This window comes from Bacillus cereus group sp. BfR-BA-01430 (assembly GCF_022663115.1).
GTDB classification, from domain to species: Bacteria; Bacillota; Bacilli; order Bacillales; family Bacillaceae_G; genus Bacillus_A; species Bacillus_A cereus_BD.
This window is the reverse complement of sequence record NZ_JAKUEW010000013.1, coordinates 1-57,671: the sequence shown is the minus strand read 5'-3', so window position 1 is coordinate 57,671 and position 57,671 is coordinate 1. Positions and strand designations below refer to the sequence as shown.

The following is a 57,671-nucleotide window of genomic DNA, read 5'->3' as shown; positions in this document are numbered from 1 at the left end:
TATAAGCATGCGAAAGCTACAGATCTCGTGATCACACAAGATATGGGACTTGCTGGTCTTCTTGTTAAAAAAGGAGTATATGTCTTATCTCCGAGAGGTACATTTGTGACAGATGAGCAAATGGATACAATTTTATATAGTAGATATGTGTCTGCTAAATTACGCAGACAAGGGACCTATACAAAGGGTCCAAAGTCATTTTCAAAGCAGGATCGACAATCTTTTTTAACAAGTTTAGAAAAAATATTGTCGAATTATAAAGGAATCCTTTAATTTGTATCGAATACAAAATACGACACGGAGATGGAGTTATGGGGAACAGAATTCCCGAAGAAGTTGTTGAACAGATTCGGACATCATCTGATATTGTAGAAGTAATTGGTGAGTATGTTCAGCTAAGAAAGCAAGGGCGTAATTATTTTGGACTTTGTCCGTTTCATGGTGAGAATTCTCCCTCCTTTTCTGTTTCATCAGATAAGCAAATTTTCCATTGCTTTGGATGTGGGGAAGGTGGAAATGTTTTTTCCTTTCTCATGAAGATGGAAGGCCTTTCTTTCACAGAAGCTGTACAGAAGCTTGGAGAAAGAAATCATATAGCAGTCGCAGATTATACATCAGGAAAAGAACAGCAGGACAATATATCTGATGACAATGTCATTATGTTACAGGCTCACGAACTCTTAAAAAAGTATTATCATCATTTGTTGGTAAATACAGAAGAGGGGAATGAAGCTCTTTCTTATTTATTAAATCGTGGTATTACGAAGGAAATGATTGAGAAGTTTGAAATTGGTTATGCATCACCAGATTGGGATGCAGCGGCGAAAATATTACAAAAAAGAGGTTTTTCGCTAATGACCATGGAGCAAGCGGGTCTCCTTGTAAGAAGTGAAAAGGATGGCAGTCATTACGACCGATTCCGTGGTAGAGTAATGTTTCCGATTCATACATTACAAGGAAAAGTGGCAGCATTTAGTGGAAGGGCGCTTGGAGATGATACTCCTAAATATTTAAATAGCCCAGAAACACCTATCTTTCACAAGAGCAAGTTGCTGTACAATTTCCATCAGGCAAGGCCGTTTATTAGAAAGCGTGGGCAGGTCGTCCTTTTTGAAGGTTATGCTGATGTTCTAGCTGCTGTAAAAAGCGGGGTTGAAGAAGCTGTCGCAACAATGGGAACAGCTTTAACAGAAGAACAGGCGAAACTTCTGCGACGTAATGTTGAAACTGTTGTTCTTTGCTATGATGGTGATAAGGCTGGACAAGAAGCGACAATGAAAGCGGGGCAACTCTTAACTCAAGTTGGTTGTCAAGTTAAAGTTACTGTATTGCCAGAGAAATTAGATCCTGATGAATATGTGCAACAATATGGAACAAAGGCTTTTGAAAATCTCGTCAAATCAAGTATAAGTTTTGTTGGATTTAAAATAAATTATTTGCGTTTAGGGAAAAATTTGCAAGATGAGTCCGGTAAAGAAGAATATGTAAAAAGTGTTTTAAAAGAGTTATCCTTATTGCAAGATGCGATGCAGGCAGAGTCCTATTTAAAATCGTTATCACAAGAATTTGCATATTCCATGGAAACACTTTTAAGTCAATTGCACCAATATCGCAAAGAACAAAAGATACAGCAAAAACAAGCGAAGCAAATTTCGAAGCCATCTCAAATTGTTCAAACGAGGCCGAAGCTATCCGGCTTTGAAAGGGCAGAGAGGGAACTTATTTACCATATGTTGCAAAGTGCCGAAGTAGCAGTGCGTATAGAGCCTCATATAGAAGATTTTCATACAGAAGAACATAAAGGGATTTTATATGAACTATACGCATATTATGAAAAGGGAAATGAACCTTCAGTCGGAAATTTTTTAAACTGGCTATCTGATGAAAAGTTGAAAAATATCGTTACCAATATTTCGACAGATGAGTTTATCAATCCAGAATATACAGATGAAATACTGGAAGGACACCTGGAAGCGTTAAAGCGCCATAAGGAAAAGTTGAAAAAGATGGAAACCATCTTTACAGTAAAGCAAATGGAAAAAGCTGATCCGCTAGAAGCTGCTAAATTTTACGCAGCGTATTTGCAAAATCAAAAAGCAAGAAGATAGCTTTTTGCATAAAATTTTAGTATAATGAATGTTTGTATCTCGCGTAAGGAGGGGAACAAATGGCTGATAAACCAGCTCGTTCTAAACAAATTGAAACTGAAATGACCCTTGAGCAAGTGAAAGAACAACTCACTGAGCTCGGAAAAAAACGTGGCGTTCTTACATATGAAGAGATTGCAGAACGCATGAACGGATTTGAGATTGAATCCGAACAAATGGATGAATATTATGAATATTTAGGTGAACAAGGGATTGATTTAGTTGGTGATAATGATGAAGGCCCAAATAATCATCAAATCACAAAAACGGAAGAAGAATTCGATTTAAATGATTTAAGTGTACCACCAGGTGTAAAAATCAATGACCCTGTTCGCATGTATTTAAAAGAAATCGGTCGTGTTGATTTATTATCTGCTGAAGAAGAAATTCAATTGGCGACTCGTATTGAAGAAGGCGATGAAGAAGCAAAACGCCGTCTTGCAGAAGCAAACTTACGTCTTGTTGTAAGTATTGCAAAAAGATACGTTGGCCGCGGTATGCTTTTCTTAGACCTTATTCAAGAAGGAAACATGGGTCTGATTAAAGCGGTTGAAAAGTTCGACTACCGTAAAGGATTTAAATTTAGTACGTATGCAACATGGTGGATTCGTCAAGCGATTACACGTGCGATTGCAGACCAAGCAAGAACAATTCGTATTCCGGTTCATATGGTTGAAACAATCAATAAATTAATCCGTGTACAACGTCAATTATTACAAGATTTAGGTCGTGAACCAACTCCGGAAGAGATTGGCGAAGAAATGGATCTTGCTCCAGAAAAAGTACGCGAAATCTTAAAAATTGCTCAGGAGCCAGTTTCTCTTGAGACACCGATTGGTGAAGAGGATGACTCACACTTAGGCGATTTTATCGAAGACCAAGAAGCAACATCACCTGCGGACCATGCCGCGTATGAATTATTGAAAGAACAATTAGAAGATGTGTTAGATACGCTAACAGATCGTGAAGAAAATGTTCTTCGTCTTCGTTTTGGTTTGGATGATGGACGAACTCGTACGCTTGAAGAAGTCGGAAAAGTATTCGGCGTAACAAGAGAGCGTATTCGCCAAATTGAAGCAAAAGCGCTTCGTAAATTAAGACATCCAAGCCGTAGCAAACGGTTAAAAGATTTCTTAGAGTAGGTCTTATATAAGTTTACTTCACCTTTGTGAAGTAAACTTTTTTATTTTGTTAAGTTTTGTTAAAATTTAGCTGTAAGTACCGATTACAATACTTGTAATTTATTTTACAGAATTGTCTTTTGATTTGCAAATGCTCATTTTTCGATTTTTCGATTAATTTTGTGTATTTTATACAAAAATATATGTAGAAAAACAAAAAATATGATGAGAAACATAGATATTTATCAAAAAAATATAGGGTAAAAATAAGATAGCCAACAAACTGAATTTATGGAATATTTTTAACAACTGACAATTTCGCCTTTTCTGATAGATCGTTTTCAAGTACAATAGAAATAACTGAATCATCTAACTATTAGGGGGTATAGAGGGGGGAGAAAATATATGAAACGTAATCCGTTGATTCCATTCGCTCTTATTGCAGCACTAGGTATTATCGTGATGTTCGTATTTTCATTTCAAGGGTTACATAAGTCTAAAGAGCTAGCTGATGCTAAAAATGGAGGAAAGCAAACTCAAACAGCATCAAAGCCTGAAGACATTGTAAAGCAAAACTGTACGAGCTGCCATGGTGATCAGTTACAAGGTGCAGTGGGACCTGAACTACAAAAAATTGGCGGGAAACTTTCTAAAGATGAAATTAAAGAAGTGATTGTAAAAGGAAAAGGAAATATGCCGCCTAATTTAATTCCAGCAGATCAAGCTTCTAAAGTAGCAGATTGGTTATCGAAGAAAAAATAAAGAAAAACAAGCCCTTTACTTTTCAAGTAAAGGGCTTGTTTTTCTTTTCTTTCTAAAATACGATTAAAGAAAGATAAAGGGATTGAATGATTGTTGCTTACTTGCAACAATACTTGTTCATTCATTATCATGGAAACAGACTGACAAGAGAAGGAGCAATGGAAATACATGAATGAAGTCAAACTTTCAAAAAGGTTAGAAGAGGTAGTGCGAGAGATTCCAGCAGGGTCTACGGTAGCGGATATCGGATCAGATCATGCTTATTTACCGTGCTATGCAATTTTAAATCATATTGCGACAAAAGCAGTAGCGGGAGAAGTGGTAGATGGACCGTTTCGTTCTGCGCAGGCAACGGTAGCTGAGAATGGCTTACAGGGAAAGATTGATGTTCGCAAAGGAAATGGATTAGCTGTTATTTCACCAGGAGAAGTGGATGTCATTACAATTGCTGGTATGGGTGGAGCGTTAATTCGTGATATTTTAGAAAGTGGAAAAGAAAAATTAAACGGGGTAACGCGTCTTATATTACAACCGAATATTGCAGCGCATCATATTCGTGAATGGTTTATTGAAAATGATTGGGAACTGATTCATGAAAAGATTGTAAAAGAAGATGGCAAGATTTATGAAATTTTAGTGGGCGAAAGAGGGAATCCGTTAGCGCCTTACTCAGATCATAAGCAAGCGGAATTATTGATCGGACCATTTTTGATGAAAGAAAAAAGTGATGTTTTCGTTGAAAAATGGGAATGTGAATTGAAAAATTTTCAAAATATCTTAAAGCAATTAGAACGTGCGACAGAATCGGAAGATACAAAAGCGAAACGAAATGAAGTAATGGAGAAAATGAAAATGGTAGGAGATGTATTATCATGAGCAAAATTCCAAATGGACATGAAGTAATTTCTTTATTTGAAAGCATGTATCCGAAGCATCTAGCGATGGAAGGGGATAAGATTGGTCTGCAAATTGGAGCTCTTAATAAACCAGTAGAGCATGTCTTAATCGCACTAGATGTGACAGAAGAGGTTGTAGAAGAAGCGATTCAAATTGGAGCAAATATCATTATTGCACACCATCCTCTTATTTTCCATCCTTTAAAAGCGATTCATACGGATAAAGCGTATGGAAAAATTATCGAAAAATGTATCAAACATGATATCGCTGTGTATGCAGCGCATACAAATGTTGATGTTGCAAAAGGTGGAGTAAATGATCTACTTGCTGAAGCGCTTGAACTGCAAAACACGGAAGTGCTCGTTCCAACATACACAGAAGAAATGAAAAAAGTAGTTGTATTTGTTCCTGTAACACATGCAGATGCGATTCGAAAAGCATTGGGAGACGCAGGTGCGGGTTATATCGGTAATTACAGCCATTGTACGTTTGGTAGTCAAGGTATAGGTACATTTATCCCTCAGGAGGGAACAAGCCCTTACATTGGCGAAAATGGGCAGTTAGAGCGTGTCGAAGAGATAAGAGTTGAAACGATTATCCCAGCGTCGTTAGAACGAAAGGTTGTTAAAGCGATGTTAACAGCGCATCCGTATGAAGAAGTTGCTTATGATATATATCCGCTAGATAATAAAGGAGAAACACTAGGGCTTGGTAAAATTGGATATTTACAAAAAGAAATGACCCTCGGGGAGTTTGCTGAGCATGTAAAGCGTTCATTAGATATACAAGGTGCACGAGTTGTCGGAAGGCTTGATGATAAAGTGCGTAAAGTAGCTGTTCTTGGTGGTGACGGGAATAAATTTATCAATCAGGCAAAATTTAAAGGTGCAGATGTTTATGTCACTGGCGATCTGTATTATCATGTTGCTCACGATGCCATGATGTTGGGACTGAATGTTGTTGATCCAGGACATAATGTAGAGAAGGTAATGAAACAAGGTGTTCAAAAACAACTACAGCAAAAAGTAGAGGCTAAAAAATTTGCTGTACAAATTCATGCATCTCAGCTACATACAGATCCATTTACATTTGTATAAGTCAGCACTCATCTCTATGTAATCAGGCGAGAGTCTTTTCGGTTAAAACGATAAAAAATCCGTTGCGAGTAGTGAGCAACGGATTTTTTATTTATTGTTTTTTTACCTTTACACGCGGCAAGATTTTTTGAAGTGGTACGTTTCGTTTTCTTTCCCACGTAGCAGGGTTTGTTGGATTATATTGTTCTAAAAAGGCAATGACTTCTTTTGTAATTGGAGTTGGAGTAGAAGCACCAGCAGTTACTGCTACATTTTCAACTCCTTGCAGCCATTCTAGCTGAATTTCACTTACATCAGCGACGCGATATGCCTTTGTGCCGGCAATTTCTTGCGATACTTGAGCGAGACGATTGGAGTTATTGCTTTTCGGATCGCCAACAACAATTGTTAAATCGGCAACATCGGCTTGCTTTGCAACGGCTTCTTGACGAACTTGTGTTGCTAAGCAAATTTCTTTATGGAATTCAGCCGTTGGGAATTTTTTTTGGATATCTTCCATCAGATGCTGAACGTCCCATTGACTCATTGTTGTTTGATTTGTAACTAAAATTTTGTCTGTCGGAATCTCTAATGTTTTTAAATCATCTGCTTTTTCGATGAGATGAACGATATCAGGTGCAATGCCAACTGCTCCTTCTGGTTCTGGATGGCCTTTTTTCCCGATGTAAATCACATGATAACCTTCTGATTTTTTTGCTTCAATTAGGTCGTGTGTTTTCGTAACATCTGGGCATGTCGCATCAATTGTTGTTAAGCCTTTTTCTTTAGCACGTTGTTTTACTTCTGGGGAAACACCGTGTGCAGTGAAAATAACAGTACCAGAATCGATTTGATCCAAAATTTCTAAGCGGCTTGGGCCATCTAATGTAATAATTCCATCTTCTTCAAATGCATCTGTTACATGCTTATTATGAACAATCATGCCTAGAATATAGATAGGCTTTGGTAATGATTTATCTAGTGCAGCGTTGCGTGCAATAACCATTGCATCTACAACGCCATAGCAATAACCACGAGGGGAAATTTTAATAATTTTCATGTGAGTAATCCTCTCCTTCTAAACAAGGAATCCTTTTGTACATAGTCCTTTTCATTATAAAGGAGGAGTGGACAGAAAACAAAGTATTGTTACACATATAATTTTGGTTTTGCTGGTAAAGGGGAATTGGTTTCGTTTTGTGATTCTTCAGCGTTGGTAGATTTTGGCGTAACTTCTTTTCTTTTTTTCTTTTTTAAAGGTGTTTTTGGTACGTTATTTTTTTTCACTTCTTCTTTTGGATTCTCGGTGTCTCCTTTCCCTGAAGTAAGGATTTTCACAATACTCGGTATACTGCGAACGATGGGTCCGTATTGCTCTACAACAGGCCCGACAGATTGGGCGACTTGAGCAACTTTTTCAATGTTATTTAACATATTAGTTGGATTAGCAATTAAATTAGAAAAGAAACTTCCAATTCCACCACTGGTATTCGTTGCAATGAATGATTCACCACCGCGCATATCGCTTTGGTCATACATGGGTGGCGCGCTCATTGGTTGATGCATATAAGGCTGATTATAATGAGGCTGCATCGTTTGCGGATATTGTTGGTGCATCATTGGCTGTCCTTCCATTTGCCGGTAGGGAGGAATCATTTGCATAAAAGGTTCAGTCGGATCATGTTTTTTAAAAAGTTTAGAGAGCAGCCCTTTCTTTTTTTGCATCATTGGTGGTAAATGTGGAATTGGATATGGTGTATAGGGTTGTTGCCCGGTATGCATTTGTTGTATAGGGGATTTCGGATACATAAAAGAAATCCTCCTTTCTTCAATTAGGTATATACACATACAGTATGCAATCGAAAGTAAGAAGGTTAGTTTTTAAGTTAGAAACAAAAACTAAAGATGGATTTTACGATTAGATTTCGTTATAATGTAGACTTGACTGATTTGTGCGCGCAGTAGAAATTTGAGAAAGAAGGTGTAATCTGTGACAATACAAACATTTACACAGTATAATTTTCAACCGTTTTTAATAGATGCAGTTCGTGAATTACGCTTTACAGAGCCGACAGAAATTCAAAAGAAAATATTCCCTGTTGTAAAAAAAGGGGTAAGTATAATTGGACAATCCCAAACAGGATCTGGAAAAACACACGCATACTTATTACCGACAATCAATCAAATTGATCCAAAACGTGAAGAAGTGCAGCTTGTGATTACAGCGCCAACGCGTGAGTTAGCACAACAAATTTATCAAGAAATTATCAAATTAACAAAGTTTTGTACGGAAGAACAAATGATTACAGCGCGTTGCTTAATTGGAGGAACTGATAAACAGCGCTCGATTGAAAAATTGAAAAAGCAGCCGCATATCGTTGTTGGAACGCCAGGTCGTATTAAAGATTTAGTAGAAGAGCAAGCTTTATTTGTTCATACAGCAGAAACGATTATTGTCGATGAAGCAGATTTAATGCTTGATATGGGATTTATTCAAGATGTAGATAAAGTTGCAGCGCGCATGCCGAAAAATTTGCAAATGCTCGTTTTTTCTGCGACGATTCCGCAAAAATTGAAACCATTTCTGAAGAAATATATGGAGAATCCAGAGCATATTCATATTAATCCGAAGCAAGTTGCAGCGGGAAACATTGAACATTATTTAGTTCCATCGAGACATCGTAATAAGATTGAACTAGTCAAGAATATGTTGCTTCAATTTCAGCCGTATTTAGCAATTGTTTTTACAAATACGAAAAAAATGGCAGAAGAAGTTGCGAATGGATTAACAGAGAGAGGGTTAAAAGTAGGACGTATTCATGGCGACCTATCACCTCGTGACCGCAAAAAAATGATGAAACAAATTCGTGATTTAGAATTTCAATACATTGTTGCGACAGACTTAGCGGCACGTGGTATTGATATCGAAGGAATTAGTCATGTTATTAACTATGAAATTCCGTCTGACTTAGACTTCTTTATTCACCGTGTTGGCCGTACAGCGCGTGCTGGGTATTCTGGTATTGCTGTAACGATCTATGATACGCGTGATGAAGAGGCTATAGATAGTTTAGAAAAACAACGTAATATTGCGTTTAAACACGTAGAATTGCGAAATGGTGAATGGATAGATTTAGGGGAGCGCAACCGACGTCAAAGCCGTAAAAAACCGAATAATGAGTTGGATATTATGGCAACGAAAGTTGTGAAAAAACCGAAAAAAGTAAAGCCTGGATATAAGAAAAAATTAGCAGCTGAACGTGAAAAGGTAAAGAAAAAATATAGTCATAAAAAGAGATAAGGGAGACCTTATCTTTTTTATTGTCTGATTTGTAAATAATTTTTTTGAGTAAGCAATTCGCTACATATTTCTACAAATTATGCTATTATTATAGCTATTGTATATTGAAGAGGTGATAATATGTTGAAGATTGGATCTCATGTTTCAATGAGTGGGAAAAAAATGCTATTAGCTGCAAGTGAAGAGGCAGTTTCATATGGTGCTACGACATTTATGATTTATACAGGTGCACCGCAAAATACGAGAAGAAAGCCGATTGAAGAATTAAATATAGAAGCTGGTCGCAAACATATGGAAGAGCATGGAATTAAAGAGATTATTGTCCATGCACCATATATTATTAATGTTGGAAATACAACGAAGCCTGAAACATTCCAATTAGGTGTGGATTTCTTGCGCATGGAAATTGAAAGAACAGAAGCACTTGGAGTAGCAAAACAAATTGTTCTGCATCCTGGAGCTCATGTTGGGGCAGGTGCAGATGCAGGGATTGCACAAATTATAAAAGGTTTGAATGAAGTATTAACGCCAGAACAAACGGTAAATATTGCATTAGAAACAATGGCTGGGAAAGGTACAGAGTGCGGACGTAGCTTTGAGGAAATTGCGAGAATTATTGATGGTGTAACATATAATGAAAAGCTATCTGTATGTTTTGATACATGTCATACACATGATGCAGGTTATGATATTGCAAATGATTTTGATGGCGTTTTAAATGAGTTTGATAAAATTGTTGGAATTGATCGCTTGCAAGTTTTACACATTAATGATAGTAAAAATGTCCGCGGAGCTGGAAAAGACCGTCATGAAAATATTGGTTTTGGTCATATTGGTTATAAAGCTTTACATGATATTGTTCATCATCCGCAGTTAGAGGACATACCAAAGATTCTTGAAACGCCATATGTCGGGGAAGATAAGAAAGATAAAAAGCCACCATACAAATTTGAAATTGAAATGTTAAAGAACGGAACATTTGATGAAGGGCTTCTTGAGAAGATTAAAGGACAATAAGGAGGGGATGTTCCCTCCTTATTTTAATAATTTCTGAAAGAGTGTATTAACTTGCTGAGCGGTAGAAGGAGAGGTTACTTTCGCAATTTTTTTTAAGAGTTCGAGCCTTTCATCTGTATCGTAAATATTAATATTTTTTCCTTTCATCAATAAAACAATTTGATCTGCTTGTTCAGTTGTAATAGGAATTTTATATTCTTTACTATATTTCAATAATTCTTTTGGCGACATGCTATTTATTTTTTTGTTCACAATTTGTTTGATGAGGTTCACGATATAGTCCTCCTTCAGGTGTTCTTTTATCGAAATATATGTGTATAGTGCCTGTATATATTCGTATAACACTGCTTTTTTTTCTATTAGAAAAAAAAGAATATGTTATAATAAAAGAACGAAACAACAGAAAAAGATTATAAGGAGGGCTTATGGAAAAGAAACAACATCGAAAAGAAAGTGTTATTCATCTATTGTATCGTTTAATTATGATTGTCTTTGGAGCAGCGTGTGCAGCAGTCGCAATTGAACTATTTTTAATCCCAAATAAAATTATTGATGGTGGAATTATTGGTATTTCCCTCATACTAGATTACCTTACTCCTAACATTTGGTGGCTGAGTTTTTCTACTTTAGTTGTTATCCTCAATATACCATTTATGTACTCCGGTTATAAGCAAATTGGAAAGACATTTATGCTATCTTCAACTTTTGCGATTGTCGCGTTAGCATTTATTGAAACAACACTACATACTATAAAACCATTTACAACAGAACCTATTTTAGCAACCGTGTTTGGTGGTCTTATATTAGGGCTTGGCGTGGGGCTCGTTATTCGTCACGGTGGATCATTAGATGGAACTGAAATTATGGGAATCTTATTAACAAAAAAATTACCATTCTCCGTTGGGGAATTTGTTATGTTTGTGAACTTGTTCATTTTTGCTTGGGCAGCCTTTGTATTTGGTGTGGAACAGGCAATGTATTCTGTTATGACCTACTATATTGCTTTCAAAACAATTGATACTGTTATTCAAGGATTGGATGAAACAAAAGCGGTGTTAATTGTCTCTGATCAATATGAAGAAGTATCAAATGCGATATTACACCGTCTTGGTCGTGGGACAACGAAGCTTATAGCTAAGGGTGGTTATACCGATAAAGAAAAAGAAGTGATTTACGCCGTTGTGACACGTCTTGAAGTAACAAAATTAAAATCAATTGTTCATGAAATTGATGAAAACGCCTTTGTTACAATTATGAGTACGCAAGAGACAAACGGTGGTAAGTTTAAATCAGCAATCCATTAAAAGGTATGTTCAAAAAGCAGAGAGAAATTCTCTGTTTTTTTGTTATAATAATAAGGTTGTCTAAAGTAAATCATATATTTTAGGCAGATTGGTTTACAACTATAATCAGCTGTACTATAATTCAAATAGAAGTAAATCGGAATCATTCTGAATTAAAATAGGTGAGATGATATGGAAAATATATTAGAAATAGAAGGTTTGACATTTCGCTATGAAGATCGAAATGTGATAGAAGACATTCATTTGCAAGTTCCTAAGGGAGCTTTTTTAGGTTTGGTTGGACCGAATGGATCTGGTAAATCAACGTTATTAAAGTGTATATTAGGTGTTTTGAAGCCAAAGAAAGGAAATGTTCGCTTATTTGGTATTGATAGTAGAAAGTTTAAAGCATGGAATCAAATCGGTTATGTTTCACAAAAGGCTAACAGCTTTAACTCTGGGTTTCCAGCAACTGTTTTTGAAGTGGTTTCTATGGGTCTTGTGTCGAAAAAAGGCTTATTCCGCTTTTTGACGAAAGAGGATAAAGAAAAGGTAGCAAAAGCAATTGCAGATGTAGGAATGAGCGAGTTTCAAAATCGTAACATTGGAGAGCTTTCTGGAGGTCAACAGCAGCGTGTGTTTATCGCCCGTGCACTTGTAAGTAGTCCAGAATTACTCATTTTGGACGAGCCTACTGTGGGGGTTGACATAAAGAGTGTAGAAAGTTTCTATGAAATATTAGAAGATTTAAATAAGAGATTAGGTATCACGCTTATTCTTGTTACACACGATATAGGAGCTGTAACAGAAAAAGTGACGCACGTTGCATGTTTAAATCAGCGTTTACATTTTCATGGGAAGGTAGAGAAATTCCGAGAGTTAGAGGATGCAGAAATGTCCATTTTATATGGGTATCATGTTCATCGATTAGAACATGATCATGAGCATCACGGGAGGGTACAATGATACAGGATTTTTTACAATATGATTTTTTACGCAATTCATTATACGCTGGGATTTTAATAGGATTGATAGCGCCTCTTATCGGAGTATTTGTTGTAATCCGCCGTTTGTCCCTAATTGCGGATGCATTAAGTCACGTAACTTTATCGGGAATCGCTGCAAGTTTGTTGCTTGAAAAAACGATATTTACCGGTGGATTTTTAAATCCATTATATATGGGGATGCTTTTTTCAATGGGCGGAGCATTGCTTATTGAAAAATTACGCTCTGTATATAAACATTATCAAGAGTTAGCAATCCCGATTATTCTGTCAGCTGGGATGGGGATTGGGGTTATTTTTATCTCGCTTGCTAATGGGTTTAATACAGATTTATTTAGTTATTTATTTGGTAGTGTAAGTGCTGTAACGAGCGCAGATTTAATGGTTATTGGCATTGTAGCAATCGCGGTTGTAGCAACGATTATTTTATTATATAAAGAGCTATTTTTATTATCATTTGATGAAGAATATGCTGTATCAACAGGACTTCGGGCAAAGTGGCTCCACTTTATTTTTATTATTCTAGTTGCTCTTGTTATTGCCGTATCAATGCGAATTGTTGGGGTTCTTCTTGTATCGTCGTTAATGACTTTACCGGTAGCAGCAAGTATTCGGATTGCCAAAGGATTTAAGCAAACGATTTTCTTCTCCGTTTTATTTGGAGAAATTGCTGTAATTGGTGGAATGCTAGTTTCTTATCAACTCGATTTAGCTCCAGGTGGTACAATTGTTATGTTAGCGGTTCTCATTTTAATTGGTGCAATCTTATGGAAGAAGAAAAAAACGGCATAAAGTAGGGATAGTTATGAATGTAACAGAAGCTTTACGCTTAATGAAGGAAAAAGGATATAAACACACTGGAAAACGAGAGGAAATGTTACGTTTATTTGCGAAATATAATCGGTACTTAACAGCAAAAGACGTGTTAGAACACATGAAGGATCATTATCCGGGATTGAGTTTTGATACAATTTATCGTAATTTAACGGTATTTGCTGAAATCGGTATTTTAGAGCAGACAGAATTAAATGGGGAAAAACATTTCCGTTTTACATGTTCTATTATGGAACATCATCATCATTTCATTTGTTTAGATTGTGGTGGTACAAAAGAAATTACTTCTTGTCCAATGGATTTTATGAATAAAGATTTTAAAGGATATGAGGTCACAGGTCATAAATTTGAAATATATGGACGTTGTCCGAAATGTGCAAAGTAAGAGCTCATCAGCTGAAAAGTTGATGGGCTTTTCTAGTATGATAAAGAAAGGACTGTTTACATCATCGTGCAAACAGTCCTTCATCATTATTGTTCTTGTTTTTCTTTTTCATGGTTTTCAGCCATTTCAGCAGCAATGACATCAATTTCTTTTTTGAGTTCTTCTACCATTGTTTCTTCTGGAACTTTTCGAACGACTTTTCCTTTGCGGAATAATAAGCCTTCACCACGTGCTCCAGCAATCCCGATATCAGCTTCACGAGCTTCACCTGGACCGTTTACTGCACAGCCAAGCACAGCGACTTTAATCGGTACTTTTAATGTAGAGATATACTCTTCAACTTCATTTGCAATACTGATTAGGTCAATTTCAATACGCCCGCAAGTTGGACAAGAAATAAGCGTTGCGGCATTTGAAGCAAGACCAAATGATTTTAACAATTCACGGGCCACTTTTACTTCTTCAACTGGATCAGCACTTAGGGAGATACGAAGTGTATTTCCGATACCTTTGCTTAAAATAGCTCCAAGACCAGCGGCACTTTTAACGGTTCCGGCAAATAGAGTACCGGACTCTGTAATGCCTAAATGCAATGGATAATCAAAAGCACGAGCTGCTTTCTCATAAGCTTCAATGGCTAAATTTACATCGGAAGCTTTCATCGATACGATAATATCATGAAAGTCTAAGTCCTCTAAAATTTTAATATGATGCAATGCGCTCTCGACCATACCATCAGCAGTAGGGTAGCCATACTTTTCTAAAATATGACGCTCTAATGAACCGGCATTTACACCAATTCGAATTGGAATACCGCGCTCTTTGGCAGCATTTACAACAGCTTCTACTTTGTGGCGGCGTCCGATATTACCCGGGTTAATACGTACTTTATCAATGCCACCTTCGATTGCCTTTAAAGCAAGACGATAGTCAAAATGAATATCAGCAACAAGCGGAATATTAATTTGCTTTTTAATATCAGCGATAGCATTTGCAGCTCGTTCGTCTGGAACAGCTACGCGGACAATTTGACAGCCTGCTTCTTCTAAACGCTTAATTTCAGCAACAGTTGCTTCCACGTCATGCGTTTTTGTTGTAGTCATACTTTGTATAATTAATTCATTATTACCACCAATTGTTAAATTACCGACTTTAACCGGACGTGTTTTTGTACGATGAGTTATTTCATTCACGAATAGATCGCTCTCCTTATAAAAGAAGTTTCTTATTTTGTCTCTTATACCACACATAGTATATGAAGTATAAGGAAATCGAAACCACTATGCTTGGTTTCACTTTTACTATTGTATCAGCGCCTTTATAGAATTGACAAGGATAATGTAATGGCTCATTGATATAATGGGAATTTATACGACTTTCCAATTTGAATTTTTGTAGAAGTTGTCTCTTTATTTAATCGTTTAAAATCGTGGATTACTTTTTCGATGGACGGAACTTTTTTCTTATTAATAGCTTCTGTAATAGAGAGAACAGTATCTCCTGTTTTTACCTCGATTTTTTTATAAGATGTATCTGTCTTCTTTTTTGTCTCTTTCTTTATATCTTCTTTCTTAACAGTTTGAGCAGCAATTGTTTTTTTGTATGAGCTTAACATTGGCAAAGTGCCAATTTTTATATCGTAATAAAATATATAACCGAGAACAAGCACAAATAAAAATACGCCAAGTCTTTTCATATTCCTCACTCCTTTGTTAGGAATATATGCTTGTCCTAAAAAAAAATGCCTAAATAGCGATATAGTATGTAAGGTTTTATAGTTGGATGTACGCAAGTACAATGTCAACATATTTCATTTTTTAAGCTGTGTGTTGCTATTCTTGAGTGATGTCGAGAATATGAAAAGACGAATATTTCATATATGTGTTTCTCTGCTATTTTTAGCAAGTATTCGAATCATTTTATAGGAATGGAATTTGAATCTCGGTAGGACGTGAATGATACTTGGGGATTAAAAAAGTATTGAATTTATATATATAAATTTTTATTAAAAAATATACAGAAGGATGATATAATCAACTAGAAAGACTCAACTTTTTGATTTAGCAGACGAAAGAACTTAACATGTTATGAAAAAAGAGCGTGAACCCATAAGTTAAGAAAAGACTTCCGGAGGGGGTCTTTTCTTTTTTTGGTAATTGCGTCTTTTTTATACAGATCTTTACTGTGCGATTTGAAAAGTTTTGTATGGAAAATATAAAAAGGAGAAATGAAGATGAGAAAATTTTTTGTAATGAGCATGACTTTTCTACTATTTTTTGTCATGGGAAGTATGCACCTTCATGCTGCTGAACGAACAAATGTAAAAGAAATTTTCAGCTTGGAAGCACCCATTTGGATATTTCAAGCAGGAATAACGAAAGGGGTATTTCACGATAGACAAGATTTAGGGTTTATTCTACAAGCAAACACGACATTAAAGGTAAGACAAACGAATCCTAACTTTAAAAATGAATTAACATTACGTTTGTTATCTAATGATTCAAAAACAGAGAAGTCTATTAAAGTAGGAAGTGAATGGATAACTGTTCAAGCCGATGTACCAGTAGTTCCGTTCGTAGATACACCTTATGATGAGAATGGCGCTACGATTGAATACCAAGTAGGAAGTGAACAACCGCAAAAACCACTCCCTATCTATCAAGAAAAAGGCAATGAGTCTGCATTCTTTAAGACATGGGATCAATTTGATGGAGAGTATGCATTAGTGAAAGGAACGAGTTTTCAACTATTTGTACCTAAAAAAGATAAAGAATCATTAAGAAATTTGAAAGATTTCCAATCTTTAGATGACCTAATCCATTATTATGAAGAAATTTTTACGATGTATGATTCAATGATTGGTTTGGATGGCTCGGCACCTGAAAATAAAAAAGGGCAAAATCGTTATTTCTTAAAGGCGGACGCATCTGGTGCAGGTGGTGCCTACTATGGAAACTATTGGACAGCAAATAGTACAAATAGTATAGATATGTGGCTAGGTAAATCGAGTTGGGGAACGCTACATGAGATTGCGCATGGTTATCAGGCGGGCTTTGATAATCAAGGAATGTACACAGGAGAAGTTTCCAATAATTTGTTTGGTGTTCAGTATCAATATAGTAAATATGGTAAGAAAGCAGATCAAATTGGCTGGTTATTTAATTATGGGAAAAAAGAGAGCGTTGAGAAAAATCTATATAACGCTGTAATGAAAAACAAGAAAAAATATAATGCTTTAGATTTAAGACAAAAACTTATCATGTTAACAATGGCGAAACAAAAAGCTGGAAATGAAGCTTTTACAAAAATGTATCAAGGCTATCGAAAGCTAGCTAGTCAATTTGATTCTGATCGTTCTTTACCAGATTTAATGAACCAGTATTATAGCGAGAATAGCCAACTTGATTTTACACCTGTCTTTGAAAGCTGGGGGCTAAACCTTGAGGCTACACAAGCAGAAAGAAATCGAGCAAAAGGCTATGAGGCAGTCAGTTCATTGGCTCATATTGTACCTGAATCTCGATTAGCTGAAGCAAGGGCGATAGTAGATCCTGAAATTTTAATTAATTCTAATTTTGAAATGGTTACGAATAAGGAAATTGCTCCGCTAGAATTAAAAGGAAACTTACATATTCATTTACATACGAATGATATAAATCGTATGAAAGGAGCAAAAATTCAATTAAAAGAAGGAAATAGAGTGATTCAAGAGACAAACATTGAAACAGCAGATATTCATTTCAAAGACGTTCCAAATGGGGTGTATACAGTTGAAATCTTACATGGAAAGGATATCATGTATCACTTCAACCAACATTACGCTTATGTAAAGGAAACGGATAACAATTTATCAATTGACGTGAACTAAGTCTAAGTGAGCAAAAGTTTATATCAAATAAGAGGCGATCTAAAACGTATACGTTTTGGATCGCCTCTTTTGTAATATTTATTTTTCTTTTGGTGTTGGAATTTCTTTTATTGTTAAGTATAAGACGATTAAAATAACTGCAATGTAAAGGAGGAATGATCCGGGAACAGTAATCTTTAGTAAGTCCATAATCATAAAGAAAACAGTTGGGATTGTATAACTATAAGCAGTTAACGTCCAAACTTGTTTATAAGATAATTTACGCTGACCGCTCATAACGGAGCCGATAAATGCCAGTAGTGTAACGCCTAAAAAAGTAATAAATAACTGGAAGAAATAAATAAAGAATCCGATAACAAGCATTAAAATAGGATACATACTATTGAAAAAAGAAAGAAAGTCTTGCAAGTCTTTTTTCTCAAGAGAAGCACCTAATAAATCATTGTAGGAATATGTTTGTGTTACTCCATTTGCAGCAGAAATAACTTTGTCTTTTAGAACAAACAACCCTGTTTTATTCGTATACTTTCCTGTATCAATAGCATTTGGATCGAATACAAAGATAGAGTTCCCCTCTTCTTTTTCAATAGGTTTATCAATATCTGCCTTTAGTTCCCCATTTTCGATTTTAAAGTTTGGAATGTCTTGTTCAAGCGCTTGCTTTATGATTCCAACGCTATCTTGAATAACGCTGCCATACAATAAAGTTCTCGGGATGGTTGTAAGGAAACAGAGTAATAAGATATACAGAATCGTTTTTCCGATTTTTTGAAACCGAAAAAGCGCCATGTCTTTCGGTGAGTATAGACTCTTTCCAATCTGTGTAAAGATGGACATAGATTCACTTCCTTTTTTATATTAAGTAGAGATATGTATAAAAACATTGTAACGTACGTATCTAGAGAATCACAAGCAATATCGCGTTCTTATGTCATGCGTAGCGAGTTTATTATATAAGCTTTTTGAAAACAAAAAACATGAAAGGAAAAATATAATTGACACTTTTCTTTTTTATATGGTAAATTTATCTTACATTTCTTGCGTCTTCCATTTTGTAGACGGCTCGTTTTTATAGAAGTTTCATGGAAGAAGCCTAAAGACTGATATAGTCGTTTTTTCTATATAATTCTGGACCCTTAGCTCAGTTGGTTAGAGCAGACGGCTCATAACCGTCCGGTCGTAGGTTCGAGTCCTACAGGGTCCATACCCATTTTACATACTTATAAATGCAGGTAAGAAGCTTCCTTGTAGAAGGAGGCTTTTTTTACGAAATAAGTGAGCATTTTGTTTGAAAAGAAATGGAGATTTTGCTACTTTAATGATAGCAAGACAATGTGATTTAATTTGTTTTCACCCTATGGCAATTAGGGTAAAATGAAGTTGTATGCCAAATTGTTTTGGCAATACATAAAATGGGAGGAATATAACAATGGCAAAACATGAATTACCAAATTTACCTTATGCGTATGATGCATTAGAACCTCATTTTGACAAAGAAACAATGAATATCCATCATACGAAACACCACAACACGTATGTAACAAACTTAAATGCTGCATTAGAAGGTCACCCAGAATTAGCTGACAAAAGTGTTGAAGAATTAGTTGCAAACTTAAACGAAGTACCAGAAGAAATTCGTACTGCAGTACGTAACAATGGTGGCGGACATGCAAACCATAGCTTCTTCTGGACAATCTTATCTCCAAATGGTGGTGGACAACCAGTAGGTGAACTTGCTACTGCAATTGAAGCAAAATTCGGTAGCTTTGATGCATTCAAAGCAGAATTTGCAAAAGCTGGTGCATCTCGCTTTGGTTCTGGTTGGGCTTGGTTAGTAGTAAACAACGGTGAACTAGAAGTAACAAGTACTCCAAACCAAGATTCACCTTTAACAGAAGGTAAAACACCAGTTATCGGTTTAGATGTTTGGGAGCATGCTTACTACTTACATTACCAAAACCGTCGTCCTGATTACATCGGTGCGTTCTGGAATGTTGTAGACTGGAATGCAGCAGAAAAACGTTACCAAGAAGCTAAATAATCGTACTTGTTTCATTTTGTACAAGGGAATATGAAAAGAGCTAGGGGCATATGCCTCTAGCTTTTTTTGTATGCTTTCTTTTACATAATTGTGCCTAGTCTTTGGAAGACTAGAACATGAAGTAAAGGAGAGTTATATATGAAGTGGAAACATATAATTGGTGATATTGAGGTGAATCGGGATTTAATATTATTACTTAGTATGGGCGGATTGTACACACTTGCTATTTCATTATCCAATACATTTGTTAACATTTATTTATGGAAGCAAACGCAAAATTATGTAAACATAGGGCTATATAATTTAGCGAGTGTTGTGTTACAACCGCTGACTTTTTTATTCGCAGGAAAATTAGCGAAAAGAATCGATCGAGCCATTTTATTGCGGATCGGAGTCGGGACATTAGCGACTTTTTTTATTGTAGTTTTACTTACAGGAACGCATGCCTCCAAATATATTATATTAATAGGTGGGCTGCTTGGTATTGGGTATGGATTTTATTGGTTGGCCTTTAACTTGTTAACGTTTGAAATTACAGAGCCAGAAACCCGTGACTTTTTCAATGGTTTTCTTGGTCTTTTAACTTCGTTTGCTGGCATGATTGGGCCAATAACAGCTGGATATACTATTTCTCGTATGGAAAAGTGGAGCGGCTATACAATGATTTTTTTTCTTTCATTAACTTTGTTTGCGATTGCTGTTGTTATGAGCTTTTTTTTATCGAAAAGAGAGTGTGAAGGTCGCTATGAAGTTGTACAAGTTTTACAGGAACGAAAGATGGATAAAAACTGGGGAAGAATCACACGCGCTCATTTTTTTCAAGGGCTACGAGAAGGGATTTTTGTCTTTGTTATTTCTGTATACATCTATTTGGCAACAGGGAGCGAATTTGCGTTAGGGAAGTATAGTTTAGTAAATTCAGCCGTTTCGTTTGTCGCTTATTACTTAGTTACTCGTATGTTAAAAAAAGAATGGCGAAAAAAAGCCATTTTGCTTGGTGGGATTATTTTATATGCTGTGGTATTTTTAGTTATTTTTCATGTTACATATGCGAAATTACTTATCTATGCAGCTTCTATTGCAATTGCTTATCCAATCTTACTCGTTCCTTATGGATCAATGACTTATGATGTAATTGGAAGAGCAAAGAATGCAAAAGAATGGCGAGTTGAGTATATTGTTGTGCGAGAATTATGGTTAAATGGTGGAAGAATTTGCTCTATTATCAGTTTTTTATGCGCTGTATCGTTTTTTCAACCAGAAAAAAGCTTACCTGTTTTATTAGGCATCCTTGGGGCCGGACATTTCCTTGTTTATTTTGCTGTGCGAAATGTCAAATATAGTGAGGAAAACGTGAACAAAACAAGCATGATAGCTACAGAAACGATACCAAATCGTACAGAACCAGAAGGTTAACTTCTTCTTTGTTTTATGCTAGAATAAAAAGACATGTAAAATAGCTGTAAGGGCACCTGTAACAGGTGTCCCTTTCATATTATATAGCTAAAGGTGGTAGAGGGGGTTCGTATGAGTAAGAAGAAAAAGAAAAAGACCCACGTTCCGTTTCGGCTGAACGTGTTATTTCTTTGTGTATTTTTAATGTTCTCTGCGGTTATTGTAAGGCTTGGTTATGTACAAATTGTTCATGGGGAGGAGTACAAAAACGAAGTTGAGAAAAAAGAAAACTCAACAATTAGTAATCCGGTTCCACGTGGAAAAATATTTGACCGATATGGACGTCCCGTTGTAGATAATGATCCAGTTCGAACAATTACATTTACGCGAATGAAAGGATCGACTTCAGAGGAACGTTTAGAAACAGCGAAAAAGCTTGCAGATTTAATTGAAGTATCACCGGATAAATTAACAGAACGCGATAAAAAAGATTATTGGCTGTTCCTTCATAAAGAAGAAGCGGAAGCAAAGATTACAAAAAAAGATCGCGAAGAATTAAAAGCAAAAAAAATTGATGATAAAGAAGTGGCAGAACGTCAACGAAATCGTGTGACGGAAGAAGAATTAAATCAATTAACAGAGAAAGATTTAGAAGTGCTGGCGATTAAGAGTAAGATGGACGGCGGATATGCAATGACACCGCAAATTATTAAAAAGCAAGTAACCCCGAAAGAATATGCTGTAGTAAGCGAGCGTTTAGCGTTATTACCAGGTGTCGATACAAATGTAGATTGGGATCGTAAATATAAGTATGATGATATGTTCCGCAGTGTACTTGGTGGTGTAACGAGCTCGGATGAAGGGTTACCAAAAGAGCGCTTAGATTATTTCCTTGTTCGGGATTATAACCGTAATGATCGAGTTGGAAAAAGTTATATTGAACAACAATATGAAGATGCACTTCACGGTTCAAAGGCAGAAGTGAAGAATATTACAGATAAAAATGGTAATATTTTAGAAACAGTAAATGTCTTAAAAGGGCAACGAGGAAATGATTTAAATTTAACAATTGACATGGAGCTGCAAAAGCGTGTCGAAGAAATTATTGGGAAATATTTAATGCAATTTAAAGGTTCGGAACCTCTACTTGATCGTGCATTTGTTGTCATGATGAATCCAAAAAATGGCGAAATTCTATCGATGGCTGGGAAACAGCTTGTCAATGAAGATGGAAAAACAGAAGTGAAGGACTTTGCTTTAGGTACAATGACAAGTTCTTACCCAATGGGATCGACTGTCAAAGGTGCAACTTTGTTAACTGGATATCAAACAGGTGCCATTACACCTGGCACAACTTTATTGGATGAACCAATCAAATTGAGAGGGACACCGACGAAATCTTCTTGGAAAACGATGGGTTATATTAATGATTTAACTGCTTTAAAGATGTCTTCTAACGTATATATGTTTAAAACAGCGATGAATATTGCAAAAGTACCTTACATTCGTGGTGGTACATTAGATATTAAAAAACAAGCGTTTGATGATATGCGTTATTACTTTAGTCAGTTTGGTCTAGGAGTGAAAACAGGTATCGACTTACCAAATGAATCAGCTGGACTTCAAGGTTCGCAGTATACACCTGGTTTCTTGTTAGACTTATCGATTGGACAGTATGATAACTATACACCACTTCAGCTTGTACAATATGTATCTACAATTGCAAATGGTGGCTATCGTATGCAACCACAAATTGTAAAAGAAATTCGTCAACCAGCAGCGAAACCTGATGAAGTTGGAAAAGTCATTCAATCAATGGAACCGAAAGTATTGAATCGTATCGATATGCCTGAAAGTCAGATTAAACGAATTCAAGAAGGGTTTAGACAAGTATTTAATGACGCGGGTGGTACGGGGAGAAAATACTTTGCGACTGCAAAGTATCAAGCTGCCGGAAAAACAGGGACTGCTCAAACGGTATATGGTGGCGACAAAGAGAGTGGGAAAAAAGCAAACGGTGAGCGTGTACAAGTTTACAATTTAACGCTGGTAGGATACGCACCGCTTGAGAATCCAGAAGTTGCCTTCTCTGTTGTTGTTCCATGGGTATATAGTGATAAAAGTGGAATTAACGGATACATTGGTCGTGAAATTATGGATGCTTACTTTGATTTGAAAAAGCAAGCATTAACAGGTGAAGATCCGCAAGATGAAAAAGGAAAAAAATCAAAGAAACAAGATGATGATGAATAAAATCATATAAGTTTGGCACACTATCTCAAAAGATAGTGTGCTTTTTTTGTAAGTGATACATATATTTTAGTAATGATGGACAAGTCCAGAAAATGCAATCATTCTATATGAAAGTTTGAAGTCAATGATAGAGAATGAACAGAAAAGGGGGAGGGCCTTTCATTATCATTTAAAAAGTTGAACTTTACAAAATTTTTACAAACAATTAAAACCTCATTAATAGTTTGGCATTATTCTTATACCTGTAATCCTGTTATGTAGGTTACTTCTAGGAGGAACACGTGTGAAGAAGATCCGCAGATTGAGTAAGATTTTCATCGTATCGATATGTTCTATATTTTTGTACATATCTCCTGCACTTGCTGCAAATCAAATAGGGGAAGTAAGAGTTGATGGATCCTCAACGGTTTTTCCTATTATGGAAGCAGTGGCAGAAGAATATACAAAGAAAGAACCGCATGTGAAAGTTTCTATTAGTATTTCTGGAACAGGAGGAGGATTCCAACGTTTTGGAGCAGGAGAAGTAGATGTGAATAATGCTTCACGTTCCATGAAACGAGTAGAAGAAAAAATGATGAGAGAGAACTCCATCCAATTTACACCACTTGAAATTGCTTATGACGGTTTGACTATAATTGTAAATCGTCAAAATAAGTGGGTGGATCATATGACAATAGAAGAATTACGGAGATTATGGAGCGAAGATGGAAGCATAAAGCGGTGGTCGCATATCCATCCAGAATGGCCGAAGGAAAAAGTTCAATTTTATGCACCAGGCGTGGATTCTGGTACGTATGATTATTTTCAAAATGTAGTCTTACAAAAGAATCGCCTTGCAAAAACAGTTTCATTGTCAGAAGATGATCAAGTTATTATGCAAGGTGTTAGGAATGATAGAAATGCGATTGCATTTGTAGGGTACGCCTACTACATGGCAAATCGTGATAAGGTAAAAGCCATCAAAGTAAACGGTGTATTTCCGACAAAAGAAACCATTCAACTTGGAATGTATAAGCCGTTATCAAGACCTCTGTTTGCATATGTAAATCATGCGTCTCTCCGTAATAAAGAGAGTGTAGCAGATTATGTTGCATTTATGATGAAGCATGTAGGAGAGTTAGCCGAGGAAGTCGGATATGTAAAGTTACCAGAAGAAAAATATAATGATCAGCTGCGAATGTTAACAGAAATAGAGAGATAATGTCAGGGTGGAAAGGGGTTTTCATCTTTGGCTCATCATAACAAAAGTCAAATTACATTTTCTGTGCAACATTTGATTGAAAGAAATAGGCTTAAAAGAAAGAAAATGCAGCGAATCAATCGAATGGTTCCAGTATTCCTAAAGGCAATTGCTAGCGTCTCTATTATAACGACAATAGGAATCGTTATGACGCTTGCAAATGAAACGATGATGTTTTTTCGAAACGTATCATTGTATGATTTTTTTCTTGATAAAGAGTGGTTACCTTTTTTTGAAGAACCAAAGTTTGGAGTACTTCCGCTTATATGTGGAACGTTCCTTGTTACAATCATTGCTATGATTGTGGCGATTCCAATTGGGTTAGGGTGTGCCATCTTTTTAAGTGAGTATGCACCAAAGGCTGCTAGAAAGTTACTAAAGCCGTTGTTAGAACTATTGGCAGGTATCCCGACAATTGTGTATGGCTTTTTTGCATTAACGATCGTTACACCACTTTTGCAAAAAATGATTCCAAATTTGCAATTTTTCAATGCGATTAGCCCAGGAATTGTAATTGGTTTTATGATGATTCCGACGATTGCTTCTCTTGCTGAGGATGCAATGGGGGCTGTAGCAAAGGGAGTAAAGGAAGCCTCATTGGCGCTTGGAGCAACTCGATTTGAAACAGTCAAGCAAGTTATATTACCTGCCGCTTTTAGCGGAATTATGGCTGCAGTTTTATTGGCGGCTTCTCGTGCAATTGGTGAAACGATGATTGTTGTCATTGCGGGTGGTTCAACACCAAATTTATCTTTGGATCCAACACATTCGATTCAAACATTAACAGCATATATTGTTCAAGTGAGTTTGGGAGATGCACCGCATGGGACGATTACTTACTACAGCATGTATGCTGTAGGGGCTACGCTCCTTCTATTTACGTTTATGATGAATATCATTTCACAGCAAATTATGCGTCGATTTAAAGAGGCGATATGAAATGCGGATGTTAAATCATAAGCGGATAAAAGAAAACATGTCGTTTCGCTTTTGGAAAGATCGAGTATATAAATGGATTTTTTCTATTGCAATGCTGTTTTCCATTATGATTCTGATTGTATTGCTATATCAAATTTTGGAAAAAGGTATCGATTATCTTTCAGTCGATTTTTTGATACATTTTGCTTCGCGTCATCCAGAGCAAACGGGGATTGCTGCCGCATTATCAGGAACAATATTATTTATGAGTATTGTTGTACCAGTCTCATTTGTTTTAGGAGTTGGTACAGCACTATATTTAGAGCATTATGCAAAACAATCTATTTTTGCAAGAATGATAGCATTAAATATTCAAACATTAGCGGGTGTTCCGTCCGTTGTATTTGGATTGTTAGGTTTAACAATTTTTGTTTATGCTTTTCAGCTAGGAGAAAGCATAGTGGCTGCGGCGCTTACAATGAGTCTTCTTTCATTGCCGACAGTTGTTGTATCTAGTCAAGAAGCAATTCGTATGGTACCGAATGACTTATTGGAGGCTTCTTATGGAGTAGGAGCGACGAAATGGCAAACGATGTATCAAGTTGTATTACCAACTGCTCTCCCAGGAATTTTAACTGGATGTATTTTAGCTTTGTCTAGAGCAATTGGAGAAGCAGCGCCGTTATTAGTAATTGGAGCTCTTGCTTTTGCAAATTATATTCCATTTGGAATATTTGATAGATTTACAGTTTTACCAATTCAAATTTTTAATTGGATGAGTAGGCCACAAGAGGAGTTTCAACATGTAGCAGCAGCGGGGATGATCGTTTTACTAGGATTGTTGCTGATTATGAATATGGTTGTTTTATGGCTGCGAAATCGTAAATAAAGTAGGAAATGGATGAAAGGGGAATTCAAAATGGTAGCAACAGTAGTAAATGTACAGGTGAAAAAAGAGGAGAAAGTGGAAACAGCCCCAAAAAAAATTGTTTTCGATACGAAAAATTTAAATTTATGGTATGGAGAGGATCATGCTTTAAAAGATGTGAATTTAAGCATTCATGAGAATGAAGTAACTGCAATTATTGGGCCTAGTGGTTGTGGGAAATCCACATACTTAAAAACATTGAACCGTATGGTTGAGCTAGTCCCAATCGTTCGAACAACAGGCGTGATTGAATATCGAGAGCGTAATATTTTTGATAAATCATATCCTGTAGAAGAGTTACGTACACATGTTGGAATGGTGTTCCAAAAACCAAATCCATTTCCAAAATCTATCTATGAAAATGTGGCATACGGTCCGAAAATTCATGGTATTCACGATAAAAAGACACTTGATGCTATTGTAGAAAAAAGTTTACGCGGTGCAGCAATTTGGGATGAATTAAAAGATCGATTACATGACAATGCATATGGCTTATCTGGTGGCCAACAACAGCGTCTATGTATCGCTCGCTGTTTAGCGATTGAGCCGGATGTTATTTTAATGGATGAACCAACATCTGCTCTAGATCCAATTTCTACATTGAAAGTAGAAGAGTTAATACAAGAGTTAAAGAAAGATTTTAGTATTGTAATTGTGACACATAATATGCAACAAGCAGCACGTATCTCGGATAAAACGGCATTTTTCTTAAGTGGAGAAGTCGTAGAGTATACGGATACGAATAAATTATTTACAACACCTTCAGATAAACGAACAGAAGATTATATTACAGGACGCTTTGGATAATAAGAGTAAAATGCCCCTCTTACATTGGGGCATTTGTTGTGTCAAGTTAATTTGTAACAGGAAAGCTTTGTCTTATGTAAAATGAAATTTTAGTAAGGAGAGAGCTTTCATGAATCATTTTTTGACAGACAGTTCCCCTCTCGCTTAATTTCTTTGCTTTCATCAAATTTTGAGGGGAGAGTTCTACTGTCTGCAAATAGTGGGATAAATAGAGGGGGAAGAATGATGGTACGCGAGCAATTTCATTATGATTTAAAAACATTGCAGCAAAAAGTAATGAAACTAGGAGAATTAGCAGGAGGTGCTCTTTTACTTTCTATGGAAAGTCTTCAAAAGAGAGACGTAGAAAAGGCGTTAGAAGTAATTGATAATGATTACCGAATGGACCATTTAGAAGAGGAAATTAACGATTTTGCACTTATGTTAATTACAAAGCAACAACCTGTAGCAAGTGATTTGCGAAAAGTTTTTATTTCAATTAAAACGGCAACAGACTTAGAGCGTATAGCAGATCATGCGGTAAATATTGCGAAAGCAACGATTCGCCTTGGGGAAAAAGAGGTATCTGTTCAGTTACATAATATAGAAGAAATGTTTTCAATTGCTCATGAGATGTTACGTCTTTCTTTGGAGGCCTACCAAAAGGAAAATTTAACGTATGCGAAACAAATCGCTGAAATGGATGATTCCGTTGATGAAATATACGGAAAAGCAATTCGAGAATTTATATCTACGATTCCAGAACAACCAGAAGCAATTACACAAATTACACAATTGTCTTTTATCGCTAGATATATTGAGCGTATAGCAGATCATATTACAAATATCGCAGAAAATGTTTTCTATTTGGTGAAAGGTAAACATTATTTATTAAATGAGTAGAAATCAATGAGGGCAGATGATAAGAGTCATCTGCTTTTTTAGTCAAAACATGACAAAAAAAGCTCGTTGCCTCGTTTAAATTATGATGATAAGATGTATCGTAATAAATATGGAAAAATAAAGAAAGTAACGATTGCACAACAAAAAAGTAAGCGTTTTCCAAAAGTGGGTTTAGCAATTGGAAAGATTAACTGATATAGAAGTTACATACATATGGTAAATAAAGATGTTTTCATATTACAAAAGTGGAGGATGAATGTGCATGAAGGGGGTTATTTTAGCTGGTGGAAAAGGAAGGCGCCTAAGACCGTTAACATGTAATGTTCCAAAACCGATGTTACCATTATTAGAGAAACCAGTTTTAGAATATAACATTGAATTGTTACGGCAACATGGTATTCGGGAAATCGCAATTACTGTTCAATATTTGAGCAATACGATTAGAGAGTACTTTGGGGATGGAAGTAAATGGGGCGTCAAATTACATTATTTTGAGGATTCACCTCCCCTTGGTACAGCAGGAAGTATGAAACAGGCTGAAGCATTTTTAGATGAACCGTTTGTAGTAATTAGTGGTGATGCATTAACAGATTTTCAATTAACAGAAGGAATTGCATTTCACCAGCAGACGAAGAGAATGCTAACGATGTTTGTAAAAGAAGTAGAAAATCCACTATCTTTTGGATTAGTTGTGATGAATAAAGAACAAGAAATTATACGTTATATGGAGAAACCAAGTTGGAATGAAGTCATTTCAAACGTTGTAAACACAGGGATTTATATTATGGATCCTAATATTTTTTCTTATATACCTCCTCAAACATATGTTGATTTTAGTCGCCATATCTTTCCATTACTGGAGAATACAAATGCGTTATTTGGATATAAAGCAGAAGGGTACTGGATGGATATTGGCACATTTGAGCAATATCGGCAAGCTCAATTTGATTTAATAACGAAAAAAGTGAATGTAACGATTCCTTATACAGAAGTATTACCAATGGTTTGGATGGGCGAAGGAGTAACGATTGAAAAAGGTACAAAAATTCATGGTCCATCTTTCATTGGTGAAGGGGTAACAATCGGAGCGGGGGCGATCGTTGAACCGTATTCAATTATTGGAAAACATAGTACTATATCAAGTTACACACATCTTCAAAAAAGTATTATTTTTGCCAATACGTATGTTGGGAAACATTGTGAATTATTAGAGACGATAGTTGGTGAAAAAACAAGACTCGAAGACGATGTCACACTATATCAGAAAAGTGTTGTAGCGGATTATTGTCAGATAGGGAAAAGTACTGTAATTAAGCAAGGCGGGAAGTTATGGCCTCATAAAATAATTGATAATCATTCTATTATTGCATCTGGCGGCGTTACAAAAGAAGAACATGCATCAAGATGGTTGCAAAAAAGTCAAATTGTAGGTAGAGGAAATATTGAAATCACACCGCAAATCATTGTAAAAATAGCAATGGCTTACGGTTCGTTGTTTCAAAAGGGCGAGACTATATTAATAGGAAGCTATAAGAATGCAGAAGTACAAATTTTTAAAAATTTATTTCTACATGCGCTTCACAGCGTAGGAATTCATACGGTGGAATGTCAAGAAATGAATGAATCACCTTTTCAATATACGATTCGGAAATTAGAATGCATAGGTGGTGCGTTCATTTGTTTTACGAAAGATCAAGGTATAATGATACGGTTCTATAGGAAAGAAGGAAGGCAGTTAACTTATAAGCAGCAGAAGGAAATAGAACATTTATATATGGCTGAAAATTTTCGTTATGTATCTGAAAAAGAGATAGGAGAAAATCAAATTATACAAATTTGTTTAGAAGATTATGTAACGGCTGTTTTAGAATATATAGATGTTGAGAACATACAGGCGCAACAGTTCCACCTTCTTATTAATAAAGTGGATCGTTTGTTACAACCGTTACTTCTTTCTTTTTTTCAAAGGCTTGGTTGTTCCATTACATGGGTGTATGCACAGGAGCGGAAAGAACATGTGAAATCTTTAATGAAGTCCAGTCATTCTAATATGGCTTTTATATGCTGTGAAGAAGGAAATGCATTCGAATTATATGATGGGCATGGTAGGGTGTATCAGAGTGAGAATGTTAGCGAAATCGATGTGTCAGACTTATTATTGAAAACAGAGGATGTGTATCCAATATCGTTAAAGCTCGGAAATTGTTATCTTCTCTTTTATATGCACATGGAAAAAGAATTACGACAAGTGTGGCAAAGGGATATGTTATATCGGATTGGGAAGTTACTTGAGTTAATTGCAAAACAAGGAAGTACATTATCCATTATGCTAGAACAGACAGCACCGCTTTATTTGTTATGTGATGAGGTTGTTTGTTCGTGGAATGAAAAAGGAAAAATAATGGGGATGTTACTGCAAGATATGGGAGACAGGGAAATAGAAATATTAGAAGGAATTCAGTTTAAATATGCAGAGAAAGAATGGTCGTACATTGTTTCTGATGTGAAACAACCGAAATTTCTTGTATACTCACATGCGAAAAACCCGCTAGTAGCAAGAGAAAATATGAAAAATCTTATAGAAAAAATTAGACAATATCAAAAGGTGTAGAATTTTTGTTTTAAAAGTGGTATTATGGTATAGTCTGATTTAAGTTATTAGTGACTGGAGGGAAATAAGAATGCGTGTGAATATTACTCTAGCATGTACAGAATGCGGAGATCGTAACTATATCTCAAAGAAAAATAAACGTAACAACGCGGAGCGCCTTGAGCTTAAAAAGTATTGCAAGCGTGACAAGAAGTCTACGTTACACCGTGAAACAAAGTAAGCAGTAGGAATATTTCCTACTGTTTCTTTTTATTTTGTGCCAGTGTTTCGCTGTGCAGTATGTATGTAAAATGATAAACTTAATGTATTGTTTAAGATTAGATGCTACTGCAAGGGGGAAATAGTCATGAACGAGGAGAAGGTACAGCTACGTAAACGAATGTTAGAACACATGTATTCGATGACACAAGAGCAGCGTAAGGCTTTATCAGAACAAATTGCAGATTCTTTATATGAACAAAGAGAGTGGAAAGAGGCGGAAACAATTGGCATTACTCTTTCTATGGACCATGAAGTGAATACATATGTTATTATAGAAAAAGCATGGCAAGAAGGAAAAAAAGTAGTAGTACCAAAATGTAATCGAAAGACAAGAACAATGACTTTTCGTGAAATCATGAACTGGGATCAATTAGAAACGGTATATATGAATTTACGAGAGCCTATTCCTACTGTAACGAAAGAAGTAAAGGCGAATGAGATAGATCTTCTCTTTATACCTGGAATTGCTTATACGAGAGGAGGAGAACGTATTGGATATGGTGGTGGCTATTATGATCGTTACCTTGCTACGTATGAGGGGGCAAGAGTGTCTTTAGCTTTTGACTTTCAAATTGTAGATGATATTCCGATAGAGCCATTTGATCAAAACGTCAAAAAAATTATTACAGAAAAAGAAACAATTGTGTAAAAGACACTAATATAGATGAATAAGAATTGACGAGGTTTTTTCTTGTTGATTATAATGAAATATGTGAACGTTTTCTTATTATATTTGTATAATAAGTAGACATAGAGGGTGATAAAATGATATCCATTTATGATATTCAACAATTACTAAAAAAATTTGGAACGATTATTTATACAGGTGATCGGGTGGCTGATTTACAATTAATGCAGGAAGAGCTACATGAATTGAATCAATCACAGCTGATTGAACGAAAAGATTATCAAACAGCTTTATTTTTAATAAAGCAAGAAATTCAAAAAGAGATGAGCAAGAAATAGAAAAAGGTAGGTTAGCAAAAATGGAAGAGAAATGGTTAGTTGGTGTTGACCTTGGTGGGACGACAATTAAATTAGCATTTATTAATGTGTACGGTGAAATTTTATACAAGTGGGAAATCCCAACAAATACTAGTGAACAAGGAAAACATATTACACTAGATGTAGCCAAAGCAATCGATAAAAAATTAGAAGAATTAGGCGAATTAAAGAGTAAACTAATTGGGATTGGTATGGGTGCTCCTGGTCCTGTCCATGTAGCTTCAGGTATGATTTATGAAGCGGTTAACTTAGGGTGGAAAAACTATCCATTAAAAGATTTATTGGAAGTTGAAACAGGCTTACCTGTTGTTATTGATAACGATGCCAACTTAGCAGCATTTGGGGAAATGTGGAAGGGTGCTGGAGAAGGTGCGAAAGATCTTGTTTGTATGACGCTTGGAACTGGTGTTGGTGGCGGTGTTATTACCAATGGTGAAATCGTTCATGGTGCAAGCGGTGCAGCTGGTGAAATTGGCCATATTACAGTCGTTACAGAAAATGCATTTCCTTGTAATTGCGGGAAATCTGGTTGCTTAGAGACAGTGGCATCCGCAACAGGAATTGTTCGTGTTGCAATGAAAAAAATGCAAGAAACAGAGAAGGAAAGTATACTGCGTTCGATGTTGGCTGAAGAAGGCCGTATTACATCAAAAGATGTATTTGAAGCATTAGGACAAGGTGATGAATTAGCAGCTGAAGTAGTAGAAAAAATCGCTTCTTATTTAGGATTAGCTGTAGCAAACCTTGCAAGTACGTTAAACCCTGAAAAAATTGTAATTGGTGGTGGCGTCTCTAAAGCAGGTGATGCGTTATTAAAACCGACGCAACGTTATTTTGAACAATACGCATTCTCACGTGCTAGAAAGAGCACAAAGCTAGCAATTGCAACGCTTGGTAATGATGCGGGTGTAATCGGAGGAGCTTGGCTTGTAAAAAAGCACCAATACGAAGCGAAGATGATATAATTTGTGAAGAATAAAAAAACGAAAGGGCTGCCCCTTTCGTTTTTTGTATGCAAAATCATGTTGAATAAGAACATAACAATGAATTATGATGCTGGTGGATACCCATTATTTAGAACGGTCATAACTGTAAACCACCCAAAAACGAGTACGGTTGCAATGGAAAAGCCGCCTGCTAGTAAGTTTTTTTCACGTAATGTTCTCAGGGTGGCGAATACAGCTAACAGAGTGACTAGTGCAAAAATGATAACAAGACCCATATATAATCCCCCTCTGCTCTCACATTCTTAGTTTTTAGAATATTTATTCTTTTTTATTGTACATGTTTTAGAAATGATTGTCGAGATAGCAGTGCTTCGTTTCGTCAGAGAAAGAAATGTTGTATCATAAAAGGTAAGTCCAACAACTGGAGGAGATGAAAAGATGAAATGGATACAAATGCCGTTAGGCCCTTTACAAACAAACGCGTACATTTTAAGTAACGATCAAAAAGAATGTGTAATTTTTGATCCAGGTAGCGAAGGGGAAAAGCTTGTAACTTATTTACAGCAAGAAGGGTTAAAGCCGCTTGCGATTCTATTAACACATGCACATTTTGATCATATTGGTGCAGTTGATGCGGTAAGAGAAGCTTTTCATATTCCCGTATATGTACATAAGGAAGAAGCAGATTGGCTTGGTGATCCGGCTGTTAATGGTTCACAAATTTTTATGATGAACCGAAGTATTATAGCAAAACCAGCGGATCATATGATTGATGGAGAAGGAACATTAACAATTGGTTCATTTACATTTGAAATGTTTGAAACACCGGGGCATTCTCCGGGTAGTATTTCCTACTATTGTAAAGAAGTGAACGCTGTATTTTCCGGAGATGTATTATTCCAAATGAGCATCGGCCGGACAGATTTACCAGGGGGAAGTCTTACAGAGTTAATGGGAAGTATTGAAGAGAAATTATTTATGCTATCAGATGATACGACTGTATTGTGTGGACATGGTCCAGAAACGAATATTGGGTTTGAAAAAGAAAATAATCCATTTTTACAATAAGGTGCAGTATGGGGATAGAGTTCATTTTAAGGAGATATATGGAAAAAGAAAGGGATTATTCGATTTCATATCGCACGTATATGGAAGTTGCGTTATATAATCAAGAACATGGATATTATATGAAAAGCCGTCATAAAATCGGAAGAAACGGTGATTTCTTCACAACTAGTAATGTCTCTTCTGCAGTTGCAAAGACATTTGCTCGATTTTTTATAAGGCTTGTTCAAAGGGGAGAAATCGAGCCTAATCTTTGTGAAATTGGGGCTGGAACAGGGAGATTTGCTTATGATGTTTTACAAGAATGGCATCGTCTATCTCCTGAAACTTTCGCTGATTTACACTATTCTATTATTGAGTTAAGCCCTTTTCATCGAAAGCTACAAAAACAGCAACTGAACTCATTTTCTAATCTTTCTCAGCACCAGTCTTATAAAGAATTAGGTGACTCTTTTACAGGAATTGTTTTTTCAAACGAATTATTTGATGCTTTCCCTGTTGAAGTAATTGAGAAGCGCAAGGGAAAGCTATATGAAGTGCGAGTTTCATATACAGATGAAGGAAAACTTGCAGAGGTATTCAGACCGATAGAAAATGAGACAGTTCACTATTTAAGAAGACATCATATAAGACTTTCAGAAGGACAACGATTTGAAGTTCCGATTGTAGCAGAATCCTATATAGAAGAGATTGCCGCATGGCTAAAAGAAGGATTATTCATTACAGTCGATTATGGCTATACAAAAGAAGAGTGGATGCATCCAGCTCATCGTGAAGGAAGTTTAAGAGGGTATTATCGTCATCAATTGATTCGAAGCCCGCTCGCTTATCCGGGGGAAATGGATATTACAGCCCATGTACATTGGGATGAAATAAAGAAGGCTGGGAAAACGACAGGACTTGATACAATATGGCATACAAAGCAGAGTACTTTTTTATTAGCGGCAGGCATACTTGAACAGCTTATGAATCATCAAGATCGAAATCCTTTTTCTGAAAATCAAAAAATAAATCGATCCATTCATTCCATGATTTTAGGTGGAGGAATAGGTGATGCTTTTGATATTTTAATACAGAAGAAAGGATTGCCGTTTTTGGATGTAAATCGTTACTTATATGTATAGAAAAAAACAAGACGCAGAAACTTTCTGCGTCTTGTTTTTTAATACGACTTTTCATATGTAGCCTAATATATTTTCTCTCATGATATATATTTATATTAAAGATATGAGATGAAAAATATAGAATACGCCATTCTTTTCTCTGTTTAATGGCTCAATAGTCCCTAACCTAGTAATACGCGGACGAGTTGAATGATGATTTCATTCTCTACTTTGTAATAAATCTCCAATCCTTTTCTTTCACTAGAGACAATTTTAGCACTTTTTAACTTTGCTAAATGCTGTGAAATTGTGGATTGTGGCATGTTTAAGCCTGTGTACATTGTAGAAACATTACTTGGGCCTCTTTCAATTAAGCCCTTTACAATACATAAACGAACAGGATGAGCAAGCACTTTCAATAATTCTGCATTACTCTCATAAAGTTCTAATTCTTTTTGAAAGGTTTCTAACATGTTCTTCTCCACCTCCGTGTAAGCTGTTATATCATAATATTCATACCAAAAAACTAAAGCAAAGGAAACAGTTGTTGCAGAAAAAATGTTTTAAAGTAAAGAAATTGTAAGAAAAGAGACTATGATGTAAATAAATGAAATAAATTTGTGTGTTTTTGCCAAAAGATAGTTTCACTTTGAAATTTGGAAAAGATATACTTATAACACAATTTTATCATGAATTTTTTGTTCTTTCAAATTGATATACGGAATTTTTAAAATAATATGAAAAAAGGATTTTATACTTTTGTATAGAATGTTTATTATGTTAATCAGAAAATATGCCTTAAAAAAACAAAAAACGAAATTTGAATTTTTAGTTGAATAGAGTGGTAATCGAATGGTTTTGTTCCAGTTTGAGGATTATATTGAAAAACCCCACCTATCTCTATATGAGTTTGAGGCGGGGATTTTTGTTAAGAGGATAAAAACAGCTTTTATATATTTACAGGTTCTTCTACATAGGAAAGGGCGTTTTCAAAATCAGTAATTAAATCGTCTACATTTTCTAATCCAACCGATAAGCGAAGTAAAGAATTAGAAATTCCTCTTTCATTGCGAGCTTCTTGCGATAATGCTGCATGGGACATTTTAGCAGGATACGATAGGATGGATTCAACAGCCCCTAAGCTTACAGCAAATACAGGTAGTTTTATTTTAGATAAAAATTGGCGCAATGCGTCTTCTGATTGTAATGAAAAGGATAAAACAGCTCCGCCAGATTTTGCTTGTGAACGTTGTATTTCATAACCGGAGTGAGATTCTAATCCCGGGTAATAGACATGTTGTATTTTGCTATGATTTTGGAAATAATGGGCGATTTTACTTGCGTTTATTGCTGAATGTTCAAGGCGTACATGCAATGTTTTCAGTCCGCGAAGTACAAGAGAGCTATCTTGAGGACTTAATATAGCCCCAAAAGCGTTTTGTAAAAAGCTAAGTTTTTGGGCGAGATTATGATCTTTTACAACAGCTAATCCAGCTGTTACATCACTATGCCCTGCGATAAATTTTGTTGCACTATGCAATACAACATCAGCTCCAAGATCCAGCGGTTTTTGAAATAGTGGTGTTAAAAATGTATTATCTACGAAAGTAAGTGCCCCAACAGATTTCGCTAACTTACAAACAGCGCGAATATCTGTTACTTTTAATAACGGATTAGATGGCGTTTCAATATAAAAAACTTTTGTATTTGCTTGTATATTTCGCTTTACGTCATCTACATTTGTCATATCGACAAATGTATGGGATATCCCATAACGCGATAGAACTTCTGTTACAATTCGGTAAGTGCCACCATATACATCTTCTGAGATGAGAACATGGTCTCCTTGTGAGAGAAGAAGAAAGGCAGTAGAAATGGCTGCAATGCCAGATGCAAAAGCAAATCCTTTTGTTCCTCCTTCAAGAAGAGCAATTATATCTTCAAGCGCTTCACGTGTAGGATTACCTGAGCGACTATAGTCGTATTTTCCAAAGGAATCTACATCAAACTGATGAAAAGTTGATGTATTGTAAATCGGAACGTTAACAGCACCGGTTTGTGCGTCATGTTTATACTTGTTATGCAGTAACAGTGTGTCTAAAGAGTAACTCATATTTTTACACCTTCTTTTGCATATTGAATTGCTTGCTGTAAGTCCTGAATTAAGTCGTCGCTATGTTCAATGCCAACGGAAAAACGAAGTAGACGATTGCATACACCTCGTGCAATTCGTATATCTGCTGGAATATCAGCATGTGTTTGTGTAGCTGGATATGTCATTAAACTTTCGACGCCACCTAAGCTTTCAGCAAATGTAATAATAGATAAAGATTGTAAGAAGGGATTGATCCATTTCTCATCGCGAAGACGAAAGGAAATCATGCCCCCTCTACCTGGATAAAATACGTCTGTTACACCGTCTTCTTCTTTTAAATAGGTCACAATTTTATTTGCATTTTCTTCATGTTGCTTCATCCGAAGTGCTAAAGTTTTCATTCCTCGTATTAATAACCATGAATCAAAAGGGTTAAGTACAGCGCCAGAAGCGTTATGGTAATGGGCAAGCTCCGCACAAAGTACATTTCCTTTTGCAACAACAAGACCGCTTAATACGTCGTTATGTCCGCCTAAATATTTTGTTGCGCTATGTAGAACGATATCAGCTCCATCAGTTAAAGGTTGCTGTATATACGGTGTATAGAAAGTATTATCTACAATGAGCAGTAAATCATGACGCTTTGCAACAGTTGCAACAGCTTGAATATCAGTTACTTGCATTAAAGGATTGGTAGGTGTTTCGATGAAAATTGCTTTTGTTTTAGAAGTAATTGCGTGTTCAATTTGCTCAATCGATTGTGTATCTACGTATCTACATCGAATATTCCACTTTTTCTCATGTTCCGAAAATAAACGATACGTTCCTCCGTATAAGTCTTCAGATACAATAAGTTCATCATCGGAGCGAAATAGAGAAAGAACAAGCAGAACAGCTGCCATTCCAGAACTACAGGCATAGCCTTGATCGCCTTTTTCTAAATCAGCAATTGCGCGTTCTACAAGACCGCGTGTAGGGTTGCCAGTTCGAGAATAATCAAAGCCAGTTGATTTTCCGATTCCTTCATGGCGATAGGCCGTTGAAAAATAAACGGGGGGATTTACCGTACCTGTACCCGCTTCACTGCGGTTTCCAATTTGAGCTAATGTTGTTTCGATTGTTGACATATCAACATTCCTCCTTTGTGAGATGAAAACTTAAGTCTATGGTAATAGGAAAATAAAAAAAGCCTTCAAAGAAGAAGGCTTTCATTCAAATAGAGTCTTCTTCTTATCTCTCAAATTACTCAATAATTTGCTGGAATTAGCACCTTATTAACAAATTTGTTAATGGTTGCTGAGGTGTCGTAGGGCCAGTCCCTCTACCTCTCTAGATAAGAATACTTTGTATGAAATTTTATTATGTGTTTAACTTTACAACAAAAGGTAAAAGAATTGCAACTTTATTTTGAATATTTTTTAATTTTTTATATTTTTATTGACTTTCCTTTTTTTGCATGCTAATTTTATTAGAAAATCAGCAAATTTTGTTAAAAGGAGAACGGATTTCCTTTTCATAACATAAATAAATAGTAAGGACAAACTCTTATTAAGAGCGGTGGAGGGAAAAGGCCCTGTGAAACCCGGCAACCTTCAAACAATACGTTTGAAACGGTGCTAATACCTGCAAAACAAGTCGTTTTGCGTGATAAGAGGTGGATTGATAAAGTCCCCCTCTTCAAGGTGAAGAGGGGGACTTTTTATATTGATAGAAAAGAGGGAGATAAGTGAAATTACTAGATTTGTTATCAAAAGGGATTGTAATTGGTGATGGAGCAATTGGTACATTACTGCATTCACACGGACTACAAAGTAGTTTTGAAGAGTTAAATATATCAGATCCAGATTTAATTGTATCGATTCATAAACAATACGTAGCTGCTGGAGCTGATGTGATCCAAACAAATACATATGGTGCAAATGAGGCGAAATTGCGTACATATGGCTTAGAAAATCAAGTTGTACAAATTAATAGAGCAGCAGTAAAGCTCGCGAAAGCAGCAGTTAAGGAGCAAAATGCGATTTTAGGAACGATTGGTGGAATGAAACATATTGGTGCCGTTACGACAACGAATATAGAGCGAGAATTTATGCTACTTGAACAGGCTGGAGCGTTAATAGAAGAAGAGGTAGATGGGCTACTGCTTGAAACATTTTATGATGAATTTGAGCTCATACATGCTATCAAAGTCCTAAGGAAACAAACAGATATTCCGATTGTTGCACAATTAGCACTTCATGAGGCTGGTACGACCCAAAATGGAAATGATGTGAATGAGATATTAGCACAACTCATACATGATGGTGCAAATGTGGTCGGCCTAAATTGTCAATTGGGACCGCTTCCTATGACGGAAGCTTTAAGAATGATCTCGATTCCGAAAGACGGTTATTTATCTGCTTATCCAAATGCTGGACTTCCAAATTATATAGAAGGACGCTATATATACGAAGGAAGTCCGGCTTACTTTGAGACGATGACACCAAAGTTTATTGAACAAGGGGTTCGTTTATTAGGAGGTTGTTGTGGTACAACACCGGCACATATTGAAAGAATGAAACGTGCAATTACCAATCAAGTACCTGTTATAGAGAAGATGGTTGTTTTAAGGCCACAAGTCATTCATGTACACTCGGAGCGCTCCCGATCGCATAGTACTCTTGCCGAGAAAGCGAAAAAACAAACGACAGTTGTCGTTGAACTAGATCCACCTAAAACATTGGATACACAGCGTTTTTTTGAAGGAGCGAAAGCATTAAAGCGAGCAGGTGCTGATGCGATTACATTAGCTGATAATTCGTTAGCTTCACCGCGCATTTCAAATATGGCGATGGGAGCGTTATTAACGAAGCACGATATACCAGTACTTACTCATTTAACGTGCCGAGATCACAATGTAATTGGATTACAATCGCATCTACTTGGATTATCAGCGCTAGGAATGGAAGAAGTACTCGCTTTAACAGGTGATCCAGCTCGGGTTGGTGATTTTCCAGGGGCTACTTCTGTATATGATGTATCGTCTATTGAGCTTATTAAGATGATTCAGGAGATGAATGATGGTCGATCCATTTTAGGGAAATCGATTGGTCCGGCAACAAGGTTTTCTGTCGGAGGGGCATTTAATCCACATGTAAGACATTTAAAAGCTGCAGTAAAGCGGATGGAAAGAAAAATTGCAGCGGGTGCTGAATATTTCTTAACGCAGCCCATTTATGATAAGGCGTTGATTTATGAAGTATACGAAGAAACGAAACATTTAGAACAACCTATTTTTATTGGAGTTATGCCTCTAGTAAGCAAACGGAATGCAGATTTTCTTCATTTTGAAGTACCGGGGATTACGCTTCCAGATCACGTGCGAGAAAGAATGGGAGAACATGAAATAGAAGCGGATGCGATTGAAGAAGGGATCGGTATTGCACAGGAGTTAATTGATGAAGCATTGAAATATTTTCATGGCATTTACCTTATTACGCCATTTTTAAAATATGAGATTACAGAACATCTTGTGAAATATGTAAAGGAAAAACAAGAAGCGAGAGAGGAAGTAAGAAATGAGACGGATTGAAGAAAGGTTGCAGCAAGAAATCTTAATATTAGATGGTGCAATGGGAACGATGATTCAACAAGCCGATTTAATAGCTGATGATTTCGGTGGTGAAGAATACGAAGGATGTAATGAATATTTAGTAAAGACAAGACCAGATCTTATTTTGAATATCCATAAGGCCTATATTGATGCCGGTGCGGATATCATTGAGACCAATACATTCGGTGCGACGAATATCGTATTAAGTGATTATAAATTGTCTCATTTAGATGAAGAGTTAAACGAAAGAGCGGCACTTTTAGCAAGGCAAGCTGTGAAAGAAAGTCAAAAAGAAGTATATGTAGCTGGTGCAATGGGACCAACAACGAAGGCGATTAGTGTCACGGGTGGTGTAACTTTTGAAGAGTTAATGGAAGCTTATACAAGGCAAGCAAGAGGATTGCTACGCGGAGGGGTCGATCTATTGCTTGTTGAGACAAGTCAAGATATGCGCAATGTAAAAGCAGCCTATTTAGGAATTCAAAATGCATTTGAACAGTTACATCAAACAGTGCCTCTTATGATTTCTGGGACGATTGAGCCGATGGGAACAACTTTAGCAGGACAAACAATTGAGGCGTTTTATTTATCGGTGGAACATATGAAGCCATTATCAGTTGGACTAAATTGTGCAACTGGACCAGAATTTATGCGCGAACATATTCGGTCTCTTTCTGAGTTGTCAGAATGCTATATTTCTTGTTATCCCAATGCAGGTCTTCCTGATGAAGATGGTCATTATCATGAGTCGCCCGCTTCACTTGCTGAAAAGGTGAAAAGTTTTGCTGAAGAAGGATGGATTAATATTATTGGAGGTTGTTGTGGCACCACACCAGAACATATAAGAGCAATAAAGGAGACGTTATTATCTTGTAAGCCTCGTCAGTACAATGAGCGAGCAGGGCATGGAATTAGTGGCCTAGAGGCATTGCAATATGATGATTCGATGAGACCATTATTTGTTGGAGAAAGAACGAATGTAATTGGCTCAAGAAAGTTTAAACGATTAGTAGCGGAAGGGAATTTTGAAGAGGCAGCAGAAATTGCACGAGCGCAAGTGAAGAAAAACGCACATATTATCGATATTTGTATGGCAGATCCCGATCGTGATGAAGTTGAAGATATGGAAAACTTCTTAGCGGAAGTTACGAAAGTCTTAAAAGTACCCATTATGATTGACTCTACAGATGAAAAAGTTATGGCAAAGGCTCTTACATATATACAAGGAAAAGGTGTTATTAATTCGATTAACTTAGAAAATGGAGAAGAACGATTTGAGCAGGTTACACCGCTTATTCAAAAATACGGTGCCGCCATTGTAGTCGGAACGATCGATGAAGAAGGAATGGCAGTTCGTGCAGAAAGAAAGTTAGAAATTGCAAAAAGAAGTTATGAATTATTAACGAAGAAATATGGGATACGTCCTTCCGATATTATTTTCGATGCGCTTGTTTTTCCAGTTGGAACTGGTGATGAAGAATATATTGGCTCGGCAGCCGCAACGATTGAAGGAATTCGTCTTATTAAGGAAGCATTACCAGAATGCTTAACGATTTTAGGAGTCAGTAATATATCATTTGGATTACCGCCAGCTGGGCGTGAAGTATTAAACTCCGTATTTTTATATCATGCGACAAAAGCTGGATTAGATTATGCGATTGTAAATACAGAAAAATTAGAGCGCTATGCTTCTATTCCAAAGGAAGAGAAAAAGCTCGCGGATGCGCTATTATTTGAAACAACGAAAGAAACATTAGAAGAATTTACGAACTTTTATAGAAGTGCAAAAAAGAAAGATGTGGTTGTTCAAGAAACATTAACGCTGGATGAACGACTAGCAAACTACATTGTAGAAGGGACGAAGCAAGGATTACAAGATGATGTAAGCCGCGCGCTTGCAGAAGGGAGAAAACCTCTTGATATTATTAACGGCCCGCTCATGACAGGTATGGATGAAGTAGGTCGATTGTTTAATAATAATGAGCTAATCGTTGCGGAAGTATTGCAAAGTGCTGAAAGTATGAAAGCGGCAGTTGCCTATTTAGAACCACATATGGAATCTAGTGATAGCGCTAAAAAAGGGAAAGTGTTATTAGCGACTGTAAAAGGGGACGTGCATGACATTGGGAAAAACCTTGTTGATATTATTTTGTCAAATAATGGGTATGAAATTATTAATTTAGGAATCAATGTTCGTTCTGATCGTATCATTCAAGAAGTAAAGGAAAAGAAACCCGATATCATTGGGCTTTCTGGTTTGTTAGTCAAGTCAGCGCAACAAATGGTTACAACTGCAGAAGATTTAAAAGCAGCAAATATTCATATCCCGATTGTTGTAGGGGGTGCGGCATTAACAAGAAAATTTACAGATAATCGTATTTCTCCTTCATATGATGGGCTTGTATTATATGCAAGTGATGCAATGACAGGTCTTGATATTATGAATCGGTTACAAAAAGAAGAAGAACGAGAGAAAATGAAGCAGAATAAAAAAGAGCGTCATCTTCATACTGTGAAACAAGAGGAGAAGAAAGTAGAAATTCCAGCAGTGATTGAGCCGTTGCCAAAAGCGAAAGTGATGGTACCAGATTCAACAAAGCGAATCGTTCTTCGTGATCTTCCTGTTTCACATCTTTCCTCATTTTTAAATAGGCAAATGTTAATCGGGCATCACCTTGGCTTAAGAGGAAATGTAAAAAAACTACTCAAAGAAGGTGACAAACGAGCACATGAGTTAAATGATTTAATTGATGAGTTATTGCAGGAAGAACAATCTTGCTTACGTCCAAAAGCTATATATCAATTTTTCCCTGCTCAAAGTGATGGACAGACGATTATCATCTATGACCCAGAAAATCATACACGCGTATTAGAGCGTTTCTCATTCCCACGGCAAATGAAAGCGCCGTATCGTACGTTAGGGGATTATTTACGTCCTGTTGGTGAGGAGATGGATTATGTTGCCTTCTTGTCTGTTACAGTTGGAGAAGGAGTTCGCAACGTTGCGGAGGAATGGAAGAGAAAGGGAGACTATTTACGCAGTCATGCAATTCAATCGTTAGCATTAGAATTAGCTGAAGGGCTCGCTGAAAAAACACATATGTTAATTCGGGATCGCTGGGGGATTCCAGACGCTCCTGAGATGACGATGGAAGAGCGGTTCCGTACGAAATATAGAGGAATTCGTGTTTCCTTTGGTTACCCTGCATGTCCTGAACTTGCTGACCAGGAAAAGTTATTTCGCCTTATTCATCCCGAGGAAATAGGTATTTCATTAACAGAAGGATTTATGATGGAGCCAGAGGCATCTGTAACAGCTATGGTATTTTCTCATCCTGAAGCAAGGTATTTTAGTGTACTATAGTGTGAAAAGAATGGGTCTTGTGAAAGATAAGGATATGCATCGGTATGGTATGAGGAAGATTTAGCAGCAGACTCTCTTATAAAACATGTAGATAAATGATATTGTAATCATGAGGTGTATAAAAAAGAACGAAGAAACTATAATGGAAAAGAAGGAATCAAAACGAGTATAAAATTTATTTTAAAGGCATGATGAAAAGTCATGCTTTTTTATAGCGTGAAAGATTCGAAGAAAAACTATATTTATGTTAAAATAACAGAGATTTATAGGAAAATGCTCGTTCTTTAAGTGTGAAAATAAGAATGGATAAGGAGTGACTATGATGGAGCTGAGTCTCTATGAAAATACTGCTCTTATTATATGTTTTGTCCTTTACGTTGGTAGTGTTATTGTTTATATTTCGAGGAAATTTTCACAAGAAAGAAATTTAGAGAAATCAGAAATAACAGCTGAGTTAGATATGTTAGCGCATGAAAATCATAAAAAACAGAAAATAAAAGAAGACCATGAGACGCCCCATCACTTAAACGTAAAATAAGTTATAAAGATGGGGATTTCTTTTGACCAGACTCAATCTATTGAAGTCTTTCGTGATAAAAAGAGTTTCCTTTCATCTTCTGTAAATAAGGAGTTAATTTAGATGAATTTCTATATCGCTTCCAGTTTTCAAAATAAAGACCTCGTTCGGTTTGTAGCGAGTAAGTTAAAAGAAATAGATTGGAAACATACATATGATTGGACGCAAAATGAAAGAGCTGTACAGAAAGAACAATTACAAAAGATTGGTCAAGCAGAAAAACAAGCGATACAAGAAGCTGATGTTTTTCTACTTTTGTTAGATGGAGGATATGGTAGTCATATTGAGCTTGGGATGGCGATTGCCTTAGAGAAAAAAATTCACCTGTATCATAAACATAATTCTCTTCAAACGACCTTTTACCACTTACCAGAGATTCATATTTTTCAAGGCGAGATCGAGGCGTTTGTCTCTTATATTACAAGTAAGGATGAGGTATAATGCAAATTCATGATACGGTATACGGCACTTTTGAAATAGGCGGTATATTAGAAGAACTTATCGAAACGAAAGCGATGCAAAGGTTAAAAAAAGTTCATCAAGCTGGGGCTAGTTTTTTAGTAAACCCAAATTGGAATGTTACCCGCTTTGAACATTCTGTCGGTGTTATGCTTCTTGTGAAAATGTTAGGGGGAAGTGAAGCTGAACAGGTTGCAGCTTTGTTACATGATGTATCTCATACAGCCTTTTCACATGTTGTTGATCGAGTGTTACATAAAAAAGATGAGGACTATCATGAACTTATTTTTGAAACAGTTATCGAAAATTCAGATATACCTCGTATTTTACAAAAGTATGGATATGATTCTAAAGTCCTTCAAAATTGGGAACAATGGAAGCTATTAGAACAGCCATTACCGGCCTTATGTGCAGATCGAATAGATTATACGCTTCGCGATTTATATACATATGGAATGATTTCAAAACAAGAAGTTTCTACTTTTTTAAAGGAGTTAATTGTTCGAGAACAACAAATTTGTTTACGGTCTATAGAAGCTGCTGAGTGGTTTACAGAAGTATATTATAAAGAAACAATTGATTTCTTTTTACATCCATTAGGTTCGTATAGTGACTATCTATTGACGAAAGCATTACAGATTGCATTAAAAAGAAAGCGAATTGATATAGAAGATTTCTTATTGGAGGATGAGCAGTTACTTGAAAAATTAAAACGATGTCAAGATGATGAGATAACAAATTTGTTACATAAATTGCGTCCAGGGGTATTATTAGAAGAGAATAGACAAGACTATGATATTTGTTACAAAGGTGGAAAGGCTCGTTTCATTGATCCACCTGTGTATGTGAATCAGTCTATATGTCATGCTTCTACTCTATCTGATCAGGTGAGACTTTGTAATGAAAGAGCGAAAGAGAAGTTTCAGCAAAGTATATATTTAAAAATAAAGGAGTTATTAAGATGAAACTACAAGAGGGATGGAACACAAGTTTTTTAGAAGTTGTGCAAAAAAGTGCATTTAAAAAGGATGCAAGTCGTAGTCAATTACTTTGTGTAGATGGAGAGGAAATAGAAGAGCTTGTTGATGACTATGGGTATGATGAAATTGTGAATCATGAACATGATGAGGAAATCGCAGACGTTTTAGGTGAACAGCTATTTGGAGAAATGGAGCGTTATGTATTTTTAACTTCACAGCCTAAAGAGAAACTGATTACATTTATAAACGGATTAGGATTTCATGTTTTAGATTGGATTGTTCTTCTGGAAACGGAGTTTGGCATTGATAGTTCGTTATTTACATCAGATATTGTAAAGGGAATGGAAAAGCGATTTAAAGAATTTCCGTACATGGAAGACAAGGCTATTTTTGATATGACAATTGGGGAAGCGATGGATGTATTAGAGTCTGTTACAGGTCTGCAATTGAAAGAAAAGATGGAAATGGAATAAAGAGAAACTTTAATCAGTGGGGGTTTTCTTCATCCCCCACTGATTATGAGCCCTCACCAATCGGGCTGTTACGGGCAGCCCTACTCCCACCTATCTTCCTTGCTTTTCTCTGAATCTTGAGGTGGGAGTCTTACTGCCCTAAAATAGCGGGATAAATGATGATGTAAAAAAAGAACGTGATAATTATCACGTTCTTTTTTTACATCATCATAACTTTTTCATTTAGTTTTTTTTGTCCTGTAAGAAGAGCGTTTAAATATTCTACTTTACGTATGCAAGATTGAATGTGTTTTTCAACTTCTTGTAACTCCGCTTGATGATGTGTTTCAATCGGGTGAATTTGTACGTTAAATTTTTCAAATTGACTACTATATGTGATTTCTGCATAGCCGTTCATAATATCAGTTTGATTATGAAATAAAAATTGTTTTGTTTCTTCGCAGTATGTTGCATCTTGAAATCCATAAGATTTTAATGCTTCGATTACTTTTGTAATAATTTTTATATCCATTTGTCTCCCTCTTTACGAAGTTCTGCTTTTTTATTATAACATGTAAACATAACAAGAAAACGTTTTCAAATGCAGAATTCTATATTTTTACGTATAATTTACCAAAATGAAATAAAGAAAAAATAATTGTAATAAAGGAAGGACTCTTTTTTTCGTTTTATCATATATATACAGAAATAACGTAATGAAAGGAAACTTTCTAATAGATTTGCAGCAAAAGAGGTGAGAGTCTTGAACTTTGATATTGTAGGACAAAAAGCATATATAAAAGATGGACCGTATCGAAACAAAATGGGGATTGTACAGAAAGTGGAAAAACAGTCAGGTCAAACCTTCATGATTGTCATTGATAATCATGCTATTGATATAGAGTTAAAGGATATTATTTTAGTGGGGATAGATGTAGGACAATTTCATGCATGGTGCGAGAAAAATGGCTATTTGTAAAAGAACGGACGATAGGCGATGAAAAAGTGTGCCATAGTAGAAGGGATGATTCTTTTTTTAGTGATAGATGATGTTGGAAAGACAAAGAAAAGAATAAAAAAACTCTAACATGTTTTATCATGTTAGAGTTTTTTTATTATGAAGCAACTTCTTCTGTCTGTTCAGTTTGGTTATAAGTATGATGATCTAACTCACCAAGCCATTTACTAGAAATAAGACCTGCTGCCATAGATCCGCTTACGTTCAGAGCTGTACGGCCCATATCAATTAATGGTTCCACAGAGATAACAAGAGCGACAATACCGATTGGTAAGTTCATTGTAGACAGTACGATTAATGCTGCAAATGTTGCTCCGCCACCTACGCCAGCAACGCCGAATGAGCTAATTGCAACAACAGCGATTAACGTTAAAATAAATTGTGGCTGTAATGGATCGATTCCAACAGTTGGAGCGACCATCATAGCAAGCATTGCTGGGTAAATACCAGCACAACCGTTTTGACCGATTGATACCCCAAATGAAGCAGCAAAGTTTGCAATTCCTTCTGAAACACCAAGTTTTTCTTTTTGTGCTTCAATATTTAATGGCATTGCACCAGCACTAGAGCGAGAAGTGAATGCGAACGTTAATACTGGAAATACCTTTTTTACATATTGAATTGGATTTAAACCAGATAGTCCAATTAATAATAAATGAATGATAAACATAACAATAAGAGCTACATAAGATGCTAAAACAAAGTTACCAAGTTTTAAAATTGCATTTACATCGCTACCTGCTACTGTTTTTGTCATAAGAGCTAACACGCCGTATGGTGTAAGGCGTAAAATTAATGTTACGATGCGCATAACGATCGCATATACAGCATCAAGCATTTTTTTGAATACATCTGCTTGCTCTGGATATTTACGTTTTACGCCAAGATAAGCAATGCCGATGAAAGCAGCGAAAATGACAACAGAAATTGTTGAAGTTGGACGTGCGCCTGTTAAATCAAGAAACGGATTTGTAGGTAGTAGTTCCAACAATTTTTGTGGAACTGGTGTTTTTTCGATAGAAGTAAATTTCTCTTCTACCGCTTTTAAACGAGCAGTTTCTGCATCGCCCTGCTGTAAACCAGTTGCCTGTACGTCGAATCCCGCGCTTGCAGCGATACCGACAGCGGCTGCAATTCCCGTTGTAAGGATTAAAATACCGATAATCAGTCCACTAATTTTACCAAGATTATTTGTTAACTTTAATTTCGTAAATGCTGAAATAATAGAAACTAAAATAAGTGGCATAACAATCATTTGTAGCAGTTTCACATAACCGCTACCAATTAAACTAAACCAGTTGTTTGATTCAATGATAACTTTAGAAGTAGGATCGTAAATGAATTGTAAAATAAGACCAAATGTAATTCCGACTCCTAAAGCAGTAAATACACGTTTATTAAAAGATACATGCTTACGTTGCATATAGTATAATACGCTAACTAAGATGAGCATGACGGCAATATTAATTCCGATTAGCAGTGTATTCAAGTTGATTCCCCCTTCATTCCATCTGTTATATAAATATATTTCAAGAAATCCTATAAGTCAACTAGGTGATTGTGGAAAATAAAAAAAAGATGGCAAGTTGCCATCTTTCTAATGTCCAGTTCCAGGGATAAATAAAAATGTTGTATAGTATGTAAATCCGATGAAGAAGACTGTTAAATATGCTCCGAATACGTATATATACATACGCTCTGTTAATTTTAAATAACTTAAAAGTACAAAAAATCCTGTTTGTCCTAAAAATAGTAGTGCTGTAGCGTACATATCCCCTAAGTAAAACATTACTGAGAAAATTCCAGTCCAAAAGCCAAGAACGCGAAACATGCGCTCCATGCAATCTCCCTCCTTTTCTAAAAAAAGTAATCTCCTTCTTATTATAGTTTATTTTTCTTACTATTGTAAATATTTGTGAAAAAAAGAAAAGAAGTCACATAAAATTGACTTCTTTTTGACACATTTTGTTTAACGTAACATTAAAGATTCACTGTGTAGTTACAAGATTTACAACCATCTAGTAAATTATCATGGCGCTGCAACTCCATATGAGGGAATAGAACTTCAAAAACCCCTTTCATCATATCTCCATGCATATTACAAACTTCATTTGGATGATGAACCGCAATTTCTTTAAACGGACAATTATACACATTATAGAAAACTTTTGTACCATCTGTACTTAATTCAAATGAAGGAGACAAGCCAGCGGTTGATAATGCTTCTTTTGCAATTTGTACTTTATGTTCTAATGTTAAAGAATCTTCATGAACATTCAAACGATGCAGATGTTGTTCCATAATTTCTTTACCTAACTGTTTACCGGTTTCGTATAGCGCTTTCTTTCCAGGTTCACCAAGGCTAAGGAGAGCATTCAAGGAAATGTTTGCTAATAATTGATAGTCTCGAAATGGGAACTGAAGTTGAATTACATCTTCAGATAATATATATAGTCGACTTGGTCTTCCGCCTTTTCCTGTTTTTTTTGTTTCCGATTTCAACATATTTACATCTTCTAATTTTGATAAGTGCAGACGTGCTACGTTCGGATGAATGTTAAACTCCTCGGCAATTTCTTGTACCGTTACATAACTATGCTTTTGTGAAATATATTTATAAATGTAATAACGAGTTGGATCAGATAATACACCTGTAATTTTTAAAGCTTGTTCCATTAGGATCTCCACCTTTTTAACTTTATCCAAGATATTAACATTATAATACAGATAATGTTGCCTATAGGTAAATTTAGTCAACAATTCAGAAATTGTTCATAATTTCACAAATGTGTTTTAGCTTTTTAGTATAGAGAAAATAAGAATTTTGTTATTTTTCTTTTTGGTGTATGCGTGATATATACATAGTGAGGAGGGAGTCTAATGAATGATATTGAACACTTTGCCAATAAGATTATGAGAGAAGCTTGTGCAGTACAGGCATCTGATTTACACATTGTACCCAATCAGGAGAATGTAATGATTCAATTGCGCATTGGACAGGACTTAATGACGAAACATTATATTGAAAAGCAGTTTGGAGAGAGACTCATTTCGCATTTCAAGTTTTTAGCTTCTATGGATATTGGAGAAAGGCGTAAACCACAAAATGGCTCACTTTATTTACAAATTGATGGTCAAGAAGTACATTTACGATTATCTACACTTCCTACAGTATATTTGGAAAGCCTCGTTATTCGTTTGCATTTGCAAGCGTCTATCCAACCATTATCACACCTCTCTTTATTCCCGAGCTCAGCGAAGAAACTTCTCTCTTTTCTACATCACTCACATGGATTGCTCGTATTTACAGGGCCAACTGGTCAAGTTCTACAAATACAACCGTTATTGATAGAACTCGACCTCAGTAATAATCACTTTTTGCTTCCCTTTTCCAGTCTTGCTTTTGTCTGGTCTGATCGGTTGTTGTTCTTTGACAGTGTAGCGAATAGTTCGTATGAACTTCGATATGAATTCTTTCTGTTTTTCTGATTCTAGATCATTAAAGGTTTGATGGAACATGTACACAATTTCTTTTAAATATGTTTCATCTATTTTTATAGGATCTTCGCAACTCTCTAATTTTTGTTTGCATTCATCATAAGTTTCACGAGTTTCAACCATTAATTTTTCAAATTCATCGTCACTCATTAAATCTGATGCCCAAGCTTTTTGATACTTTTCTCGTTTGCGTGCGATTTGTTGTAGTTGACTTTCCAACATTTCACGCTCGCTTTTTTTAGGAATAACTTCATCTTCTACAGTCTGAAATTCCACAGTTGACATATATTCATTTAGTGCTTTAAGAAATCTAGCTTCACCAATAGCAAGGTTATATTTGTTTTGCTTAATACAAGGTTGGCATCTATACAGAACCCCACAATACTCTGTTCCGTCTTTTCGTTTTTTGATAAATCGATTAACTGATAAGGTTTGATCGCATACAGGGCAACGCAATACACCTTGAAATATATAAGTGCCTTTTACATCCCTTCGATGGTGTATAGACCTATCCGCTAGTATCTGTTGTAATCGATTAAAACGTTCTTTGCTAATGATACCTTCATGTGTGTTTTCAGCGATTTTATCGTTCCATCTTGTCGCACCATATAGCGCCGGATTTCTTAATAATCGCAACACACCATTCGGGCTCCAATTTCTGTCATTGTTTGTTAAATTAAGATAGTTAACAATTCGATTTACAGACCACCCATTTTCTACTCTTTCAACCATGTCTAATAAAATGGCTGATTTTTCGTTTTTAACGAGTTTTTCATCATCTGACAAATCGAACCCATAAGGAATAGCGCCAACACGTTCACCTTCAACCAATACTTTATGTTCTAAATTTAATTTGATACGTTCCGACATATTCTCGGTTTCCCACTGTGCCAATAAAGATACAATACCCATCGACATACGACCATTCGCTGTTGTTGTATCGTACGTTTCAGTCGCTGATTTAAAAGCACATCCGTGTTCTTGCAAGAAATTCAGCAATTTATGTAGATCAATAACAGAACGAGTCAATCTATCCAAACGATACACCAACAATATATTTATTTTGCCTTTTTCGATATGTTCCATCAACAACTTAAGTTTAGGGCGATTGGTATTCTTACCAGAAATACCTTCTTCTATATAAAAACGATAGTCATCCCATCCTTGTATTTCACAATAAGAAGCGAGCTTTTTTTTCTGCGATTCAATAGAATGTCCTTCGGAAGCTTGTTCTTGTGTACTTACACGAATATAAATTCCTACAGCCATAGTTTATTCCTCCTTAAATAAAACGCTCCATTTGTTTAGGGATTCCATAATACTGTAATAATTCTTGCTTTGTTTGAATGTAGTAATCGTGATGACTTCCATCGATAAGAAATTTTGTTGCGAAATAATTCGCTTCAGCTTCTATACGAATTTCAGAGCAAAGAGATATCAAAGATAATTTAGGGGTATTTTCATCCGGATGAAAGATAGCGTGACCTAATTCATGAAAACAAGTGAAAACTTGATTCTGATAAGAAAGTCGTTCATTAATATGTACAAAAGGGATACGAGATACTTTATGATAGTACCCAAAAATATCCCCCAAGTCTTCGGTGATAACAACAATTCCTTTTTCTTCAGCAATGAGGAACGGATCTCTGGTATTGTATCGTCTAAGTAGTTCGTCTATTTTTGAATCGATTTGATGTTTTGAAACCAATTAGATCCTCTCCAATCAATCTTCGTTACGGTACTTTTTAGGTGTAAATTTCTTTTTAGCCATTTCTTTTCCTAATCTAAGCGAGTTTTCTAAAGATACGATAAGTAGGCGTTTTGTTTCCTCTGACATCGGCTCAGATCCTTTAGAGAACGCAAGAGCATCAGCATTGCTCATATCTTCTATTAATTCTTCTAATTTCTTTTGGATGTCCTTTTCATCTTTTTCGGTAAGTTCCCAGTATTTCTTTTTTGTTCTTCCTAATAAGTAATCAGTTGAAACATCGAAGTAGTCAGCTACTTTTTGTACACGTTCAACAGAAGGAGTTCTTTTTTTCCATTGATAGATAGTGTTTTGTCCAAAACCTAATTCTTCTTCTAATTTAGATACAGATATACCTTTGTTTTGACAAAGTTGCTTAATAATTTCTGTAATTCCCATATAAATCAACCTTCCAAGCCCGCACGAAAATATTTATTCAATAAGTTAGTTAAAAGGTGTTGACAACTAACGTATTGAATAATATACTTTGTACATAAGCTAGTTATTTAGCTTTCGAAACACTACAAATCAAAGCCGATATGCCACGTTCCCCAACGTTAAAAGGCTATTAATGTAGGTTTATTTAGCTATGCCTTTATTTTATTCAATAAGTTAGTTAAAGTCAATAGAAAGCTAAAAAATTAGCTAAAAAAATAGAAGGAGTTATCAACATGGATAAAACATTCGGTAAAAAAGTGAAAATGTGGCTATTTGTAAATGGCATGAAACAAGCGGAATTAGCCAAAATGCTAAACATCTCAGGTCCGTATCTATCAGATATTCTGTTAGGTAAGCGAGACGGCAAGAAAGTGAAAGAAAAAATTAATCGAATTTTAGAAAGTGAGGAAATTGCACAATGACAGATCAATTAACAGTAGCGAATGAACTACATATTTTAGGTAAACAACATGTCGCAGGATATGAATTCACTGGAATCGAGGGTGGTTTTGGTGAAGGTAAAAAAGCAATGTTAGTGAAAGAAATTGCTGAAATTCACGAGAAAGAAGTCAAACATATCAATCTACGAATTAACGAAAACCGTTCACGATTTAAAGATGGTATCGATATTGTTGATTTAAAGGGAACGATATTTGAGGTCGGTTTAACGGACCACAATATTTTAAGCAAAATGATGGTTTCTAAATCGAATAACATATACCTCTTATCCGAACGAGGATACGCAAAACTATTAAAAATCCTCGAAGATGATACAGCGTGGGAGTTATACGATCAATTTGTAGACGGATATTTCAATATGAGAGAACAACAAATACCTACTGATCCGTTCAAACAAATTGAGCTTATCGCAGCAGGGGCAAGTAATTTAAATAAACGCGTGACAAACTTAGAACAAGTTATCGAGGAACAATTAACCATCGATTATGGTCAGCAACGAGTGCTTGAAAAGGCAAAAGGAAGACGTATCTATTTCTTATGGAATAACGGTCATATCGATAAAGAAGTTCATAACACTACACGTAAGTTATTTGGTTTGCTAGGTAAAAACTTAAAAGACGCATTCGATGTGAATAGTTATCGAGACATTTTAAAGAAAGATTTCGAGGAAGCTATGAAGTTTATCGAAGGCTGGAGACCGATGGTTTAGAAGGAGAAGAAAAATGGGAGGCAACAACATGCAAGAACAAAATTATCTAGTAATCAATAAAACTACATTCGCAACGTCTGTTTACGAATGCGAAACACAAGAAGAAGTGAAAGAAATCGTATCTCAACTAATCGAAAAAGGGGTACATCCAGCGTCTATTCGCGTTACGAAAGAAATACCAGTTGATATTACAGTCAAGGTGGATGTGGAATTTCAAGTATAAGCAACAAACGATTTGAAGGAGGAAGAATATGAAGGAGATCGTAGTCAAACCACCGCAAATTCCAGAAAGAACGAAGCGTGAAATGTCGCTTTGGTTCCAAAGAAACTGTCCAGAGTTCTTTGCTAGAAAATGCGAGGAGATACGGAAAAGAAAGGAGGTTGAGGAAAAGTGATGTACTTAAATATCAACTATCAGAATGCAACATTCGCTGATTATGCTAGATTACTTCGTATGCTTCATTTTGCAAACAATGAGGATAAATGCCGCATTAAGGTAAGAATGTATATCTTGGACAAGATCATCAAAAAGGGTGAGAAGGTTGGCTAAAACAGAAGAAATGTTGCTCGTTGAGAAAATGAATCAAGCTGTAAACAATCAGTGGAAAGCGATGCTAAACAACGATCGACAGGGTTTTAAATATTTTGCGAAAGAGCATTTATATCTAAGTAAGAAGTTAGAGGTACTCAAATTAGAGAAAGAATTAACGGAAGATTTAAATAACTATCTTAACGAAAAAAAGACCCCTGTTGCAGCAGGAGTCAAACGAAAATAAAAAAAGTCGAAGTCAGTATATCACATAACAGGAGGATTGGCTACATGAGTAAACCGTATGACGTAATTGCAAGAACAACTGATTTAACTCGTGAAGAGTGGTTAGAGATACGTCGTCAAGGCATTGGTGGTAGTGATTTAGCAGCGGTATTAAATCTCAGTGATTGGAATTCGCCGATGTCACTATATTTAGATAAAATCGGTGAATTAAAAGAAAAACCACAATCAGAGTATGCGTATTGGGGTAATGTCCTTGAGGATATTGTGGCCCGTGAATTTACGAAACGTACAGGTTTGAAGGTGCGACGCAAAAACGAAATGTTACGTAGCAAAAAGTATCCATTTATGATGGCCAATATTGATAGAGAATTAATCGGGCGAAAAGAGGGGCTAGAATGCAAGACTACTAGCGAATATAAACGGGGTGAATGGAAAGGTGATAATATTCCGACTCAATACATCCTACAATGTCAACATTATATGGCTGTTACAGGATATAAAAGATGGCATATCGCTGTATTAATCGGCGGTAATAAATTCGAATTCAAAACAATTGAACGTGATGAAGACATTATAAAAATGGCTATCAAAAAGTGCGATGTATTTTGGAATAACTTTGTAGCTAAACGTATCCCCCCAGCAGTCGATGGCTTAAAACCAACCACCGATAGTTTGAAAGAAATTTACGAAAAATCTATTGAAGGCGACCATATTATATTACCTTCACATTCTCTTACTTATGCTGAAGATTTCGAGACAGCAGGTGAACAACTTAAATATTGGAAAGAGCGGCAAGATAAAGCTAAAAACGATCTGATTAATATTTTGAAATGCAGTGAAAAAGGTGTACATGAACGTTTTGAGGTTACATACAAAACAAACGCTCGTGGATCAAGAACATTCAAATTAAAAATGAAAGAGGTAGCGAAATGAAATCACGTCGTAAAAAGCAGTTAGCACGTTTACAAAAGAAACAGGAAATCACATTACAGTAGGCTTGGGATAGAGTTTGTGAGGAGTTGGATAATCATTCTAAAGTATGTTGGTTTGTACAAAAACATGTAGATGGTAATTTTGATGCTGGTTGGAACTTAAATGACGCTTCTGAACATGTATTAGTAAAACAATTTGGAGGTAAAAACTAATGGCGACTAACGAAACTTTAAAACAACAAATGGCAGCACAACAAACAACAGGAGTATCAACTGAAACGAATCTTAATAAGCAATTGAAACTTATGTTTAAAGATAGCTTTAAAACTATCGAATCGGTATTACCGAAACATATGACACCAGAGCGATTAATTCGAGTTGGCCTTAATGCAACTACACGTAACCCAGCGTTATTAGAATGTGCACCAGAAACAATCGTTGGTGCAGTTGTGAACTGTGGTTCATTAGGATTGGAACCGAACTTATTAGGTCATGCATACATCGTTCCTTTCTATAACAACAAAACAAAACGTAAAGAAGCACAATTCCAATTAGGTTATAAAGGCATCATGGAACTTGTAAGACGCAGCGGCGAGGTCAAAGCAATCTATGCTCATGAAGTTTATGAAGGTGATGAATTCGAATATGAGTATGGATTAGAAAAGAATATCGTCCACAAGCCATGTGGCGAAGAAGACCAAAATAAAATCACTCATTTTTACGCAGTATATAAGCTGAAGGATGGTTCTTATGACTTCGTTGTCATGAGTCGTAAACAAGTAGAAGGCCATCGTGATAGATTCACGAAATCGCAAAAGAATGGCGCGGTGTTTGGCCCTTGGAAAGATCACTTTGTTGAAATGGCAAAGAAAACAGTCATTATTAAACTCCTAAAAACAGCACCATTATCTATTGAACGAGAAGAATCGCGACAAGTAATCGAAGCGGCTAATCAAGACAATGGGATTATGAAAGTGAAAGAAAATAACACAGGTGTAGAAGCTGATGCAGGATTCATTGATGTTGAATATGCTGAGGTGTCAGAGGAATGAAAACGATAATTCGTGATGGCTCTATACCATTAGCATTAAACAAGAGTTCGCGCACTCGGTATTTACGTGATAGAAGGTTATCAGAATTAATCAAGCGTTGCCGTCGTTTAGAGAAAGAGGGTTTTGATTACCTCTTTCCTATTCGAAAGGTACTGGAAACAGTGAGACATGAAAAGGACGAAAATCCACACTTGTTCAAAGGATGTTTCGTCTTAGATCGTGACCGTGGTTTTTATTATGAAGTGGTTATGAAGAAGGTGAGATGAATGGGTATATACAGGGTTGTTAAAGATAGAAATTATACCACTATTAATAATACAGGTTTAAAAGATGAACAGTTGTCTTGGAAGGCAAAAGGCATTCTAGCTTATAT

61 protein-coding genes, 1 tRNA gene, 2 pseudogenes and 2 riboswitches (1 of these 66 running past the window's edge) are annotated in these 57,671 nt (G+C 36.0%); of the genes and pseudogenes, 47 read left to right on the top strand and 17 right to left on the bottom strand.

Going from position 1 to position 57,671, the window contains the following annotated elements; translation table 11 throughout:
- The 6 genes from MR058_RS18360 to MR058_RS18335 all read left to right on the top strand — a co-directional run.
- Positions 1 to 273: the 3' portion of a YaiI/YqxD family protein gene (locus MR058_RS18360; protein WP_242145327.1), read on the top strand. Its footprint begins 186 nt before the window's first position; only the last 273 of its 459 coding nucleotides appear in the window; its start codon lies beyond the left edge, outside the window; the stop codon is at positions 271 to 273.
- A gap of 38 nt (positions 274 to 311) precedes the next feature.
- Positions 312 to 2,108: a DNA primase gene (gene dnaG / locus MR058_RS18355; RefSeq protein ID WP_242145326.1), complete on the top strand. Its 1,797-nt coding sequence runs from the start codon at positions 312 to 314 to the stop codon at positions 2,106 to 2,108.
- A 59-nt stretch (positions 2,109 to 2,167) separates the two neighbouring features.
- Complete coding sequence (gene rpoD / locus MR058_RS18350) at positions 2,168 to 3,289, top strand: RNA polymerase sigma factor RpoD (RefSeq protein ID WP_012095483.1); 1,122 nt, start codon at positions 2,168 to 2,170, stop codon at positions 3,287 to 3,289.
- 384 nt (positions 3,290 to 3,673) lie between these two features.
- Positions 3,674 to 4,030, top strand: a complete 357-nt coding sequence (gene cccA / locus MR058_RS18345; RefSeq protein WP_012095482.1) for a cytochrome c550 — start codon at positions 3,674 to 3,676, stop codon at positions 4,028 to 4,030.
- A gap of 168 nt (positions 4,031 to 4,198) precedes the next feature.
- On the top strand, positions 4,199 to 4,906 hold the full coding sequence (locus tag MR058_RS18340) for a tRNA (adenine(22)-N(1))-methyltransferase (protein WP_242145325.1): 708 nt from the start codon (positions 4,199 to 4,201) through the stop codon (positions 4,904 to 4,906).
- Positions 4,903 to 6,024, top strand: coding sequence for a Nif3-like dinuclear metal center hexameric protein (locus MR058_RS18335; RefSeq protein ID WP_242145324.1), 1,122 nt, complete (start codon positions 4,903 to 4,905; stop codon positions 6,022 to 6,024). The genes MR058_RS18340 and MR058_RS18335 overlap by 4 nt, the downstream gene beginning before the upstream one ends.
- Before the next feature lie 91 nt (positions 6,025 to 6,115).
- On the opposite strand, the gene MR058_RS18330 is transcribed toward MR058_RS18335, so the two are convergent.
- Both MR058_RS18330 and vrrA read right to left on the bottom strand, forming a co-directional pair.
- Positions 6,116 to 7,063, bottom strand: a complete 948-nt coding sequence (locus MR058_RS18330) for a 4-hydroxy-3-methylbut-2-enyl diphosphate reductase (protein WP_242145323.1) — start codon at positions 7,061 to 7,063, stop codon at positions 6,116 to 6,118.
- Between the two features lie 89 nt (positions 7,064 to 7,152).
- A complete protein-coding gene (gene vrrA / locus MR058_RS18325) occupies positions 7,153 to 7,812 on the bottom strand; it encodes a VrrA/YqfQ family protein (protein WP_242145322.1) in 660 nt (219 codons plus the stop codon).
- Between the two features lie 181 nt (positions 7,813 to 7,993).
- Here vrrA and MR058_RS18320 point away from each other — a divergent pair, with 181 nt between their 5' ends.
- Together MR058_RS18320 and MR058_RS18315 are read left to right on the top strand one after the other, a co-directional pair.
- Entirely contained in the window at positions 7,994 to 9,304 is a 1,311-nt protein-coding gene (locus MR058_RS18320; RefSeq protein WP_242145321.1) for a DEAD/DEAH box helicase, read from the top strand.
- Positions 9,305 to 9,424: 120 nt separating this feature from the next.
- Positions 9,425 to 10,321 carry a deoxyribonuclease IV gene (locus tag MR058_RS18315; RefSeq protein WP_242145320.1) on the top strand — a complete coding sequence of 299 codons (897 nt, stop codon included), beginning with the start codon at positions 9,425 to 9,427 and terminating at the stop codon, positions 10,319 to 10,321.
- An 18-nt stretch (positions 10,322 to 10,339) separates the two neighbouring features.
- On the opposite strand, the gene MR058_RS18310 is transcribed toward MR058_RS18315, so the two are convergent.
- The gene (locus MR058_RS18310) at positions 10,340 to 10,594 is read right to left on the bottom strand and encodes a DUF2624 domain-containing protein (RefSeq protein WP_242145319.1); all 255 of its coding nucleotides are present in this window, start codon (positions 10,592 to 10,594) and stop codon (positions 10,340 to 10,342) included.
- A gap of 152 nt (positions 10,595 to 10,746) precedes the next feature.
- Between MR058_RS18310 and MR058_RS18305 the strand changes: the two genes are divergently transcribed.
- From MR058_RS18305 to MR058_RS18290, 4 genes are all read left to right on the top strand, one after another.
- Positions 10,747 to 11,625: a YitT family protein gene (locus tag MR058_RS18305; RefSeq protein WP_242145318.1), complete on the top strand. Its 879-nt coding sequence runs from the start codon at positions 10,747 to 10,749 to the stop codon at positions 11,623 to 11,625.
- Between the two features lie 171 nt (positions 11,626 to 11,796).
- Positions 11,797 to 12,570 (top strand): metal ABC transporter ATP-binding protein, encoded by a 774-nt coding sequence (locus MR058_RS18300; protein WP_242145317.1) that lies wholly within the window; start codon positions 11,797 to 11,799, stop codon positions 12,568 to 12,570.
- Complete coding sequence (locus MR058_RS18295) at positions 12,567 to 13,400, top strand: metal ABC transporter permease (RefSeq protein WP_242145316.1); 834 nt, start codon at positions 12,567 to 12,569, stop codon at positions 13,398 to 13,400. Before MR058_RS18300 ends, MR058_RS18295 begins: the two co-directional genes overlap by 4 nt.
- Positions 13,401 to 13,413: 13 nt before the next feature.
- Positions 13,414 to 13,827, top strand: coding sequence for a Fur family transcriptional regulator (locus MR058_RS18290; RefSeq protein WP_242145315.1), 414 nt, complete (start codon positions 13,414 to 13,416; stop codon positions 13,825 to 13,827).
- 86 nt (positions 13,828 to 13,913) lie between these two features.
- On the opposite strand, the gene ispG is transcribed toward MR058_RS18290, so the two are convergent.
- The gene (gene ispG, locus MR058_RS18285) at positions 13,914 to 15,077 is read right to left on the bottom strand and encodes a flavodoxin-dependent (E)-4-hydroxy-3-methylbut-2-enyl-diphosphate synthase (protein WP_242145314.1); all 1,164 of its coding nucleotides are present in this window, start codon (positions 15,075 to 15,077) and stop codon (positions 13,914 to 13,916) included.
- A 98-nt stretch (positions 15,078 to 15,175) separates the two neighbouring features.
- Positions 15,176 to 15,523 (bottom strand): hypothetical protein, encoded by a 348-nt coding sequence (locus tag MR058_RS18280; RefSeq protein ID WP_242145313.1) that lies wholly within the window; start codon positions 15,521 to 15,523, stop codon positions 15,176 to 15,178.
- A gap of 537 nt (positions 15,524 to 16,060) precedes the next feature.
- On the opposite strand from MR058_RS18280, the pseudogene MR058_RS18275 reads away from it, so the two are divergent.
- Positions 16,061 to 17,692, top strand: a pseudogene (locus MR058_RS18275) (M60 family metallopeptidase); the annotation flags it as partial.
- 81 nt (positions 17,693 to 17,773) lie between these two features.
- Here MR058_RS18275 and MR058_RS18270 read toward each other — a convergent pair.
- The gene (locus tag MR058_RS18270; protein ID WP_242145311.1) at positions 17,774 to 18,532 is read right to left on the bottom strand and encodes a DUF1189 domain-containing protein; all 759 of its coding nucleotides are present in this window, start codon (positions 18,530 to 18,532) and stop codon (positions 17,774 to 17,776) included.
- Between the two features lie 293 nt (positions 18,533 to 18,825).
- Here MR058_RS18270 and MR058_RS18265 point away from each other — a divergent pair.
- From MR058_RS18265 to glcK, 15 genes are all read left to right on the top strand, one after another.
- Positions 18,826 to 18,899, top strand: a tRNA-Ile gene (locus MR058_RS18265).
- A gap of 225 nt (positions 18,900 to 19,124) precedes the next feature.
- The gene (sodA, locus tag MR058_RS18260; protein ID WP_242145310.1) at positions 19,125 to 19,736 is read left to right on the top strand and encodes a superoxide dismutase; all 612 of its coding nucleotides are present in this window, start codon (positions 19,125 to 19,127) and stop codon (positions 19,734 to 19,736) included.
- Positions 19,737 to 19,874: 138 nt separating this feature from the next.
- Positions 19,875 to 21,152, top strand: a complete 1,278-nt coding sequence (locus MR058_RS18255; protein WP_242145309.1) for an MFS transporter — start codon at positions 19,875 to 19,877, stop codon at positions 21,150 to 21,152.
- A gap of 111 nt (positions 21,153 to 21,263) precedes the next feature.
- Positions 21,264 to 23,384, top strand: a complete 2,121-nt coding sequence (locus tag MR058_RS18250) for a peptidoglycan D,D-transpeptidase FtsI family protein (protein ID WP_242145308.1) — start codon at positions 21,264 to 21,266, stop codon at positions 23,382 to 23,384.
- 292 nt (positions 23,385 to 23,676) lie between these two features.
- Entirely contained in the window at positions 23,677 to 24,585 is a 909-nt protein-coding gene (locus tag MR058_RS18245) for a PstS family phosphate ABC transporter substrate-binding protein (RefSeq protein WP_396021458.1), read from the top strand.
- A gap of 27 nt (positions 24,586 to 24,612) precedes the next feature.
- Positions 24,613 to 25,563 carry a phosphate ABC transporter permease subunit PstC gene (gene pstC, locus MR058_RS18240; RefSeq protein ID WP_242145306.1) on the top strand — a complete coding sequence of 317 codons (951 nt, stop codon included), beginning with the start codon at positions 24,613 to 24,615 and terminating at the stop codon, positions 25,561 to 25,563.
- 1 nt (position 25,564) lies between these two features.
- Complete coding sequence (pstA, locus tag MR058_RS18235; RefSeq protein WP_242145305.1) at positions 25,565 to 26,431, top strand: phosphate ABC transporter permease PstA; 867 nt, start codon at positions 25,565 to 25,567, stop codon at positions 26,429 to 26,431.
- Between the two features lie 30 nt (positions 26,432 to 26,461).
- Positions 26,462 to 27,277: a phosphate ABC transporter ATP-binding protein gene (pstB, locus tag MR058_RS18230; protein ID WP_242145304.1), complete on the top strand. Its 816-nt coding sequence runs from the start codon at positions 26,462 to 26,464 to the stop codon at positions 27,275 to 27,277.
- A gap of 225 nt (positions 27,278 to 27,502) precedes the next feature.
- Positions 27,503 to 28,159: a phosphate signaling complex protein PhoU gene (gene phoU / locus MR058_RS18225; RefSeq protein WP_242145303.1), complete on the top strand. Its 657-nt coding sequence runs from the start codon at positions 27,503 to 27,505 to the stop codon at positions 28,157 to 28,159.
- A gap of 66 nt (positions 28,160 to 28,225) precedes the next feature.
- A complete protein-coding gene (locus MR058_RS23345; RefSeq protein ID WP_277927198.1) occupies positions 28,226 to 28,354 on the top strand; it encodes a hypothetical protein in 129 nt (42 codons plus the stop codon).
- A gap of 67 nt (positions 28,355 to 28,421) precedes the next feature.
- Positions 28,422 to 30,770 (top strand): sugar phosphate nucleotidyltransferase, encoded by a 2,349-nt coding sequence (locus tag MR058_RS18220; RefSeq protein WP_242145302.1) that lies wholly within the window; start codon positions 28,422 to 28,424, stop codon positions 30,768 to 30,770.
- A gap of 70 nt (positions 30,771 to 30,840) precedes the next feature.
- Positions 30,841 to 30,990, top strand: a complete 150-nt coding sequence (gene rpmG, locus MR058_RS18215; RefSeq protein WP_012095458.1) for a 50S ribosomal protein L33 — start codon at positions 30,841 to 30,843, stop codon at positions 30,988 to 30,990.
- A 126-nt stretch (positions 30,991 to 31,116) separates the two neighbouring features.
- On the top strand, positions 31,117 to 31,680 hold the full coding sequence (locus MR058_RS18210; RefSeq protein WP_242145301.1) for a 5-formyltetrahydrofolate cyclo-ligase: 564 nt from the start codon (positions 31,117 to 31,119) through the stop codon (positions 31,678 to 31,680).
- A 116-nt stretch (positions 31,681 to 31,796) separates the two neighbouring features.
- Positions 31,797 to 31,997, top strand: coding sequence for a YqgQ family protein (locus MR058_RS18205; protein WP_242145300.1), 201 nt, complete (start codon positions 31,797 to 31,799; stop codon positions 31,995 to 31,997).
- A gap of 20 nt (positions 31,998 to 32,017) precedes the next feature.
- Positions 32,018 to 33,001, top strand: a complete 984-nt coding sequence (gene glcK, locus MR058_RS18200) for a glucokinase (protein ID WP_242145299.1) — start codon at positions 32,018 to 32,020, stop codon at positions 32,999 to 33,001.
- A gap of 83 nt (positions 33,002 to 33,084) precedes the next feature.
- On the opposite strand, the gene MR058_RS18195 is transcribed toward glcK, so the two are convergent.
- Positions 33,085 to 33,258 (bottom strand): DUF2759 domain-containing protein, encoded by a 174-nt coding sequence (locus MR058_RS18195; protein WP_012095454.1) that lies wholly within the window; start codon positions 33,256 to 33,258, stop codon positions 33,085 to 33,087.
- A gap of 163 nt (positions 33,259 to 33,421) precedes the next feature.
- Between MR058_RS18195 and MR058_RS18190 the strand changes: the two genes are divergently transcribed.
- Both MR058_RS18190 and MR058_RS18185 read left to right on the top strand, forming a co-directional pair.
- The gene (locus MR058_RS18190) at positions 33,422 to 34,051 is read left to right on the top strand and encodes an MBL fold metallo-hydrolase (protein ID WP_242145298.1); all 630 of its coding nucleotides are present in this window, start codon (positions 33,422 to 33,424) and stop codon (positions 34,049 to 34,051) included.
- 8 nt (positions 34,052 to 34,059) lie between these two features.
- A complete protein-coding gene (locus MR058_RS18185) occupies positions 34,060 to 35,172 on the top strand; it encodes a class I SAM-dependent methyltransferase (RefSeq protein ID WP_242145297.1) in 1,113 nt (370 codons plus the stop codon).
- Positions 35,173 to 35,333: 161 nt separating this feature from the next.
- Here the strand turns inward: MR058_RS18185 and MR058_RS18180 are convergent, their stop codons facing one another.
- The 3 genes from MR058_RS18180 to MR058_RS18170 all read right to left on the bottom strand — a co-directional run bounded on the left by MR058_RS18180 (position 35,334) and on the right by MR058_RS18170 (position 38,373).
- A complete protein-coding gene (locus tag MR058_RS18180) occupies positions 35,334 to 35,624 on the bottom strand; it encodes an ArsR/SmtB family transcription factor (RefSeq protein ID WP_242145296.1) in 291 nt (96 codons plus the stop codon).
- Between the two features lie 476 nt (positions 35,625 to 36,100).
- Complete coding sequence (gene metC / locus MR058_RS18175) at positions 36,101 to 37,264, bottom strand: cystathionine beta-lyase (RefSeq protein WP_242145295.1); 1,164 nt, start codon at positions 37,262 to 37,264, stop codon at positions 36,101 to 36,103.
- On the bottom strand, positions 37,261 to 38,373 hold the full coding sequence (locus tag MR058_RS18170) for a methionine biosynthesis PLP-dependent protein (RefSeq protein ID WP_242145294.1): 1,113 nt from the start codon (positions 38,371 to 38,373) through the stop codon (positions 37,261 to 37,263). The genes metC and MR058_RS18170 overlap by 4 nt, the downstream gene beginning before the upstream one ends.
- Positions 38,374 to 38,473: 100 nt before the next feature.
- Positions 38,474 to 38,586: riboswitch (SAM riboswitch) on the bottom strand.
- A gap of 202 nt (positions 38,587 to 38,788) precedes the next feature.
- Positions 38,789 to 38,900, top strand: a riboswitch (SAM riboswitch).
- A 72-nt stretch (positions 38,901 to 38,972) separates the two neighbouring features.
- Between MR058_RS18170 and MR058_RS18165 the strand changes: the two genes are divergently transcribed.
- From MR058_RS18165 to MR058_RS18140, 6 genes are all read left to right on the top strand, one after another.
- A complete protein-coding gene (locus MR058_RS18165; protein WP_242145293.1) occupies positions 38,973 to 40,817 on the top strand; it encodes a bifunctional homocysteine S-methyltransferase/methylenetetrahydrofolate reductase in 1,845 nt (614 codons plus the stop codon).
- Positions 40,804 to 44,202 (top strand): methionine synthase, encoded by a 3,399-nt coding sequence (gene metH / locus MR058_RS18160; protein WP_242145292.1) that lies wholly within the window; start codon positions 40,804 to 40,806, stop codon positions 44,200 to 44,202. The genes MR058_RS18165 and metH overlap by 14 nt, the downstream gene beginning before the upstream one ends.
- Before the next feature lie 319 nt (positions 44,203 to 44,521).
- Positions 44,522 to 44,740 carry a DUF3966 domain-containing protein gene (locus MR058_RS18155; RefSeq protein WP_242145291.1) on the top strand — a complete coding sequence of 73 codons (219 nt, stop codon included), beginning with the start codon at positions 44,522 to 44,524 and terminating at the stop codon, positions 44,738 to 44,740.
- Between the two features lie 102 nt (positions 44,741 to 44,842).
- On the top strand, positions 44,843 to 45,220 hold the full coding sequence (locus tag MR058_RS18150; RefSeq protein WP_242145290.1) for a nucleoside 2-deoxyribosyltransferase: 378 nt from the start codon (positions 44,843 to 44,845) through the stop codon (positions 45,218 to 45,220).
- Entirely contained in the window at positions 45,220 to 46,203 is a 984-nt protein-coding gene (locus tag MR058_RS18145) for an HD domain-containing protein (protein WP_242145289.1), read from the top strand. Before MR058_RS18150 ends, MR058_RS18145 begins: the two co-directional genes overlap by 1 nt.
- Positions 46,200 to 46,691 (top strand): hypothetical protein, encoded by a 492-nt coding sequence (locus MR058_RS18140; RefSeq protein ID WP_242145288.1) that lies wholly within the window; start codon positions 46,200 to 46,202, stop codon positions 46,689 to 46,691. The genes MR058_RS18145 and MR058_RS18140 overlap by 4 nt, the downstream gene beginning before the upstream one ends.
- Before the next feature lie 199 nt (positions 46,692 to 46,890).
- Here MR058_RS18140 and MR058_RS18135 read toward each other — a convergent pair whose 3' ends face one another.
- Positions 46,891 to 47,202, bottom strand: coding sequence for a hypothetical protein (locus MR058_RS18135; RefSeq protein WP_242145287.1), 312 nt, complete (start codon positions 47,200 to 47,202; stop codon positions 46,891 to 46,893).
- A 231-nt stretch (positions 47,203 to 47,433) separates the two neighbouring features.
- Here MR058_RS18135 and MR058_RS18130 point away from each other — a divergent pair, with 231 nt between their 5' ends.
- Complete coding sequence (locus tag MR058_RS18130; protein ID WP_242145286.1) at positions 47,434 to 47,649, top strand: DUF3912 family protein; 216 nt, start codon at positions 47,434 to 47,436, stop codon at positions 47,647 to 47,649.
- A 136-nt stretch (positions 47,650 to 47,785) separates the two neighbouring features.
- Here the strand turns inward: MR058_RS18130 and MR058_RS18125 are convergent, their stop codons facing one another.
- The 3 genes from MR058_RS18125 to MR058_RS18115 form a co-directional block, all read right to left on the bottom strand.
- On the bottom strand, positions 47,786 to 49,141 hold the full coding sequence (locus MR058_RS18125; protein WP_277926628.1) for an L-cystine transporter: 1,356 nt from the start codon (positions 49,139 to 49,141) through the stop codon (positions 47,786 to 47,788).
- Between the two features lie 144 nt (positions 49,142 to 49,285).
- Positions 49,286 to 49,528, bottom strand: coding sequence for a DUF2626 domain-containing protein (locus MR058_RS18120; protein WP_012095433.1), 243 nt, complete (start codon positions 49,526 to 49,528; stop codon positions 49,286 to 49,288).
- Between the two features lie 140 nt (positions 49,529 to 49,668).
- On the bottom strand, positions 49,669 to 50,364 hold the full coding sequence (locus MR058_RS18115; protein WP_242145284.1) for a helix-turn-helix transcriptional regulator: 696 nt from the start codon (positions 50,362 to 50,364) through the stop codon (positions 49,669 to 49,671).
- Positions 50,365 to 50,568: 204 nt separating this feature from the next.
- On the opposite strand from MR058_RS18115, the pseudogene MR058_RS18110 reads away from it, so the two are divergent.
- Positions 50,569 to 51,009 (top strand): annotated as a pseudogene (locus MR058_RS18110) (ATPase, T2SS/T4P/T4SS family); the annotation flags it as partial.
- Positions 51,010 to 51,030: 21 nt separating this feature from the next.
- Here the strand turns inward: MR058_RS18110 and MR058_RS18105 are convergent.
- From MR058_RS18105 to MR058_RS18095, 3 genes are read right to left on the bottom strand one after another with little or no spacing between them, the layout of a single operon-like run.
- Positions 51,031 to 52,455 carry a recombinase family protein gene (locus tag MR058_RS18105; RefSeq protein ID WP_012095429.1) on the bottom strand — a complete coding sequence of 475 codons (1,425 nt, stop codon included), beginning with the start codon at positions 52,453 to 52,455 and terminating at the stop codon, positions 51,031 to 51,033.
- A gap of 13 nt (positions 52,456 to 52,468) precedes the next feature.
- Positions 52,469 to 52,894, bottom strand: coding sequence for an ImmA/IrrE family metallo-endopeptidase (locus MR058_RS18100; protein WP_242145283.1), 426 nt, complete (start codon positions 52,892 to 52,894; stop codon positions 52,469 to 52,471).
- Between the two features lie 15 nt (positions 52,895 to 52,909).
- Complete coding sequence (locus tag MR058_RS18095; protein ID WP_242145282.1) at positions 52,910 to 53,332, bottom strand: helix-turn-helix domain-containing protein; 423 nt, start codon at positions 53,330 to 53,332, stop codon at positions 52,910 to 52,912.
- 272 nt (positions 53,333 to 53,604) lie between these two features.
- Between MR058_RS18095 and MR058_RS18090 the strand changes: the two genes are divergently transcribed.
- The 9 genes from MR058_RS18090 (at position 53,605) to MR058_RS18055 (ending at position 57,564) form a co-directional block, all read left to right on the top strand.
- Positions 53,605 to 53,793, top strand: coding sequence for a helix-turn-helix domain-containing protein (locus MR058_RS18090; protein WP_100064857.1), 189 nt, complete (start codon positions 53,605 to 53,607; stop codon positions 53,791 to 53,793).
- Positions 53,790 to 54,539, top strand: a complete 750-nt coding sequence (locus tag MR058_RS18085; RefSeq protein WP_210351775.1) for an ORF6N domain-containing protein — start codon at positions 53,790 to 53,792, stop codon at positions 54,537 to 54,539. Before MR058_RS18090 ends, MR058_RS18085 begins: the two co-directional genes overlap by 4 nt.
- Before the next feature lie 28 nt (positions 54,540 to 54,567).
- Positions 54,568 to 54,762, top strand: coding sequence for a hypothetical protein (locus tag MR058_RS18080; RefSeq protein ID WP_210351774.1), 195 nt, complete (start codon positions 54,568 to 54,570; stop codon positions 54,760 to 54,762).
- 28 nt (positions 54,763 to 54,790) lie between these two features.
- Positions 54,791 to 54,934, top strand: a complete 144-nt coding sequence (locus MR058_RS18075; protein WP_157671227.1) for a hypothetical protein — start codon at positions 54,791 to 54,793, stop codon at positions 54,932 to 54,934.
- A gap of 147 nt (positions 54,935 to 55,081) precedes the next feature.
- Positions 55,082 to 55,315 (top strand): hypothetical protein, encoded by a 234-nt coding sequence (locus MR058_RS18070; protein WP_094396558.1) that lies wholly within the window; start codon positions 55,082 to 55,084, stop codon positions 55,313 to 55,315.
- A gap of 44 nt (positions 55,316 to 55,359) precedes the next feature.
- Positions 55,360 to 56,247 (top strand): YqaJ viral recombinase family nuclease, encoded by an 888-nt coding sequence (locus MR058_RS18065; protein WP_094396557.1) that lies wholly within the window; start codon positions 55,360 to 55,362, stop codon positions 56,245 to 56,247.
- Positions 56,248 to 56,333: 86 nt separating this feature from the next.
- Positions 56,334 to 56,459, top strand: a complete 126-nt coding sequence (locus tag MR058_RS23340; RefSeq protein WP_269149240.1) for a hypothetical protein — start codon at positions 56,334 to 56,336, stop codon at positions 56,457 to 56,459.
- Entirely contained in the window at positions 56,459 to 57,298 is an 840-nt protein-coding gene (locus MR058_RS18060; RefSeq protein WP_094396556.1) for a recombinase RecT, read from the top strand. Before MR058_RS23340 ends, MR058_RS18060 begins: the two co-directional genes overlap by 1 nt.
- Positions 57,295 to 57,564 (top strand): hypothetical protein, encoded by a 270-nt coding sequence (locus MR058_RS18055; RefSeq protein WP_210351773.1) that lies wholly within the window; start codon positions 57,295 to 57,297, stop codon positions 57,562 to 57,564. Before MR058_RS18060 ends, MR058_RS18055 begins: the two co-directional genes overlap by 4 nt.
- Positions 57,565 to 57,671 lie beyond the last annotated feature (107 nt).

Bases quoted from the DNA above. Each gene is read 5' to 3' on its own strand.
- dnaG (WP_242145326.1), top strand. From the start codon at position 312: ATGGGGAACAGAATTCCCGAAGAAGTTGTTGAACAGATTCGGACATCA.
- rpoD (WP_012095483.1), top strand. From the start codon at position 2,168: ATGGCTGATAAACCAGCTCGTTCTAAACAAATTGAAACTGAAATGACC.
- cccA (WP_012095482.1), top strand. From the start codon at position 3,674: ATGAAACGTAATCCGTTGATTCCATTCGCTCTTATTGCAGCACTAGGT.
- MR058_RS18340 (WP_242145325.1), top strand. From the start codon at position 4,199: ATGAATGAAGTCAAACTTTCAAAAAGGTTAGAAGAGGTAGTGCGAGAG.
- MR058_RS18335 (WP_242145324.1), top strand. From the start codon at position 4,903: ATGAGCAAAATTCCAAATGGACATGAAGTAATTTCTTTATTTGAAAGC.
- MR058_RS18330 (WP_242145323.1), bottom strand. From the start codon at position 7,063: ATGAAAATTATTAAAATTTCCCCTCGTGGTTATTGCTATGGCGTTGTA.
- vrrA (WP_242145322.1), bottom strand. From the start codon at position 7,812: ATGTATCCGAAATCCCCTATACAACAAATGCATACCGGGCAACAACCC.
- MR058_RS18315 (WP_242145320.1), top strand. From the start codon at position 9,425: ATGTTGAAGATTGGATCTCATGTTTCAATGAGTGGGAAAAAAATGCTA.
- MR058_RS18305 (WP_242145318.1), top strand. From the start codon at position 10,747: ATGGAAAAGAAACAACATCGAAAAGAAAGTGTTATTCATCTATTGTAT.
- MR058_RS18300 (WP_242145317.1), top strand. From the start codon at position 11,797: ATGGAAAATATATTAGAAATAGAAGGTTTGACATTTCGCTATGAAGAT.
- MR058_RS18295 (WP_242145316.1), top strand. From the start codon at position 12,567: ATGATACAGGATTTTTTACAATATGATTTTTTACGCAATTCATTATAC.
- MR058_RS18290 (WP_242145315.1), top strand. From the start codon at position 13,414: ATGAATGTAACAGAAGCTTTACGCTTAATGAAGGAAAAAGGATATAAA.
- ispG (WP_242145314.1), bottom strand. From the start codon at position 15,077: ATGTGTGGTATAAGAGACAAAATAAGAAACTTCTTTTATAAGGAGAGC.
- MR058_RS18280 (WP_242145313.1), bottom strand. From the start codon at position 15,523: ATGAAAAGACTTGGCGTATTTTTATTTGTGCTTGTTCTCGGTTATATA.
- MR058_RS18270 (WP_242145311.1), bottom strand. From the start codon at position 18,532: ATGTCCATCTTTACACAGATTGGAAAGAGTCTATACTCACCGAAAGAC.
- sodA (WP_242145310.1), top strand. From the start codon at position 19,125: ATGGCAAAACATGAATTACCAAATTTACCTTATGCGTATGATGCATTA.
- MR058_RS18255 (WP_242145309.1), top strand. From the start codon at position 19,875: ATGAAGTGGAAACATATAATTGGTGATATTGAGGTGAATCGGGATTTA.
- MR058_RS18250 (WP_242145308.1), top strand. From the start codon at position 21,264: ATGAGTAAGAAGAAAAAGAAAAAGACCCACGTTCCGTTTCGGCTGAAC.
- pstA (WP_242145305.1), top strand. From the start codon at position 25,565: ATGCGGATGTTAAATCATAAGCGGATAAAAGAAAACATGTCGTTTCGC.
- pstB (WP_242145304.1), top strand. From the start codon at position 26,462: ATGGTAGCAACAGTAGTAAATGTACAGGTGAAAAAAGAGGAGAAAGTG.
- phoU (WP_242145303.1), top strand. From the start codon at position 27,503: ATGGTACGCGAGCAATTTCATTATGATTTAAAAACATTGCAGCAAAAA.
- MR058_RS18220 (WP_242145302.1), top strand. From the start codon at position 28,422: ATGAAGGGGGTTATTTTAGCTGGTGGAAAAGGAAGGCGCCTAAGACCG.
- rpmG (WP_012095458.1), top strand. From the start codon at position 30,841: ATGCGTGTGAATATTACTCTAGCATGTACAGAATGCGGAGATCGTAAC.
- MR058_RS18210 (WP_242145301.1), top strand. From the start codon at position 31,117: ATGAACGAGGAGAAGGTACAGCTACGTAAACGAATGTTAGAACACATG.
- MR058_RS18205 (WP_242145300.1), top strand. From the start codon at position 31,797: ATGATATCCATTTATGATATTCAACAATTACTAAAAAAATTTGGAACG.
- glcK (WP_242145299.1), top strand. From the start codon at position 32,018: ATGGAAGAGAAATGGTTAGTTGGTGTTGACCTTGGTGGGACGACAATT.
- MR058_RS18195 (WP_012095454.1), bottom strand. From the start codon at position 33,258: ATGGGTCTTGTTATCATTTTTGCACTAGTCACTCTGTTAGCTGTATTC.
- MR058_RS18190 (WP_242145298.1), top strand. From the start codon at position 33,422: ATGAAATGGATACAAATGCCGTTAGGCCCTTTACAAACAAACGCGTAC.
- MR058_RS18185 (WP_242145297.1), top strand. From the start codon at position 34,060: ATGGGGATAGAGTTCATTTTAAGGAGATATATGGAAAAAGAAAGGGAT.
- MR058_RS18180 (WP_242145296.1), bottom strand. From the start codon at position 35,624: ATGTTAGAAACCTTTCAAAAAGAATTAGAACTTTATGAGAGTAATGCA.
- metC (WP_242145295.1), bottom strand. From the start codon at position 37,264: ATGAGTTACTCTTTAGACACACTGTTACTGCATAACAAGTATAAACAT.
- MR058_RS18170 (WP_242145294.1), bottom strand. From the start codon at position 38,373: ATGTCAACAATCGAAACAACATTAGCTCAAATTGGAAACCGCAGTGAA.
- metH (WP_242145292.1), top strand. From the start codon at position 40,804: ATGAGACGGATTGAAGAAAGGTTGCAGCAAGAAATCTTAATATTAGAT.
- MR058_RS18155 (WP_242145291.1), top strand. From the start codon at position 44,522: ATGATGGAGCTGAGTCTCTATGAAAATACTGCTCTTATTATATGTTTT.
- MR058_RS18150 (WP_242145290.1), top strand. From the start codon at position 44,843: ATGAATTTCTATATCGCTTCCAGTTTTCAAAATAAAGACCTCGTTCGG.
- MR058_RS18145 (WP_242145289.1), top strand. From the start codon at position 45,220: ATGCAAATTCATGATACGGTATACGGCACTTTTGAAATAGGCGGTATA.
- MR058_RS18140 (WP_242145288.1), top strand. From the start codon at position 46,200: ATGAAACTACAAGAGGGATGGAACACAAGTTTTTTAGAAGTTGTGCAA.
- MR058_RS18135 (WP_242145287.1), bottom strand. From the start codon at position 47,202: ATGGATATAAAAATTATTACAAAAGTAATCGAAGCATTAAAATCTTAT.
- MR058_RS18125 (WP_277926628.1), bottom strand. From the start codon at position 49,141: ATGCTCATCTTAGTTAGCGTATTATACTATATGCAACGTAAGCATGTA.
- MR058_RS18120 (WP_012095433.1), bottom strand. From the start codon at position 49,528: ATGGAGCGCATGTTTCGCGTTCTTGGCTTTTGGACTGGAATTTTCTCA.
- MR058_RS18115 (WP_242145284.1), bottom strand. From the start codon at position 50,364: ATGGAACAAGCTTTAAAAATTACAGGTGTATTATCTGATCCAACTCGT.
- MR058_RS18105 (WP_012095429.1), bottom strand. From the start codon at position 52,455: ATGGCTGTAGGAATTTATATTCGTGTAAGTACACAAGAACAAGCTTCC.
- MR058_RS18095 (WP_242145282.1), bottom strand. From the start codon at position 53,332: ATGGGAATTACAGAAATTATTAAGCAACTTTGTCAAAACAAAGGTATA.
- MR058_RS18090 (WP_100064857.1), top strand. From the start codon at position 53,605: ATGGATAAAACATTCGGTAAAAAAGTGAAAATGTGGCTATTTGTAAAT.
- MR058_RS18085 (WP_210351775.1), top strand. From the start codon at position 53,790: ATGACAGATCAATTAACAGTAGCGAATGAACTACATATTTTAGGTAAA.
- MR058_RS18080 (WP_210351774.1), top strand. From the start codon at position 54,568: ATGCAAGAACAAAATTATCTAGTAATCAATAAAACTACATTCGCAACG.
- MR058_RS18075 (WP_157671227.1), top strand. From the start codon at position 54,791: ATGAAGGAGATCGTAGTCAAACCACCGCAAATTCCAGAAAGAACGAAG.
- MR058_RS18065 (WP_094396557.1), top strand. From the start codon at position 55,360: ATGAGTAAACCGTATGACGTAATTGCAAGAACAACTGATTTAACTCGT.
- MR058_RS18060 (WP_094396556.1), top strand. From the start codon at position 56,459: ATGGCGACTAACGAAACTTTAAAACAACAAATGGCAGCACAACAAACA.
- MR058_RS18055 (WP_210351773.1), top strand. From the start codon at position 57,295: ATGAAAACGATAATTCGTGATGGCTCTATACCATTAGCATTAAACAAG.